We start from the raw sequence: 43,942 nt of genomic DNA, 5'->3' as shown, positions 1-43,942 counted from the left end.
AAAACATACTCTATTATACCACTAAAATCAAAGAAAACCAAACATAAATAGAAAGATCAACATAACTTATAACCTGCATCATTATTGCACATACATGATATCTAAGTCTAAATGTCAATCGATTATTCTGAAAATATTATTCCTTATAGTTGCCACCACCATATTCTTTTCATAAAATAAAGAACTCCCTTCTACAGCGAGTTTCAAAGACCGTTGTTACTCTTTCGTCATTTTTGGTGACAAAGTCAGGAAGAGAGAATAACAGAAATAGGAACCCTATCCTTTTCATTTGTTCCACCTCCAGATCGATCGATCAGAGGAGAAGACAAAGAGAACTACTCTCTGTAAGAACATTCTAGCAGATCAACTCAAACAAACGATCATCTGGAGAGCCAGGTGATTGCCCCTGGTTCTCACAAAAAAGAAACAGACCCTGAAGGGCCTGCTCTGGTCAGGAAGCGGGGACTTGAACCCCGGACCTCTGGTTCCCGAAACCAGCGTTCTACCAACTGAACTACTTCCTGTCTCGAAAATTCTATCACGTGTCGTCTCCACTTTCAAGAACGCTATTTCCCTCGATAAAGGCGCTGCCGGCTACTAAATCATCGACATAGAATACCGCAAGCTGTCCCGGTGTAACCGCCCAAACTCCTTCGGGGAAGTCCACCCTGACTCTATCGTCACCGATTAAGAATACTCTTGCAGAAACGGACCTCATCGAGCTCCGAATCTTGCACTCGCAATCAAACGCTTCAGCCGGATCAATAAACCAATTAAGATCTCTTCCGATGAGAGAGTAGGACACTAATCTCTCCCTCTGTGAGAGGACAAGCCTGTTCTTATCAGTATCGAGCCTCTTCACGTAATAGCGTCCCTCGCCCGAAATGCCGATCCCCTTTCGCTGCCCAATCGTATAGCCGAAAAGCCCGGCATGTCTTCCCAGAAGATTACCCATTTCATCCTCAATAGGCCCCGGTTCATCCTTCACGCCACGAGACTTGAGAAAGCTTCTGTAATCCCCGTGAGGTATGAAACAAATCTCCTGAGAGTCCTTCTTTGAATGAACGGGAAGAGAAAGCCGACTGGCTTCTTGCCTCACTTCCTCTTTTGTCGTGTCGCCTAGAGGGAAGAGAATTCTCCCGAGCTTGCTCTTCCTGATTCGCGAGAGGAAATACGACTGATCCTTTGAATTATCAAGAGCTCTCGCAATGAATAACTCATTATCGTGCGCGGCCAATCTCGCGTAATGGCCGGTCGCTATCTTTTCAACTCCAAACGAGCTCATTTTCTCCAGCAGCAACCCGAATTTTATCGAATCGTTGCAAACCACGCACGGATTGGGCGTCTCTCCGCTCATATACGAACAAACAAAGTATTCGAGAATCGATTCGAATTCTTCTCTTAGATCCACGATCGTCAGCTCTATTCCAAGGTGTTCGGCAACGCCTTTTGCCTCTTGTACAGCCGGGTTATCGAGTGAACTGCCCGGAATAACGATCATGTGATAACCAATTACATCGTTTCCCTGTCTAATTAATCGAGCGGCCGCGACGGCACTGTCGATACCACCGCTCAATGCTATACCTAATTTCATGATAATCACCATCTCTATGTTAACAGCTGTTTTTGGCTCAAGTGTTGCTAAAGAGTATAATATCAATGAGCGATCCGCTGTGCACTCTGATTTTCGGCACCGTTTCGGTACCCGTTGATGACAACAGTCGAACTCGAAAAGGGATTTTGAAAGCATGGGCGATCGATTTTCAACTGCGGTGGTTCTATTTCGCATTGAACCCATAGCGCAAGAAGAAAGTCAGGTTCTCAGTATTGAAAGCAAATGGATATACAATCAATTCATCTTCAGTTTAAGGAGGGGTATCATGAAGAAAACATTGCTAGTAATGCTTGCTCTGGTGATTTTGGGAGGCTTCGCCTTTGGAGCAAAATACGTTGTCGGAACGAGCGCTGACTTTGCGCCTTTCGAGTCTGTGGAAAACGGGGTGTTTGTAGGCTTCGACATCGACCTAATCAACGCTATTGCAGAAGAGATGGGCTTCGAAATCGAGATCAGAGATATGAGCTTTGATTCACTTATTGCCGCGCTCGTGTCGGGAAACCTCGATATCGTCATCTCCGGAATGACTATTACAGATGAAAGAGAAGAGGTTGTCTCTTTCTCGAAGCCATACTGGACAGCAGATCAGAGCGTAGTCGTTCGAGAAGACAGCGAAATGAGCGTCACTGTGTTGTTTGGCAAACACAACATAGGGGTACAGACAGGTACGACCGGAGACATCTGGGTAGAGGAAAATCTTGTTGAAACGAAGATCCTCACAGGCGATTTCAGGAGGTACGACACTTACGTTCTCGCCATGACTGACCTTGTAAACAAGAATGTGGATGCGATAGTCCTGGACGCACCGGTTGCTGAAAGCTTCGCTGAGGTCAGACCAGTGAAAATCGTTGCTATAATCAAGACTTACGAGGATTACGGAATAGCAGTAAACAAGGCTAACAAGGAGCTTCTTGAGCTTATCAACGAAGGGATTTCCAGGCTCGAAGAATCCGGAAAACTGAACGAACTTAATCTAAAGCACTTCTGATTGAAGGGCGGAGGTAGCCATAGATAAACTCGGATTAATAGTCGATTCTTTGCCCGCACTTCTGAGAGGATTGTGGGTAACACTTCAAATAACGTTTCTAACTCTGGGGTTGGGCCTGATTCTGGCCCTCCCCATTTCTTTTGGTCAAGTGTACGGCAATAAATGGCTTAAGGTATTCATCGCGGTCTACGAAAAAGTTCTGCGGAGCATCCCTGAACTTGTGATCCTCTTTCTCATATTCTACGGATTTCCTAGAATTGGAATAAGATTCTCTCCCTTTGCCGCGGTCGTAATCGGGCTTGGCTTCCGATCATCTGCCTATCAGTCCCAGATCTTCAGGGGAGCTATCAACTCCGTAAGTTCTACTCAAATGAGAGCTGCGAGATCATTGGGAATGACCAATTTGAATGGATTCATCAATGTCGTACTTCCCCAGGCTGTGAGGATCGCTCTTCCACCCTGGACAAACGAGTTCACTATCGTACTGAAGGACTCCTCGCTGGCATACGCTCTAGGAGTTACAGAGCTTCTCCGTCAGGGAGGATACATTATTGCTACGAAGTATGAGCCCATGTTGATCTACCTCACAGTGGCCGCAATGTACTTCATCGTTACGATCGTTATTAACAAGAGTTTGGGAAGCGTGGAAAAACGCCTTGCAGTACCCGGATTCGATATAAAGGAGACGGTAAGATGACCAACGATAAAGTCGTGCTAAGAGTCGAGAACCTGAAGAAATCCTTTGGCGATAATGAAGTCCTTAAGGGTGTATCTTTCGAAATGAAAGAGGGAGAGACCAAAGTAATAATCGGCCCGAGCGGAACCGGAAAGAGCACTCTCCTGGCCTGCATCAACATGCTAGTCTCTCCAAACGACGGCAGAATTTGGCTTGAAAATGAAGAGATCACTTCTGCAAAGAACATAAACAAGATTCGTCAGGAGATAGGGTTTGTGTTCCAGGATTTCGGCTTGTTCAATCATCTTACAGCTCTTAGAAACGTTATGGTCGGCCTGACAAAAGTCAAGAAGATGGAAAAGAGCGCAGCAAAGGACCTTGCAATGGAGGAGCTGAAAAGAGTCGGGCTCGAGAAGGAAGCGGAGTTGTATCCTGCTCAGCTCTCTGGCGGTCAGAAGCAGAGAGTCGGGATAGCACGTGCGCTTGCCATGCAACCGAAGATTATCCTCTTCGACGAACCGACTTCTGCACTTGATCCAGAACTGATCGGCGAGGTCCTCTCAGTCATGAAGAATCTGGCTGAAAGCGGCATGACGATGCTGGTAGTCACTCACGAAATGGGATTTGCGAGAACCGTTTCGGACGAGATCATCTTCATGGAGCACGGTCACATAGTCGAGCAGAGTTCTCCGGAAGAGATGTTCAAGAACCCCAAGAACCCTCGCACAAAGGAATTTCTCTTTAAGCTCAACGAGCTGTACGGGGAGTGAATGAATTGGAGAGAATCTGGAAGATCGTTGTCAACCACTGGCCAAAACTCCTTGAAGGGCTCGGCGTAACGCTGGAAATGACTCTTATAGCCGTGGTCATAGGCTTTGTAATTGGCGTGATTCTTGCAATTGCAAGAGTATATGGAAACAAGTTCTTCTATGCTATTTCTACGGCGATCATTGAAGTGATCAGGGGAACTCCGCTGCTTGTTCAGCTGTTTATTCTGTACTACGGCCTTCCGCCCCTTGGAATAAACTTAACGCCTTTCACCGCGGCGATAATCGGTTTCGCAATAAACAGCGGATGTTATCAAGCAGAGTATTTGCGAGGCTCTATTCAGTCCATTGCGGGGAACCAGATGAAAGCCGCAAGATCCCTTGGAATGACAAAGTGGCAGGCGATAATGCAGATTATTATGCCCCAAGCGTTTAGAAGAGTTATCCCGGCGTGGACAAATGAGTTCATATACCTCCTGAAATACACCTCTCTAGCCTATATAGTTGGAGCACCGGAACTTATGGCCCAGGCAAAGTTCATAGCTTCTAGAAACTTCCAGTTCTTCGAAGTCTATCTCGTGGTTGGCGTTATTTATCTCGTTGTGGTTCTCTTCTTCACAAAGCTTTTCAGCATACTCGAGAAGAAGGTCGAGATTCCGGGCCTTGAGTGGGTTAGATAGAGCGATTGTGGTAAGTCTTTTTCTGATGGAGACTGCCTGATGATGAAAGATCGAACAAACTCTTCAATTTTGATAACTCTCTCTGGAGGTGGGTAAGTGCAGATCGATGGAGAACATTTGACACTCTCTGGTCTCTACAATGTAGCATTCGGAAATGAGTTCTGCTCAATCAATGAACTCTCTGCCAAACTTCTCGATGAAAGAAGAGAGTCTCTGGAAACGAATAGCATGAAGAAGACGATTTACGGCGTGAATACGGGATTTGGAGTTATGGCCGATCATCGGATCTCCCCGAAAGACCTGGACGCACTGCAGAGAAATATCGTTCTCTCTCACGCGGCCGGAGTGGGCGAACCACTGAAAGAGGAACATGTCAGAGCGGTAATGTTGGTTAGAGCCAATTCACTCCTGAAGGGCTATTCAGGAGTTAGAAAGTGTGTGGTTCAGAGAATTCTCGATCTGCTGAATAATAGAATCGTACCGATTGTTCCGGCAAAGGGTTCCGTTGGAGCGAGCGGCGATCTTGCCCCTTTGGCACATATAGCGATGACGCTTATTGGTGAGGGGAACTGCCTCGTTGACGGAAGGCTCGTTTCTTCCTCACAGGCACTTGCCAGCAAATGCCTTGAACCGCTTGTTTTGAAGGCCAAAGAAGGTCTCAGCCTTCTGAATGGAACCGCCCTGATGGCCGGATTGGCCGGGTGCTCAACCTATACTGCCTCAAGGCTACTCGATCAAGCTATCCTTGTAGCTGCGATGTCCGTCGATGCGCTGATGGGCAGTACCTCTCCATTTGACGAGAGAGTTCACAAAGCAAGACCTCATCGCGGTCAGACATATGTTGCGAAAAAGCTTAGAGAGTCTCTCGAGGGAAGTGAGATAAGGACTTCTCATCTCGATTGCGATAGAGTTCAGGACGCATACACACTCAGGACTATCCCTCAGGTTTACGGAGCGGTCAAGGATACCATCGAGTATGCAGAAGCCGTTCTTGAGACCGAGATCAACTCGGCGACCGATAATCCTTTGATATTCGAAAACGGGGACGCGATTTCAGGAGGCAACTTTCACGGGGAGCCCGTTGCTCTAGTGGCAGACTTCCTCTCAATAGCTCTTACAGACCTCAGTAATATGATTGAGAGAAGAATAGACAGACTCGTGAATCCAAAGCTAAATGATCTGCCCGCCTTTCTGACAAACGGAGAAGAAGGTCTCAATTCCGGATACATGATCTGGCAGTACACGGCGGCGGCACTGGCTTCAGAGAACAAGACCCTTGCGCATCCGGCCTCTGCTGACTCGATTCCCACATCCGGCTTCCAGGAAGACCATGTGAGCATGGGAGCCTGGGGAGCAAGAAAACTCTGGTCGATACTGGACAACGTTGCGACCCTTATCTCTATTGAGGCGCTTCTCGCATTCAGAGCTCTGTCGTTCCGACATCCCAAGAAGTCCGGTTCTGTTATAGAAGAGTTGTTTGAAGAGATTGCAAGCATCGTTCCTGATCACAGAGAGGATCGTTATTTTGGAACGGAGTTTTCAAGTGTAAGAGAACTTCTATTTAAGAGGGCCGGTCTATAAGTAGAGGTTTTCATAGAAGGAACTATCGATGAAAAGTTTTAATTGCACGCTAATTCCAGAAAAAAGAGGACGATTATTCGTCCTCTCGTGGAATTCTTGGTGCCGGGGGCGGGACTTGAACCCGCACAGGCGGTATGCCCACATGAACCTGAATCATGCGTGTCTGCCAATTTCACCACCCCGGCATCGCACAAATAGTAGTTTATCATTCGCTGTGAGAGGTGTCAAGAGTCAATGAAGGAAGAGACTGTACAGTCAATTATACGTTTGTTTGCACTGGTTGTGTTTGCATGTTTCTTTCCAACTATGCTAACTGCTTCGTACGATAATAGAGGAGTCGTTGCCCTCTTTCTGAACGACCCGGCATATGAAGCCAAGCTATCACCGATTGAGCGTTCGCTTGCGGAACAGGGCATCAGGTACAGGATCTTCAAGATATTCAACGATGAGCTTCCCGAAGATGAAAACGAATACGCGGGCGTTATTATTGCAGGTGGCGACTCAATGAGGAACTACATCGACTGGAACAATAATGTCTATCAGGGCGGAGAAATAATACTGAGGGGCGAAGTCCCTATACTTGGTATTTGTCTGGGTCATCAGATAGTCTCGAGAGTGTACGGCTCCGTTCTATATTACAGTGAGGAGCGCCGCTGGCACGAAGTAAGTTTTGTGAAAGAGGACAGGATTCTCGAGGGACTTGACGGAAGCCTTCTCGTATGGGAGAATCATGCCTACGCCGTCGCCTCGATTCCAGATCAATTCGAACTCTTTGCCAGGGGGAACGTAACCCCTATTCAAATGATCAAACACAAAGAAAAGGAGATCTACAGCGTTCAATTTCATCCGGAAACCCAGGCAGGTTTCCTCGGTAACCCGCCAGGCTGGAAGCTCATAAAGAACTTTGCAGAAATGGCAAAGGCCACTATCGAAGACCCGCCGCTGCCGGCGGATAGAAGAAGAGTATTCCCCTACTGACCTTTCGACGATTGGCAACTCCTTAATGGTCAAATGAATTCCGTATTGTCCGACCAGTGATTTTGCAAATGGGGAGAAGTGCGGAGAGATGGAGATAAGAGAAGTCAATCCCTAATCACTCTCCGGGAGAGTTGTAAGGTATGAGTATTTAAAGTAATAGATACTTTGACCTTTCAATAGAACGAGACAGCGGCATATGGACGATTCAAAACTCCGTTGAGAGTTTTTCTGCCCAATACATTAAAGACTTTGCCCACAGTATAAAAGAACCATTCAAGGCGTCGCCCATTGTTTAGGCGCTCAAGAAAACGGTAAGGAGCTGGGGCTTCTGTCTTAGAGAGTGAATGGAACGACTCTCTCCGTATCTGGGACGTCCTTGTCTGGAAGGATTATAGACGGAAAGGCGTTGGCACGGAACTTATGAATACCGCAAAAAAGAAGAAAAGGGATTAAGACGTCTAGTACTGGAAACTCAAAGCAGCAACTTTCCCGCGATCTCTTTCTACCTCAAGTATGGATTCGAGCTGACCGGGTTCGACACTGCCTGCTACACAAATAGAGATATCGAGAACCACGAGTTCCGCATGGAATCCCACTATCTTCTTTAGATAGGGCTAGCGTCCTTGGAGATCTTCTCGCTTCTGGTCTTGTCTGCAGTTGTCGGGATTGGTAGCACCTCCGATCATGTATGCGAATCTCTCAGCAGTCCTTCATCAGCCGCTTATTATTGTCGATACGATGAATGCACAGTAGATAATCATCAGCAGAACACCTTTTGGCCTGTCAAGTCTTTTTGTTCTGAGCAGAAGCAACGGCAGAACTATAGCAAGTCCCAGCGCAAAAGAGATTTCGACAACGAGAGACCTGTGAACCGATATAGGCGATATCGTTGCCGAAACTCCCAGAACAAGAAGCAAGTTGAAGATATTCGATCCCACCACATTTCCTATGGCGAGATCACTGCGGTTCTTCTTTACCGCCGCAACAGTGGTTACAAGCTCCGGAAGAGACGTCCCAAAGGCAACAATAGTCGTTCCTATCACCATATCGCTGACTCCGAAAACGCGAGCTATCGACGATCCCCCGTTAACCACAAGATTACCTCCGATAATTACACCGGCTGTTCCCCCGATAGTTGCCAGCCAGGCAAGTACCGGATACTTCTCAAAGAGCTCTATGTCTCTCTTTCCTTCTACTTCAACAATGTCGGAGATCTTTCTGTCTCTCTTCGCCATTGCGAACACATACATCATAAAGATGACAAAGAAGGTAGTCAAAACAATTCCGTCACTTCGATGAAGACCGTTGCCATTTCCAAGTATCAATGCTCCGCTTGCAACAGTGATCAATATCACAAATGGTATTTCATAGCTCATAGTTGTCTTGCTTACGCCAAGAGGCGTCAAGAAAGCCGCGACTCCGAGGATCAGCGCGATGTTGGCGATATTAGATCCGAGAACGTTACCGAGAGCGATTCCGGAGCCCTTGACGGCTGCCTGAACGCTCACCGCAAGCTCCGGCGCGGAAGTTCCTAGAGCAACAATAGTCAGTCCGATAAGCAATTCAGAAATCCCGAGATTCTTGGCAATCGCCACAGATCCATCTATAAGAAAATCGGCTCCCTTGATCAGCAGAGCAAAACCTGCGGCTAGCATCAGTAAGGCTATAAACAACGGCCACACCTCCACGAAAAGCAGCGGCATCCGCCGCCGCAATAAGACCATTATATTCAGTTTCGGTGAAGGAAAGGTTTTTACTTTATGACAGCGAGTTCCTTCCCGATCATCTCGAACTTTGAAACCGCAAAATCGAGATCCTTTCTTGAGTGAGCGGCACTTATCATGACTCTTATTCTTGCCTTTCCTTTCGGGACAGTAGGAAAACCGATAGAACTTGCGAATATCCCTTCTTCAAAGAGCCTCCTGGAAAACGCTGCGGAAAGCTTTGCGTCGTAGAGCATCACAGGAGTTATGGGTGTCTCGGTATGACCCGTATCAAACCCCAACGCTTTCAGCTGGTCCTTGAAGTAATCCGCGTTATTCCAGAGAGTCCTGACCAACTCATCGGATGAAGAGAGTTTCCTGACGGCCGCTATTGCCGCAGCGGTTTCGGCCGGAGAGAGGGATGAACTGAAGAGAAATGGGCGCGCCTTCTGCTTCAGGTAATCAATCAGAGTCTTCTTGCCAGCAACGAATCCTCCGACTATACCAAAGGCCTTAGAAAGAGTTCCGACTTCAATATCCACAATTTCATGCAATCCGAAGTGGTCGACTATTCCTCTCCCGTGGCTCCCAAGGACGCCTTCGCCGTGAGCATCGTCAACCATCAGAATCGCACCGTATTTGTTCGTCTTTTCGACGATTTCAGGCAGCGGAGCAAGATCACCGTCCATCGAAAAGACGCCGTCAGTTATTACTAGCTTTCTCCTTGCCCCATCGGACTCGGCCTTTTTCAGTTGAGTCTCCAGATCATTTACATCTTTATGCTTCCATACATATCTTTTGGCCTTTGCAAGCCTTACTCCATCGATTATGCTGGCGTGGTTCAGTTCGTCAGAGAGAATCGCATCTTCTTCGGATACGATCGGGGCAATCACCGCCTGGTTTGCATTGAAACCGGATTGGACGACCAGTGTAGATTCAACTCTCTTGAAAGCCGCAAGCTCTTTTTCAAGGTCATTGTGCAATTGAAGGGTCCCGGCGATCGACCTTACCGCTCCAGGCCCGACACCCCATTTTCTGACACCGTCGATCGCGGCTTCCTTAAGCTCTTCATCAAAACATAGCCCGAGATAGTTGTTTGAGCACATGTTGAGGACCTTTTTCCCCTCGATATTCAGCCAGGCGCCCTGGGGAGATTCCAGTGTTCTGATCTTCAACAGCAAACCCTTTTCTTCTAGCTCTTCCATCTCCTGCTTGAGTACATTAAAGTCAAACATCTAAACACCTCCGTAAAACCAATCAGAATTCGAGGACAACTTTTCCAGAAATTCCCTTCTTCATCGCGTCGAATCCCTCTTCGAATCTCTCAGCTGGAAGAATATGTGTGACAACCGGAGAAAGGTCGATCCTCTTGTTCTTGAGCAATTGAGTCGCCACCTGCCAGGTCTCAAACATCTTTCTTCCTGTTATGCCGTACATAGTTAAGCCCTTGAAAGTGAACAGGCCGTTTATATCAAATGACACATCACCTGGAAAGACCCCTAGCAGTGAGACAACGCCTCCGTTCGTAAGACTTCGAAGTCCCTGCTCAAAGGCGGTTGAATTGCCGGACATCTCCAGAAAAACATCTGCTCCGTTTTCTTCGGTTATCGACCTGACTCTCGAAGGGACGTCTTCCTTTGTGGGATCGATTATTGTGTCCGCTCCCATCTTTCTTGCCAGGCCCTTTCTAAACTCTTTTATCTCCGTCACAATAACCTGTGCCGCTCCCGAAACCTTCGCCACTGCAACTGCCATAACGCCTATCGGTCCGGCACCGGTGATCAAGACATTCTTTCCAGTGAGATCCGTTACCAGCGCAGTGTGGATTGCGTTTCCAAATGGTTCCATAATCGATGCATACTCCAGAGGAATCGAAGGATCGACTTTCCATAAAACCACTTCCGGTACCCTAACATATTCTGCGAATACCCCATCTCTATGAACACCGAGGATCTCCATGTCTTTGCAGATATGCATCTTCCCGGTCTTGCATTGAAGACATTTCTGGCAAGGAATATGGGTTTCCGAGACTACAGAATCCCCGACAGAAACTGATGAGACCTCTCCGCCAATGTCTACGACCTCTCCGGTAAATTCATGCCCTCCTATCTGAGGCGGCCTGATTCTCTCCTGCGACCATTTGTCCCAGTCGTAAATATGAAGATCGGTCCCGCAAATGGAAGCTCGCTTTACCTTCACAAGCACGTCGTGCGGACCGAGTTCACGCGGGACCGGAACCCTTTTCAGCGTCAGGCCCGGCTCCCGCCTTTCCTTCACTATTGCAACCATAGTATCCGATTCCAACAAAATTCCCCCCTTTCATTTATTACTCTACATTCCAATTGTAAGTTAAGGTTTGGGTTTCAGAAAACTCACCGCCGGTCATCTATAACCAATTGATAATGATGACGGCGCTCGACTTGTTTAATCCTTCTTATAGCGTACCGAATAGAAAACATGAGAGAACATGGCTTCCAGATGAAGAGGCCGGACAAAAACACAAAGGACAATAGACCGATCATTATCATAGTGAACTCTGTTCAGGGACTGTTGAAACTATTTGCCGGCAGTCTTCAAAAAAAGAATACGGAACAATCTCTCCCAATTCTTTATCTTACTCGATTCATAACAAAAACGTTAGTGATCTGTGACTGCTTGTCTTTGGTTTCCAGATAGATAGAAACCGATTATCAGGTTTCTTCGCTCCAATTGACCAATAAAGGCGTTTTTTGAGAAGAGGCCATTATTACTTCACATGGTATTATCATTTCGAGTAGTGCAGTGTTATGTTTTATTTTAATCTTAATGAGTATTACATGCCCTACTCTGTCCTGAGTTAGTGATCGGGTACCGGTTTGTGATGAAGCCCACTGCTGCAGTCTTGATTCGCACCCATTTGTTGCTCTCATTCTGCATAGTTGACAAGTCTAATATGTTAATGCTTAAGCTGTGCTTTGAGTAACTATCGATTATTCTGGGGTAGCTTCGGCTATAGACGATCATAATTGTGGAGGTGAGGCAAGTGAAGAAAATTCTCGTTCTAGCCGTAGTTCTGCTTCTGGGATTTGTGTTGTTTGCAGTTGACCCGATCGTTATTGGCGTCTTCGAACCTATGACCGGGCCTTACGCAGCCGGAGGCCAGCTTACAATGGAAGGCGTTACTCTCGCCGCCGAGCAGGTAAAAGAAGTTCTTGGCCGACCGATCGAGCTGGTTCTTGTCGACAACAAGAGTGAAAAGGTGGAAGCATCAAACGCCGTCTCAAGGCTGATCCAGTTCAACAAGGCATCGGTAATCATCGGCAGTTACGGAAGTGCCGTTGCAATACCCGGCAGTGAAGTGGCAAATGCTGCTAAGGTACCGATGATAGGATGTTCACCGACCAACCCGCTGGTTACTTTAGGGAAGCCTTATGTTTTTAGGGTCTGTTTCATTGACCCATTCCAGGGAAGCGTAATGGCGAAATTCGCTGTTGATGAACTCAACGCGAAGACGGCTGTGATCATTCAGGACATCGCTTCAGACTATTCGGTTGGACTCTCGCACTACTTCCAGAATTCCTTCAAGGCGCTTACTGGAGACAACAAATCGATCAGCGGTGTCATCTCTTATCAGACGGGTGACCAGGACTTCACTGCTCAACTGGCATACGCCCAGGGTAAAAACCCAGATGTAATCTTCATACCTGCTGCTTCTTATGGAGAGGCGGCGCTCATCATTAAACAGGCTCGCGAACTGGGAATTGAGTCTCAGTTCTTGGGCGGCGATACTTGGGAAGTCCCCGAATTCCTGCAGGTCGGCGGTGCAGCCGTCGAAGGCAGCTACTTCAGCACACACTTCGACGTAGCAGTAGCACCGACGCCAAAAGCCGCCGAGTTCATAGAAGCTTTCAAGGCCAAGTACGGAGTCGAACCGAGCGCCTTTTCCGCTCTGGGATACGATGCGTTCATGCTGGCTGTAGACGCTATTATCAGGGCAAATTCGGCTGTTCCTGAGGATATTAAGAACGCTCTGAGCGCAACTGTGAATTTCGAAGGAGTGACGGGGTACATAACAATAGACGAGAACGGCGACGCGGTTAAGGATGCGATTGTTAGAAAAGTCGAGGATGGAGTCTTCAAGTTTGTAAGTGTTGTAAAACCTGTCCAATAGATGAGGCCAAGACAGTGATTTTCCAGGTATCGGAGGTATCGGACGCAGGCCAATGCCTGCGTCCTTACTAAGGGCGGCAGCCAAGCTAAAGGTGGTGGCAGGATGAGCTCTAGCGTTTTTTTGCAGCACCTTGTTAACGGAATCTCATTGGGTTTCATATTCGGACTTATAGCTATCGGCTACACTCTCGTCTATGGAGTAGTCAAGCTCGTTAACTTTGCTCACGGAGATGTATTCATGATGGCTACCTTCTTTGTGTTCTATGGCTTCACTTTGTTCATGATGCCCTGGTGGCTGGCGGTTCTGTTCGGTATAATCGCGACTATCTTGCTGGGAGTCGGGATAGAGCGTGTTGCATATAGACCATTGAGAGACGCGCCGAGAATCTCATCGCTCTGTGCTGCAATAGGTATGTCCTTTCTTCTCCAGAACATTGCCACGGTTGTCTTCGGCGGAAGGCAGAAGTCCTTCTATGTGCCTCCATCACTGACCAGGACATTCATTGTTGGTGGAGTCAGAATTCAGGCGATAACCATAACTACCATTGTGGTTTCAATAGTAGTACTCCTTCTGCTTACCTTTCTGGTTAAGCGTACGAAAATGGGATTGGCTATGAGAGCCCTATCTGTAGACTTCGAGACAGCCAAGCTAATGGGAATAAACGTAGACAGAACAATCGCATTCACATTTGCGATAGGTTCGGCACTCGCTGCACTTAGTGCAATTCTCTGGGCTCTCAGATACCCACAGATATGGCCTTTCATGGGAGTCTTTCCGGGCTGGAGGGCCTTCACTGCAGCGATAATCGGAGGAATTGGAAGTATTGTGGGTGCTCTTGTCGGTGGATTAATGCTTGGCATGGTTACGATTCTGCTGGTCGCCTTTTTCCCCGAGGCGGCAGGTTACAGAGACGCTATAATCTTCGTTCTTCTCGTCATGATTCTTCTTGTGAAGCCAACGGGTTTGTTCGGCGAGAAGACAAGTAGGTGAGTTATATGGATCGCAGAATGAAGTTGGTCTTAACCATAGTTAGTCTTCTGATCTTCATTATGTTGCTCTGGCTTGCCGAGAACTATATCGATGCTTTCATCAAGAGAATCTTGAATGTTGCGGCCATCTACGTGATACTGGGAGTCAGTCTCAACCTTATAAACGGCTTTACCGGTCAGTTCTCTTTGGGCCACGCGGGTTTCATGGCTCTTGGCGCGTACGCCTCGGCATTACTGTACATGTCGCCATCTCTAAAGGCAATGAACTTCTTCATACAACCGATAATATGGCCGTTAAGCGAAATAGAGATTCCCTTCTTCTTTGCACTACTTGTTGGCGGTGCTGTTGCGGCTATTGCGGGCTTCGCTGTTGGAGCTCCGTGCCTTCGAGTCGGAGGAGATTATCTTGCCATAGTAACCTTTGGCTTTGCAGAGATAATTCGCGTAATGCTCAACAACCTCCAGAGTGTTACTAACGGACCACTGGGCCTGAAAGGACTTCCCACGTATACAAATCTTTACTGGAGCTGGGGTTGGGCATTGTTCACGATCTTCTTCATAAAGAGGCTGGTGGACAGTAGCTACGGTCGGGCGCTGAAGTCAATAAGAGAGGATGAAGTTGCGGCGGAGGCAATGGGAGTGAATCTCTTCAAACACAAAACTATGGCCTTCGTCATCGGCGCTTTCTTCGCTGGAATTGGAGGCGGACTACTCGGCAGTCTGCTGATGACAATCGATCCGAATTCTTTCAACATCTCCTTGACCTTTCAAATTGTTATGATTGTCCTTCTAGGAGGGCTTGGAAGCATAACCGGGAGTGTTGTGATGGGCATTTCGGTTGCCTTCTTGATGGAACTGCTCAGGTTCGTGGAATCGCCCATGACGATATTTGGCTTCACGATACCCGGGATTTCTGGCATGAGGATGCTGATCTTTGCTCTGATCCTCGTAATTACTGTGATCTTCTTCAGAAGAGGCCTTTTTGGCCACAAAGAGTTCACATGGGAATGGATATTCAGATCAAGAGGGAGGAATGCAGATGAGTCTGCTTAAACTTGAACAAGTAACTAAGAGATTCGGCGGACTCACTGCGGTCTCGGATTTCAATCTCGATCTTCAGGAGGGAGAGCTGGTAGGACTTATAGGACCTAATGGAGCCGGAAAGACAACTGTGTTCAATCTAATAACAAATACGTATTACGTAAGCGAAGGCAGGATTCTCCTCGACGGAAAAGACATCACCGGAATGAAGACAGATAGAATCGCCGCAGCCGGTATCGCTAGAACATTCCAAAACATCCGTCTCTTCGGAGAGCTGACAGTTCTGGAGAATGTGCTTACGGCCTGCCACCTGCGCCTGAAGTCCTCTGTTATTTCTGCCGTCTTTGGGCTGCCGGGATACAGAAGTGAAGAAGTGGAGATGCACGGCAAGGCAAGAGCCCTGCTCAAGACACTTGGCCTGGACAAGTATGAGCGAGACCTGGCCGGATCTCTTCCCTACGGCCTTCAGAGAAAACTCGAAATTGCCAGAGCTCTAGCGACGCAACCGAGAGTGTTATTGCTGGACGAGCCGGCCGCGGGGATGAACCCGGAAGAGACGCTTGCCCTGGCGGCTCTGATCCTTAGAATTCGAAAGGACTTTCAGCAGACGATTCTGTTGATTGAACACGACATGAGCCTTGTCATGACCATATGCGAGCGGATTATCGTCCTTGATCACGGCGTCACTATCGCAAAGGGACTTCCGGAGGAAATTCAGAACAACCCTGATGTAATAACCGCCTATCTCGGAACGGGTGATTTGTATGCTTAGGGTAGAGAACTTAAACGTATATTACGGAGGCATCCATGCTCTGAAGGGAATCTCTTTCAACGTTGAGGAAGGGAAGATCGTCGCCCTTATCGGTGCGAACGGGGCCGGAAAATCGACAACTCTGAGAAGCATCTGCGGCCTCAAGAAAGTGAAAGATGGCGAGATAGTCTTCAAGTCAAGGAGTATTACAAACAAGTCCACAAATGAAATCGTGAGGGCAGGAATGACTCTGGTCCCTGAGGGAAGAAGAATCTTTCCGAACCTCACGGTAATCGAGAACCTTATGCTTGGGGCATTTCTAAGAAAAGACTCTGAAGAAATCGAAAGGGATCTTGAATGGGTGAACACTCTCTTTCCAATACTGAGAGAGAGAAAGGATCAAAAGGGCGGAACTCTCTCGGGTGGTGAGCAGCAGATGCTTGCCATAGGCAGGGCGCTGATGTCTAGACCGGATCTTCTTATGCTCGACGAGCCTTCGCTTGGACTCGCTCCAGTAATAGTCGGCGAAGTATTCAAGGTAATTCGAAAAGTTCACGAAGAGGGTAAGACGATTCTCCTGATCGAGCAGAATGCCCTCGGTGCACTGAAGCTGGCCGATTATGCCTACGTACTTGAAACGGGGCGGGTCGTCCTTGAAGGGAAAGGAGAGGAATTGCTTAACAACGACCTTGTGAAAAAATCATACCTTGGAGGTTAGTAAAGCTTGTATTCGAAAACCAACACTCTTTCGGAAGATGTCCGGCATACGATCAGTTGTGAGAGATCGATTAGACAACCCGAGGAAACGAAATGCTCGTAGCCGAGCTGAAGTTTAGAAGCAAGAATCTAACAACAACTGCTTAAGAACAAGGGAGTCCTTTATCAGGCAGATCGCATACAGAGCACAGATCACTATCGGCCGCACTCCAGCCAACCCGTATTCACCGCCGAGCTCTTCTCGCTTTCTCAAAACGGACAGTAAGTGAGTATCGCCATTTCTAGAACTCAACGCAACAGCAATGCCTTGAATTCATCTTCCCTGGCAAGTGGCCGCATCATAGGCGAAAACCTTCACTGCCTAGTGAAATTCTCCTTATCCCGACTTTGCAAGCGGGCAGCCTGCGGTGCTAAGAGGATCTTGAAACACAATAAGCATTTGAATTTCTTGAATGAGGAGTCAATATTTGGAAAGTTGCCGCTCTGGAATGTAATTTCTGAAAAGTTCCTTGACTTCTGAGAGAGAGTTGCACTTCATGTATTCACTTCTGAGATTCGATGCATGCCTTATGTTCCGTGTATAACCGGCAAATGATTTTCTAAGATCTCTAACTGCTTGTTCTTCACCAACCGCCTCGGCAAGCCTTCCGAAGTGTATAAGAAAGTAATTGAGTCTTTCGGGAAGCGTGAGATTATCGTATGAGCCAAACTCAATGAGGTCTCTCGCCTGTCTGAAGATCCAGGGATTGCCGATCGCTCCTCTCGCAACGACAACGCCATTTACCGAATACTGTCTCAAAGCCTTTGCGATCGCCTCTGGGCTATACATATCGCCAGAACCGTAAGAGAGAATGCCTTCCGAATGAAGAATCTGGGTGAGACGCTCGATCTCTTTCCAATTTGCTGCCCCCGAATAGCCTTGCGATACGGTTCTGCCGTGAATGAAGACCGCTTTGGGTTTTGCTTTCAATATCGGGTAGATGATCGCTTCCGTTTCGATGTTTTCGATGCCGAGTCTTATCTTGACTGAAACAGGAATATCGACCGTCTCTTTCAGGGCGACAATCATCTCAGCGATTTTTTCAGGTGTTCTAAGCAAGGCGCTCCCTGCCCCTCTTCTCGTTACTTTTCTTACAGGACAGCCGGCGTTAATATCGATCCAGGTCGCTATGCCGTTAAGCCGGGCGGCTGCCTTCGCCATTCTCGATACGCATGAACCAAAGAGCTGTATTCTCGTAGGGGCTGACGGGATTATCTCGTCTGTTTTTCCCGATCCCCTTAGGACACCTTCTACGCTAATCATCTCACTGAAAACAAAATCCGCTCCCCATTCGAGCGAAAGCTGCCTCATTACCTCATCTGTATATCCAGCCATGGGGGAGAGACCGATTTGCTTATCCATAGTAAGTCGTTACCTCGTCCAGTATTGAATCGGGAACCAACCCTTCAATCGACTTGCCTTCCACAATCTTCTTCCGAATCTCGGTCGACGATAAGTCGAAACGAGGTGCGTCCAGCCAGACAACTTTCTCGACGAAGGGCAAGTCAACACTGCCTTCACTTCTCGGATAAACCACTATTGTCGCTTCATTCAGTAGAGCTTTGTATTCATACCAACTCTCCAGAGTAACTAAGCTGTCCTCGCCGATAACGAGAAACGGTTTGCAGCCGTGAACCTCTGCGAAGTGCCTGACCGTGAAGAGTGAATAAGAGATTCCTCCCCTTTCTCTTTCATAATCAGACACACACGCTTGCTCGACTTCACAGAAAACCTTCTTGAGCCAAGATCTTCTCAGGTCGTATGGTGCAACCGTACTGGAAACTTTGTGAGGAGGAATGTACGCTGGAATAACATAAAGCTTCTCAAGCCGTAGTTTCTCGATTGCCCGGGTCGCTACAGCAACATGTCCCATATGAACCGGGTCGAAAGAACCTCCGAAGATGCCTATCTTAATCTTTGAACACATATTCTTTGTCATCAATAACTACAGTGTCTCCTTCCTCAATCCCCGCATTCCTGAGTTTTGAAGAGAGTCCCCCCTTTTCCAGCTTGTCCATTATGAAACGGTCCCTGTATTTGAAAGCTCTGATTTTTCTCGTGTAGAAATCAACGGCCGGTCCAAGAACAACATATCTGCCTTCAGAATCTTTCTCAACTCTGAAGTCTTCCGGATAGGGAGCGGTAAGCACAACCGGTTCGACCTGGGGCAAAGGAAGATCTTCTTCAACCTTCATCGACGACAAGTAGGAATGATCGCTTTCAACGTTTTTCCAGATCGTCTCTTTCAACGCATTGACTCCCTCGCGAGTAGCAGCCGAGATTGGAATAATATCTTTGCCGATCTTCTTCCTGAATATCTCCAACTTGTTTTCACGTTCTTCTTGAGGAAGAAGATCGCACTTGTTTGCAACTACTATCTCGGGCTTATCTGCCAGCTCCTTCTTGTAGAATTCAAGCTCGTAACGAATATCGTCATAATCCTGAAGGAAGTCTCTTCCCTCGCTCTCAGAGATGTCCAGGAGATGAACTATAGTCTTGCACCTCTCTATGTGCCTCAAAAAGCTGTGGCCGAGACCGACACCCTGATGTGCTCCTTTGATTAAACCCGGAACGTCTGCCACTATGTATCCCTGTTCGTCATTCGCCATAACAACTCCGAGATTGGGCGAGAGGGTTGTGAAGTGATAATTTGCTATCTTCGGTCTAGCATTCGACATAACGGAAATGAGCGTCGATTTTCCGACGTTTGGGAACCCGACCAGTGCAACATCGGCCAGAATCTTCAGCTCCAGCCGAACAAAGAGTTCTTCTCCAGGTTCACCGTTTTCTGCTGCCTTGGGCGCCTGATTCGTTGAAGAGACGAACCTCGCATTGCCCCTTCCACCCTTTCCGCCTCTGGCAATCGCAACGATTTGACCGGGATTGCAGAGGTCGGCAATGATCTCTCCACTCTCCGCGTCATATGCAATCGTCCCAACGGGCACTCTTATAACCAGATCCTTTCCCTTCTTTCCGGCCATATTTGAACCATGACCGCTCTCCCCGCTTTGAGCGATGAATTTCTTCTTGCGTTTGAATTCATAGAGCGTGTTTATTGAATTGGTCGATCTGAGAAAGACATGGCCACCCCTGCCGCCATCGCCGCCGTCAGGACCTCCAAAGGGTATGTACTTCTCTCTTCTGAAGGAAACTGAACCATTTCCTCCATCTCCTGCCTTAACATATATGCGCCCCGTGTCAACGAGACTCTCCTGATCGTTAGCTAGCACTGGAACACCTCCGCCGTATCTCCATTATGTTATAATAACATTGTTATTGAAAGGAGGAAAGTAGAAGTGGATTACGTTGTCAACGTCGGTTTCGAGTCCTTTGTGGTAAGGGATAGGATTCTCGCCGTTCTTCCTATCGAAAGCTCAGCTGTTCGGCGTCTTAAGCAGCTCGGCATGGAGACCGGAAAGATCGTGAACCTTACTTTCGGAAAGAAAACGAAGGCCGTATTGATAACAGACAGCGGTCACGTAATTTTCTCCTTTCTTCCGCCAAAGAGAATTATAGAAAAACTCTTCGATAATTAGGAGGCTTTATGGACATAAACATGGCACCTTTCGTCCCTTACGTAGTTGAAGACAGAGGGAGGGGTGAAAGAATCTTTGATATTTACACTAAACTGCTTTCCGAAAGAATAGTGTTTCTCGGGTGGCCCATCGATGATGAAGTTTCAAATATCGTCGTGGCTCAACTCCTCTTCCTTGAATCTCAAGACCCCGAAAAGGACATAAGTCTATACATAAACACCCCGGGTGGTTCGATAACTTCCGGATTGGCGATATACGACACAATGCAGTATGTAAAGCCCGACATCTCTACGATTTGCATTGGGATGGCAGCCTCGATGGGCGCGATATTACTTGCCGGAGGAACAAAGGGAAAGAGATTTGCGCTACCTAACTCAAGGGTAATGATTCACCAGCCTTTCGGTGGTGCAGAGGGAGTAGCCAAAGACATCGAAATCCGGGCGAAGGAGATTCTTTACCTAAGGGACGAACTGAACAAAATCCTTGCCAGACACACTGGACAATCAATAAAGAAGATAGAGAAAGATGCCGACAGAGACTTCTTCATGAGTTCTGCCGAAGCTGTCGAGTATGGGATGATAGACAAGGTAATCGAACAAAAGACGAAAGAAAAAGCAGAAGAATGATAGAGAGACATTAACCGGCCGGCGCTGAGCGCCGGCTTTTGATGTATCCGGAGTGGATAAAGTGGCCGAAATGACACCGATGATGAAACAATACCTTGAAGTCAAGAGGAATTACAAGGATTGTCTGGTTCTTTTTAGGCTTGGTGACTTCTACGAGACTTTTCTCGATGATGCTAAGCTAGTTTCAAATGAACTGCAGATAGTTCTAACTTCAAGAAACGGGGTGCCGATGGCGGGCGTCCCCTACCACTCAGTCAACGGCTATCTCAAGAAGCTTGTGGAAGCGGGTTACAAGGTTGCGATTTGCGAGCAGACAGAGGATCCCGCGCTTGCGAAGGGACTCGTGAAGAGAGAGGTTACCAGGGTAGTTACTCCTGGAACTCTTGTAGAAGACGAGCTACTACCCGAAAATGCAAACAACTACATTGTCTCTATTGGAAAAGCCGAAGAGAACTTCGTTCTGGCAACGGCAGACGTATCTACCGGCGAGGTACTCCTGTCAAGCGCCGACGACATCGTCTCGTTGAAGGACTCTATCGCAGCTATCGGGCCGTCTCAAATACTACTGAAGGAAAGTCTGAAGAACCTGAAGAAGGAGATTTCGTCGGCATCGTTTGCAATGGTAGAGATAGTCGAAGACTGGCATTTTGCACTTTCTTCGAGCATTAATTACATCAAAGAGTTCTATTCGATAGTCGCTATCGATCATCTCGAACTGGATGATACTCAGATCGAGGTTCTCGGAGCTCTGTTCAAGTACCTTGAGTCGATCAATCTCGGTCCCATGAGACATCTTTCGCTTCCAAGGGTTATCAGAAAGTCCGACTCTATGCAGCTCGATGCTTCCACTATCGAAAACCTGAATCTCTTCAAGCTCGAAAGAAAGGGTTCGCTCTTCGAGATACTTGATGAAACTGTTACTGCAATGGGAAGAAGAAGGCTGAGACGGTGGCTGTTTTCGCCCCTTGTCGACAAGAATAGAATCGAGGAAAGGCTGGACACTGTTCAAGCGCTAAATTCGGATCGCCGGCTTTTAAATGAACTCAGAGAATATCTGCAGCATGTATTCGATATCGAGAGAATAAGCACCAGACTTTCAATAGAGAAGGCCGCACCAAGAGACCTGCAGTCACTTAGAACCTCCCTCTCGGTGCTACCCTTTATCAAGGAGCTACTCTCGAGCGAACCGGCTCTTGAAAGACTGAGCGACCGGGTCGAACTCTTTCCTGAAGAGCTCGATCTTCTTCAGCGCAGCATCATGGATGAACCCTCCTCAACAGCTGGAGAAGGAAATGTAATCAGAATGGGGTTCAACGAAGAACTGGACGTCCTTCGAGATCTCCTTGACAACTCGGTTGAGAGGATGAAGGCGATCGAAGCTAGTGAAAGAAAAGCAACGGGAATCTCTTCTCTGAAGGTCAAGTTCAACAAAGTCTTCGGTTACTTCCTCGAAGTCCCGAAGAGTCAGACTAACAAGGTCCCCGAGAGCTATACCAGGAAGCAGACTCTTGTGAACTCCGAGAGATATATTACACAGGAACTCAAGTCGTTTGAAGACAAGATACTGAGCGCAAACGAAAAGATAGAGACACTCGAAAAAACTCTCTTTTCGAGTGTCTGTTTACAGCTTGCTAGTTCACTGGAGAGATTCAAGAGTGTAGCGCTGGTATTATCTGAAATCGACGCTTCTCAGTCGCTGGCATCTGTAGCAAGAAGAAACAACTATTCTCGCCCCCGCTTTTCAGAGCATGGAAAAGTGAAGGTTTCTAGTTCGAGACATCCTATTGTAGAGAAATTTGTGGCTGACTTCACGCCTAATGACATATCCATGAGCCGTACAGAGAATTTCTTCATTGTAACAGGACCGAACATGAGCGGAAAATCCACTTTCATACGGCAGATTGCCCTGCTCTCGATCATGGCTCAGATCGGCTCATTTGTGCCTGCAGATGATGCGATGCTTTCAATCTATGACAGGGTCTTCACAAGAATCGGTGCAAGGGACGAACTGGCAAGCGGGAAATCGACTTTTCTAGTAGAGATGATGGAGACGGCAACGATCCTCTCCAAGGCGACGGAAGACAGCCTGGTGATCCTGGACGAAGTGGGCAGGGGAACAAGCACCTTTGACGGTATTTCAATAGCATGGGCGGTTTCAGAGTTCATATACGAGGCGGTGGGATGTCACACGATATTCGCCACTCATTTCACGGAGCTAACCGAACTCTCTAATATGTACACGGGCATCAAGAACAAGACTGTCCGCATAGTTGAAACCGAAGAAGGAATAGTATTTCTCCACAAAGTTGTGGACGGAGTTGCAAACAGATCCCACGGAATAGAGGTTGCCAAGCTTGCAGGAATTCCCGAGACAGTTCTCTCCAGGGCAAAAGAGATTTTGAAGGTGATCTCCAAGCAGTCTGCCCTGGACAAAGCTGTCAGGGTATTGACAGCCGAAGATCTCAAGGAGATAAGGCAATCAAAGAAAGGAAAGATGAACAGAAATCAGATCACTCTATTCTGATGCTGATAAGACATTCTGCATTCCGGAGGTTGGGCATGTCGAGAATCGAAAGGTTTCGAGAAAAGCTTAGAGAAAGCAAGCTTGACGGGTTTGTTCTTTACAACATGGAGTCCAGCAATCGCTCCAGTTCCTGGTATCTATCCGGGTTTTCCGGCTCTTTCTCAGTTCTTATTGTGACCCCGAAGGGCGAGTACATAGTGACTGATTCGAGGTACTTCACTCAAGCCGAAATTGAAACGCACTTCAAGCTGATCCCTTTCAACAATGGCGACGAACTCAAAGACGTAATTCAGGCGACGCTGGCCAAAGATGGAGCCAGCCGTGTGGGATTTGAGGAAGAGACGATCAGCTATGGTCTTTACAAGCGGGTCTTCTCCCAGCTAGGCGTCGAACTTGAACCCGTAGACAGTATTCTCAAGGATCTTAGGATGGTAAAGTCTCCGGAGGAAGTCGAGAAGATGAGACTGGCAGTCAAGATCGCCGAAGATGCGCTTACAGAGACTTTCAACTTCATTCGTCCGGGAAGGACTGAGGAAGAAGTATGTGCGGCACTCGAATATGAGATCAGGAAGCGAGGAGGCTACCTTGCCTTCGAGACGATAGTGGGCAGCGGACCGAGAAGCGCAATAGTTCACGGCAGACCGTCCAATAGAACTCTCCAGGAAGGCGATTTTCTCTTGATCGACTACGGGGCAAGGGTAGACGGCTACAACTCGGATATTACAAGAACTTACAGTATAGGGGAACCGTCCGACGAAATGGTGAAGGTTTATGAAGTGGTTCTCAAAGCGCAAACAGAGGCTAAGAACGCCTCAAAGGCTGGGGTTATAGGAAGCCAGATACACGAAGTTGCAGCAAGTATAATTAGAGAGGCGGGTTATGGCGACTACTTCGGTCACGGCCTGGGCCACAGTCTGGGAATGGACACTCACGATGGCCAGGGGCTTTCTCCTAAGAACTGTAATCCTATCCCGGCCGGAGCGGTCATTACAATAGAGCCGGGCATCTATCTTCCCGGCAAATTTGGGGTTAGAATAGAAGACGATTGTTATTTTTGTGAAAGCGGAGTAGAAGTTCTGACAAATCTAGATAGAGAGTTGAAGATTCTTTAGAGATCCGGAGGTGGCTTCTAGATGATAGAAGTTGGAAAGATTAGAAAAGGAACGCCTCTTATCATTGATGGAGATATTTACATCGTGACTGAAGCAAATAAGCACTCAATGGGAAGAGGAGATGGGATAATTCGGACGAGGATGAAGAACATCAAGACCGGCCTCGTTAGGCAATTCACGTTCCAGGCAAGCGAGAAAGTGGAGGAAGCGGCGCTTTCATTCAGACATGTGCAGTACCTTTACTCGGAGGATGAGATGTTCCACTTCATGGACCTCGAAACATTTGAGCAGTATACAATCGGTTTAGACGAGATGGGAGATGCCCTGGACTACATAAAGGAGAATGAAGTGGTGGATCTTCAGTTCCATGAAGATAGGCCGATAGGTATTGTTCTTCCGAACACTGTGGTTCTGGAGGTGAAAGACACCGCTCCCGCTTACAAAGGCGACACGGTTTCGGGAAGCGGCAAACCGGCCGTTCTGGAGACGGGGCTCAAGGTGACGGTTCCATTCTTTGTCGAAAACGGTGAGTTGATTCGAGTAGACACAAGAACCGGCGAATACATCGAGAGAGCATAAGGAGAAAGGAGGGAGAATTATGGATTTTGAAGAGACTGATCTCGGCAGAATCGAGATCTCGGAGGCAGTGATCCGGGATATCGCTATTCACTCCTACATTGAATTTCTGAAATTCGATCCTAAGGAAGCCAAAGCACGAAAAGAAGCCAAGTCTACGGTAGATATCGACCTCGACGAAAAGGTCGACGGTACGAAGACTGTCAAGATATCGGTAAACACAAAGATCAAGTACGGTGTCTCTATACCCTCATATGCCAGAAAGATGCAGGAGAAGCTGAAAAACGATGTTGAAAGCTTCAGCGGCATAAAGGTTGAAGACGTTTCCATCACTATCGAAGATGTCTTTGAAGAGGCCCAAAAACCAGTGATTATTGAGGAAGAAGAGCTCGAAAAGAGCGAAGCAAAACCTGAACCGGAAGAGATGAAACCAGAAGCGACTGAAGCGGAAGAGCCTGAAGACGAAGAGAAAGAGAAAGAGGTTTGAAGACGTGAAGGCAGGTCTAAACAGAAGCAGACGAAGAATGAGGGAAATTGTTTTCAGTGCGATCTATCAGTATGACTTCAACGAAGACGTGGAGACTTCATCTGATTACCTCGAAAGGGAGTTGAGCTTCTTCTCGATGGAAGACGAAATGAAGTTGAGAACACGCAAGTACTTCGAGAGCATCTTGAAGTATCGAAGCGATATTGACGAAGTGATACGAAAACACCTTATGAACTGGACATTCGAGAGACTTGCCTCGATCGATAAGAACGTCCTTAGGCTTGGAGCGTATGAGATCATTTATGAACCCCAGATACCAATTGAGGTGACACTTAACGAATCGATCGACATCGCCAAGAAGTACGGTTCGGAGCAGGGCGGGAAATTCGTAAACGGCGTTCTCGACAGAATTGCTCGGGAGTGCGCATCAACAGAGAAAAAGCATTTATGAGGAGGAGACCATGCTGACCGATCTGGAGATAGCACAAAAAGCAGAACTGAGGGAGATTGACGAAGTTGCCTCATCGATTTCGATTCCCGACAAACACTTGAGGAGATTTGGAAAGTACGTAGCGAAAATCTCTCACCTATACCTCAATGAGCTGCAGGATAGACCTGATGGAAAGCTGGTTCTTGTTACGGCCATAAGTCCAACAAGCGCAGGTGAAGGAAAGACGACAACTTCTGTGGGTCTGGCAATGGCACTAAACAAGATCGGTAAGAAGACCTTCGTAACTCTCAGAGAACCATCCGTTGGACCGATAATGGGAATCAAGGGAGGGGCTGCCGGAGGCGGCTACTCTCAGGTGCTTCCGATGGAAGAAATCAATCTGCACTTCACAGGAGATTTTCACGCTGTATCGATGGCACATAATCTTCTTTCGGCTGTTATCGATGCACATATTAACTTCAAGAATGAATTGAAAATAGATCCGACGCAGATATACTGGCCGAGAACAATGGACATGAACGATCGGGCTCTCAGGCAGATCATCGTGGGGCTAGGCGGTTCGGCAAACGGCTATCCCAGGGAGGATTCATTTGTAATAACCGCCGCATCTGAGATCATGGCAATCATTTGCCTTTCGAAGAACCTCGTTGACCTGAAAGAGCGCCTCTCGAAAATCATTGTGGCTAGAAGTTACGACGGAGAGTTCATAACAGTTGAGGATTTGGACGTCCAGGGCGCGATGGCAACTCTACTCAAAGACGTTCTTGATCCGAACCTAGTTCAGACTCTTGAAGGAACTCCGGCTTTCGTTCACGGAGGCCCGTTCGCGAACATCGCCCACGGAACAAACACCCTGACTGCCACAAAGATGGCTCTCAAGCTTTCTGATTACGTAATTACCGAGGCTGGCTTTGGAGCGGATCTAGGCGCACAGAAATTTCTTGACTTCGTCTGTCAGGTCGGCGACCTGAATCCAAGCGCAGTGGTTCTCGTTGCTTCGATCAGAGCGCTGAAGCTAAACGGAGGTGCTTCCAAGAACGAAATCCAGGAAGAAGATATCGAGAGCCTGAACTATGGGTTCAAGAATCTCAAGGTTCATTTTGAGAACCTCAGAAAGTATGGGATCCCTGTAGTTGTGGCTCTAAACGAATTCCCAACAGATACGGCGAAGGAAAGGGAAACGTTTGACGCTCTATGCAAGGCTGACTCTATACCTTACGAATTGTCGAAAGTGTGGGCCGAGGGCGGTGCAGGTGGAATCGATCTCGCAAAGAAGCTACTTGAGGTCATTGATCAGCCCAATAGCTACAAGCCCCTGATACCAATGGAAGCTCCGTTTGAGGAAAGGCTGGAAAAACTTGCAAAGGAAATCTACAGAGCCGGAAGAGTAGATCTTGAACCAGCGGCTAAGAGCAAACTCAGGCTCTTTAAGAAGAAGGGTCTCGACCGTCTTCCGATAATCGTCGCCAAGACCCAGTACTCAATTTCTGACGATGATAAAAAGCTTGGAGCGCCGGAAGGCTACACTTTCAAAGTACGAGATCTCAATCTATCGGCAGGTGCCGGATTCATAGTTGTGGTTGCCGGCAAGATAATGCTGATGCCCGGACTCGGGAAGGATCCCAACGCGAAGCACATAGATATCGACGCAGACGGAAAGATCAGCGGGCTCTTTTGAGGTAATGAAGATGATACTTGATGGAAAGATCGTTTCAGAGAGTATTTATTCTGATGTCAAAGAGAAGATCAAAGAGAGAGCGGGAAATCTTCCTTCGCTCGTTCTCTTCTGCGATGAGCCCGATGCTTCTAACAAGTCGTATATGAGATCAATAAAGAAGCAGGGGGAGAAACTCGGCATAGAGGTCATTGTTCACGACAGCGGGATCAATCCCATCGAAGAGATCTCGAAGATGAACAACGACAAAAGCGTTGCGGGAATAATGGTTATGCATCCTCTTAAAAACGCCGATGAAAAGGCGGTTCTGGCCGCTCTCGATCCGGGAAAGGATCTGGAGGGTCGGACGGTATCGAACCTCGGCGGAATAATCAACGACGAGGAGTTTTTCGCTCCTCCAACTGCCGAGGCCGTGATGGAGATTCTGAGTTACTACGGAATCGAAGTCAAAGGCAGGGACATAACTATTGTTGGAAGATCAAACACGGTCGGAAAGCCTCTGGCACTGCTGCTTCTCAAAAAAGGTGTAGACGGTACGGTTACCGTTTGCCACTCGAGGAGCAGGGACATCTCCGAAAAGACTTTCAACGCCGATATAGTGGTTAGTGCCGTTGGAATAGCGAAATTCGTGCATCGAGAGATGATCAAGCCAGGGAGCATTGTAATAGATGTGGGAATCAATTTTGTTGACGGCAAGCTGGTTGGAGACGTTGACTTCGATGAAGTCAGCCAGATAGCGGCAGCGATAACCCCTGTTCCCGGAGGAGTGGGCAGCGTAACGACGGCGCTCTTGTTCAGGCACTACACAAAATCCCTTGAAAGATTGGAGTCTTAGCAGATGAATGAACAGCCACTATTCAGGCGACTAAAAGACTACTCCTATGCCCAGCTGGAGGTTCTTGCCAGCGAAATTCGTGACACGATAACGAGAGTAGTTTCCTCTAACACAGGTCATCTGGCTTCCAACCTGGGTACCGTCGAGCTGACAATTGCGTTATATAGAATATTTGATCCCGATGAAGACGTCTTAATATGGGATACGGGACACCAGGCATATACTCACAAGCTGCTTACGGGGAGATACGGTTCCTTTGGCTCCTTGAGGAAGAAGGGTGGAGTTAGCGGTTTCCTTAACAGGATTGAGAGTCCGTATGACTTCTTCGGTGCCGGCCATGTAGGCACGGCTCTTCCTGCCGCAATGGGTATAGAGCAGGCAGATAACATATTCCGAAGCTCAAGGAATGTCGTTGTTGTTGCCGGAGACGGGGCCTTGACTTCGGGAATGGCACTGGAAGCTTTGAATCAGATGAAGGACATAGGCTCGAAGATAAAGGTGATCGTTAACGATAACGGAATGAGTATCGGAAAGAATGTGGGGAGTCTTTCGTCTTCTCTTGCCGAACTGAGACTCAATCCTGTGTACAGAGAAATGAAGGGCGATCTCAAGAACACCCTTGAAGCGATGAAACTGGTAAGCCTGGAGCAGTTCCTGTCGAAAATCAAGAGCGGCCTGAAGGCCTCAATTCTAGGCGGAAACTTGTTCGAAGACATGGGGCTAAACTACATTGGTCCGGTTAAAGGCCACGACTTCCAGGAGATGGAGGCCGTGTTTTCGGCAGTCAAGCAGCTCAGGGAACCCTTCCTGGTACATGTTGTCACAAAAAAAGGCAAAGGTCTTGAGTATGCAGAATGCAACCCTACCAGGTTCCACAGTGTCAGCAAGATCGACCCGGATAGTGGAGAAAAGATCTCGAACAGCGGCGAACTTTCTTACAGCGAGGTCTTTGGAAAGGTCCTGACAGAGCTTGCGGAGGAAGATCCTTCCATATCGGCAATAACCGCCGCAATGCCAGACGGAACGGGACTGGCAGAGTTTGCGAAAAAATATCCTGCCAGATTGTTCGACCTTGGCATAACGGAGCAGCTTTGCACCACTTTCGCCGCAGGGATGGCAGCAGCGAAGACGAAGCCGGTCTTTGCAGTATATTCGACTTTCTTGCAAAGAGCCTTGGATCAGTTGATCCATGATGTGGCCCTTCAGGATCTGCCGGTGCTATTCGCAGTAGACAGGGCAGGAATAGTTGGGCAGGACGGACCGACCCATAACGGAATCTTCGATATTGCTTTCCTTTCGATGATTCCAAATATGCAAATTCTTGCACCTTCGAGCCTTAAGGAACTGGCGAACATGATCTTCACTCTCTTCGCTGAGAAATGGATGGACCATCCCACTGCGATTAGATATCCGAGAGAGACGGAACTCCAGAGCATCGACGAGATTCTCTCGAACCTGAGGAAGATAGAGCTGTTCAAGTGGGAAAAGGTGATCGACGGAAAGGAAGCCGCCATTCTTGCAACAGGAGCAATGGTTTCCAGGAGCAGGGAGGCCGCTCTCTTGAACGGATATGCACTCTATAACTGCCGATCAATAAAACCGTTCGACAAAGCGGCTCTAGGACAAATCTTTGCCGATTACGACCTGATTGTGACGGTTGAAGAGGGAATAAAGAGCGGGGGCTTCGGCTCCAACGTAGCACTTGAAGCTATTAGGCAGAATTACAATGGTAGAATCGATATTATTGCAATTGAGGACCGTTTCTCTTCTCACGGCACAAGGGAAGAGGTATTGAATGAGCTGGGGCTAGATGCCAGGGGAATAGAGAATAGAATCTCTAAACTGAGAGGTGAAAAGAATGCAAGTAACTACAGAATTCGGTAAGATCGATATTTCTCTTCAGGCGATATCTTCGATAGTCAAAAAGGTTGTATCTGAGTCTTACGGACCGGTGAACGTCGGATCGCCCCAAACGGGCTTTTTGACAAAGCTTTTCGGCACGGGAGAGGATTCCAGAAAGGGAATCAAAGTAACCGAGGAGATCGACGGCACGCTTGAGATAGACATCGATTTGATTCTCGAGTACGGAGTAAGAATTCCCACAGTCGTTGAAAACATCCAGGAAAATGTATTTCACAAGCTGAAGGAGCTTACTGAAGCAACCAATATAAAGGTGAATATTCACGTTGTCGGCTTGCAGGATTGATGGGAGGCAAAAGAGATGAAACGTATCAACGGCAAGTTTTTTGTCGCCGCCTTCCAGAAAGCCGCTGAACGACTTCTGGCAAATAAAGATGAGATCAACGCGCTTAATGTCTTTCCTGTTCCAGACGGAGATACTGGATCGAATATGGCGGCCGCTATGATAGAGGCATGCGAGTATCTCGATAGATTGAAGAAAGATGATTTGGTGAGCGTTCTGGAAGCGGTCAAGACCGGCATGTTGATGGGTGCCCGTGGGAACTCCGGTGTTATTCTATCTCAGATATTCAGAGGATTCGCCGAGGGAATCGGAAACAGAAAGTTTGTTGGCACAAAGGCCTTCACCGAGGGCCTGCAAAAAGCAAAAGAAGTCGCTTATAGATCCGTAATGAAACCGGTTGAAGGTACGATGCTTACAGTTGTGAAGGTTACCGCAGAGACTGCCAACGAGCATTACGGAGACATTGAAGATTTCGAAGAGTATTTCGAGAATCTTATCAAAGTGGCTTTTGACACGGTGGAGAAGACACCGACCCTCCTGCCTAAACTAAAGGAAGCTGGAGTAGTAGATTCTGGAGCAAAGGGATTGGCTCACATATTCGAAGGATTTCTGCTGGCAATAAAGGGCGAGTTGGAACTCGAAGGGCCTATTCAGCAAATGCCGCAGGCAATGGGTTCTTCAACTGAACGAATCGTCGAGATCGTAAGGGAAGAACTCAAGTTCACTTACTGTACAGAACTGATAGTCAACCTTAACGACTCCGAGAACCCCGAAGAAACTTCGGAAGTAATGAAGGCATACCTTGAAGAGATGGGCGATTCAATCGTCATGGTTCACCAGGATGAACTGATAAAGATTCACGTACACACAGATCATCCCGGAGATGTAATCGAGAAGTTTCTGGGAATCGGTTTTCTTCAGAAAGTGAAGATAGATAACATGAGGGTCCAGCATGAACATGTAGTTGACATCCAGTCTAGAGGGCCCGAGATGTACGGCAACGGAAAACATCACGGAGTCATTGTGGTCTCGCCTGGAGACGGCCTGGCAGATGTTCTGAAGAGTCTTGGAGTTGATTTTGCAGTAAAGGGCGGCCAGACCATGAATCCGAGTTTGAAGGATCTTTACGAAGCTATCAGCCGAGTTACGGCCAACAAGGTAATAGTGCTTCCGAACAATCCAAACATAATTCTTACCGCAAAAGAGGCGGCGAATGCAATTCACGACGACAACCCCGAAAAGCAGGTTTACATCATCCCTACACGCACCGTTCAGGAAGGGATAGCGGCTATGACCGTCTATAACGACGAGATGGAAACCGAGTCGTTGATTGCCGAGATGAAAGAATCGGCCGAAGCAGTTTTTCCGATCTCTATTACATATGCCGTGCGTGACTCAAGCATGAAAGGAAAGAAGATAAAGAAGGGTGAATACATCGCGATAGGAAGAGAAGGCTTGATAAGCTCGGGCAGGAAGCTCGAGAAGCTTGTCCATGACTCGATTAAGATCGCTCTTGGCAAAGACACCGACAAGGAAGTGGTCACGATTTTTTACGGATCGGAAGTCTCCGAGGAAACTGCCGGGAAGCTCCTTGAATCTCTTTCAGGAAACTTCTCGGATCTTGAATTCGAAATCCACAGCGGTGGACAACCATACTATTACTACCTGATTTCAATTGAATAGATTACCATTTCAGGAGGGAACGATGTACTTACAGGACGTAGTAATAAAACTTAACTCGTACTGGTCCGGTCAGGGGTGCATAATCGACCAGCCGTATGACCTGGAAATGGGTGCGGGAACATTTCATCCCTCGACATTCCTAAGATCGCTGGGCAAGAAGCCCTGGAAAGTCGCCTTCATCCAACCAAGCAGAAGACCCACAGACGGTAGATACGGTGAAAACCCGATGAGGGTTCAGAGGTATTTCCAGTATCAGGTGATTATCAAGCCCAACCCTGAGAATTCTCAGGAGCTTTACCTCGGTTCTCTTGAAGCCCTCGGAATAAACCCCGTGGAACATGATATTCGATTCGTGGAAGACAACTGGGAATCTCCGACTCTCGGAGCCTGGGGAGTGGGCTGGGAGGTCTGGTTAGATGGAATGGAGGTCAGTCAGTTCACGTATTTCCAGCAGGTTGGCGGAATCGACGTAGACCTCGTTTCTCTCGAGATCACCTATGGGCTTGAAAGAATCACAATGTATCTTCAAAAGAAAGCGAACATATTCGATATAGACTGGAATGAAGAGTTCAAATATGGAGATGTATTCCTGGAGAACGAGAAAGAGTTCTCGGCCTACAATTTCGATGTGGCAAATACTTCCAGGCTCTTCGATCTCTACAGATTCTATCGCGAAGAATTCGATCTATGCATGAAAAACGGACTTGTAAGACCTTCTTACGACTATATGATCAAGTGCTCTCACGCCTTCAATCTTCTTGACGCCAGGAATGCCATCAGCGTATCTCAGCGTCAGAGCTACATCAAATCTATAAGAGAGATGGCAAAAACAGTTGCCGAAGCATATGTAGCCAAGGAGACCAATTCAGATGAATGATCATAAGGCACTGCTTGAAGTCGGAATTGAAGAGCTTCCTTCAAGTGAGGTTCAAGGAATGAGAAAACAGCTCTTAGAGAGAATAGAGAAGTCTCTCGAGAGTAATCGTTTGGGTTATGGAGGAATCGAGATCTTCGTTGCCAGCAGGCGATTCGGAGTGTTAATTCGAGACATAGAATCCAGTCAGGCGGACTTTGTGGAAAAGAGAAAAGGCCCGTCAGAGAAGATCGCCTATAGGGACGGCGAACCGACCAAGGCGCTCCTTGGATTTCTTAGGGGAAGTAACTCTCAGCTTGACGAAGTGAGTATTGAAGACGGATATGTATACGTAGAGAGACATATAAGGGGAAAGACTGCCAGAGAACTCTTGCCTCAGATCTTCTCAGATATGTTGCGATCGCTGGATTTCAAGAAGCCGATGCGTTGGGGAGACGGAACTTATAGATTCGTGAGGCCGGTCAAGTGGATAGTTGCTATGCTTGACTCCGAAATCCTCGATATGGAGCTCTTCGGAAAGAGATCGTCAAACAAGTCCAGGGGACACCGTTTCTTCTTCGATGAAGTTGAAGTATCGCCTGAGAATTACTTTCAGAATTTGAGAGATGCTCTGGTGATCGCTCAAGAGAGCGACAGAGAAGAAAGAACTCTCTCTGAAATCAGAAGAATTGAGTCGGATATTAATAGCCAGATTCCTGTTGATGAAGAACTGCTTGCCGAAGTCGTTTCTTTGACAGAATACCCAACGGCAGTTCTGGGAAACTTCATGGAGAAGTATCTCTCACTCCCGCCTGAAGTAATCATCGTAACTATAAAGCACCATCAGAGAACTTTCCCGGTCTACAAAGAAGGCAAGCTGACTAACGGCTTTGTTGCCTTTCAAGACGGACCAGATGATCCGCTGGGAAACATTCGATTAGGGTACGAGGAAGTTATAAACGCAAGGCTCGAAGACGCCTTCTTCTACTTCGAGAAAGACAAAGAGAAACCGATCGAGAACTACGTAGACGGATTGGAAGGAATCCTCTTTCAGCGAGGGCTCGGCACTCTGAAGGACAAGACCGACAGAACGATAGCACTTTCAGAAGCGATCTCTAAGAAACTCGGAGCCAAGAGAGAAGAACTGCTGGAGGTTAAGAGAACCTCTCTTCTTGCGAAAGCAGATCAAACCACAAGAGTCGTGCAGGAGTTTCCGGAGCTTCAGGGGATAATGGGAAGAATCTACGCTGAATTGTCCGGCGAAGATCCCGACGTCTGTACTGGAATAGAGGAGCACTACCGTGACAATGTGGTTCCGGCAACTCTGGCCGGTGCCGTAACCGGTATATCCGATCGTATAGATACTTTGGTCGGTAATTTCATGATAGGGAACATACCCTCTGCATCGAAGGATCCCTACGCTCTGAGGAGAAAGACTTCTTTCATATTCAAGACAATGCATCATCTCGGATGGAAACTCGATCTTCTCGGTCTAATTGAAGAAGCTTCCAGTGCCCTTGCCGGGGTGAATAGTGAAACACTTGATGCCATCACCGACTTCTTCTCTAACAGATTCGAAGCGTTCCTTCTTGAGAAGGGCTTCTCGATGAACATAGCACGATCGGTGAAGGTGTGGTGGAGGTTCCCGTATCTCGGAGTTCGCGCGGCCGAAGCGATCTCAGAGTATGTAAAGAAGGAGGATTTTACAGATCTTCTAGTAGCTTATCAAAGGGTCCACAATATAAGCAGAGGTCATTCGAGCAACTTTTTTGACGGTTCTAAGTTCGTCGAGCAGGCCGAACGTGACTTACTGAACAACTATTTGAAATGCTTCGACGATGTAATGGAAGCGCTCGAGCGCGACGATTTCGAGAAATCGCTCCTGTTACTGACATCTCTTAAGCCTCACATAGACAGATACTTCGACGATGTCTTTGTTATGGCCGAACAGGAAGATATCCGCCTCAACAGACTAGGCTTCCTCAAATCCCTAGATCAGCTCTTCTTGAAGATAGGCGATCTCTCGCTGCTTCTCGAAGAAGAGAGAGCGTGAAGCGTCGGTGAAGTCCGGGACTGTTGCTTTAGTGGGAAAGCCCAATGTGGGAAAGTCCACATTGATAAACACCATTATCGGAGAGAAGATTGCTATCGTCTCCGATAAACCGCAGACAACGAGAAACCGGATAGGCGGAATACTAACGACTGGTGAGGGCCAGATCGTCTTCTACGACACGCCCGGAATTCACAAACCTCTTCACGGACTTGGACAATACATTCTAAAAGTCGCGACTTCATCGCTGGCCGGATCGGATCTTCTGCTGGTTATAGTCGACCCGACGGACGGGCTTCGCGAGTCGGACAGACTCGTTGCCAATCATGTTAATCAAAGCAGAATTCCTGTCTTTCTCGCCATCAACAAGATTGATGAATACAAAAACGAAAGGCTTATTCAGGACTTCAAAGCAAAGGCCGAAGAGCTTTTCGAAAACGTTCGAAAGACTTTTTTAATCTCTGCTAAGAGCGGAGATGGTGTTAAAGAGATAATTGAAGATGTCTTCGACTTTCTTCCAGAGGGAAAGATGCTTTTCCCCGAAGACCTGATAACTGATCGTTCTTCCAGATTCATGGCATCGGAAGTAATTCGAGAAAAGGTTCTGCAGAACACCAGACAGGAGATCCCCCACTCGGTGGGAGTTGTTGTTCGGGAGTTCAAAGACGAAGGTAGTATACTGAAAATAAGAGCCGATGTAATCGTAGAGAGGAGCAGTCAGAAACCGATAATTCTCGGCAAGGGCGGCTCGATGATCAAAACGATCGGCACTGAAGCGAGGACGGATCTCGAATACATATTCGACCAGAAAGTCTTCCTCGATCTCTTTGTCAAGGTAAGAGAAAAGTGGAGAGATAACGATTCCTTTATACAGGAGTTCACAAACCTAAGAGACGAACTTCAGTAGACCGGGGGGATGTAAATGAAAAAGGGAAAGGCGACTTTCGTTCTCTTTCTTATGCTCTTCATGATGGTCCTTCTAAACGCGGACCAGATGGTCATGTCTCCGAACATCGGGGAAATCGAGACCGAATTTGGAATAACAAAAGCAGACATTGGCCTCATCCAGGGTTCATTCACTATCGTCGGCGCCCTCATTTCACTTCTATGGGGCTTCCTGGCAGACAAGTACAGTAGAAAACACCTTCTGCTATTCAGCGTTTTGGTGGGCGAGATCCCATGCTTCCTGTCTGCCTTCGTGCAGACTTTCCCTCAGCTCTTCATTACACGGGCTTTGACGGGGATCGGGGTAGGAGCTCTCTTTCCAGTCGTCTTTTCGTACGCCGGAGATGCTTTCAAAGAGTCTCAGAGAGCAAAGGTCAATTCCTTCCTCTCTACGGCAATATCTTTGGGAGCCATTGTAGGGATGGTAATTGCCGGCTTCACCGGCACATCTCTTGGCTGGAGAACGCCCTTCATCATCGTATCTCTTCCGAACATTGTCCTCGCGTTCCTATTCTTCCTGTTCGCTGAAGAACCAAAGAGAGGAGCCGCCGAAGTGGCTGTCGGCGAACTCGTGGATCAGGGGATAAATTACATCGGAAAAGTTAGACTGTCTGACTACAAGGAACTCTTCAAAGTGAAGACGAATCTGATTCTCTTCATACAGGGTATTTTGGGAACGATTCCCTGGGGAGCGATACCGTACTATCTTGTGAACTACTTCGAAACCTCGAAAAACCTCTCAAAGGAATCGGCCACTCTGATTTTCATTTTCTTTGGAGTCGGAAACGTGCTTGGAATATTCTTCGGAGGTCTTGTCGGCGGTCTATTGTATAAGAAGAAGCCGTCATACATGCCTCTCTTCAGTGGAATAACGACAATAATCGGTACTTTCGTGGCTCTCCTGGCCTTGAACTTCCCTCCAGTTGAGGGAGCCGGCAGCTTCATAATGCTGGGAGCGCTTGGAATGGTGGCTGCCGCTTCAGCGTCTATGACCGGACCAAACATGAAGACCATGCTGATGAATGTCAATCCCCCGGAAAACAGGGGAAGGATATTCTCGGTTTTCAACTTGACAGATTCTCTCGGAACGGGATTTGGGCAGTTCTTTGCAGGAACCCTGGCTACGGCAGTAGGCTCGCTGGGAGTCGCAATGAACGTTTCCGCGCTCTTCTGGCTTCCTTGCGGACTGGTGCTTCTTACTGCAGTACTGGCTTTCCCTAGAGACATCGACTCCCTTCACAGAAAGATGAAAGAGACTGCTATCACTATGGGGAGGGGAAAATAGAGGCTTGTCAAGGGGTCGAAATTGATTACAGGACTGCCTTTGACTTGGAATATCGAAAAGAAAGTTGTATAATCTAATTGCTGAAGTAACCCTCAGACCGCTTCGCTGCCCTCGAAAAGGGCAGCAATTTTTATTTATAATGGTTATTTGCATAGATTTCTTCTTTGGGCTTGCTCGAAGTGCCTCGATTTTAGGAACGATACTTACTTGGTGAGGAAATAATCTGCGATTCCCGTAACCAGGGCCTCAACAAGCTTTTCTCTGTAATCACTGGTAGAGAGAAGGACATCTTCTTCGGGATTTGACATGAACCCAGCTTCGAAAATCAGCACGGGAACTTCAGACCAGTTGAACCCCGTCATGTCGTCACGAACTCTGATTCCGAGAGACTTGATCCCGCTTATTTGAAGCAAGCTCGCATGGATCTTCTCGGCAGCCTTCCTACTCTCTTCGTAGATCGGTGCAGTGTATTTGGACGATGAAGAAGGAATAATCAGCATGAACCCCTTCAGATAATTATCAGAGCTATAATCTGCATGAACACGAATACATAAGTCCGCATTACCCTCATTTGCGATCTTCGCTCTTTCGATATTGCTCAAATTGACATCATGGCTCTCTCTGGTCATCACGACGTCGTACCCTTCCTCAAGAAGCCTATCCCTCAGCATGAACGACAATTCCAGATTGAAAACATACTCGGGGATTCCCGTTGATACGCCGCGAGTCCCCGTGGAAGCCTTCGCCTTTGTTGTCTCGGAACCGGGAGCGATCGGCTCATGAGTTAGGTCGGCCTCCTTCTGATGACCGGGGTCGATGCAGATAGTTAGCGAGAAACCAAGAGCGGCAAACAACATTACAACTATTAGAAGTACTATTCTGTTCTTTGAATGCATGGAACCACTCCTAATTATTAGTCAATAAAGATTATAACTTCATTACGAATCGACAAGGTTAAACCTCAAGACTTGTAGTTACATTCACGGTCCACTCGGAAACGGAGACCCATTGACGGTGAACTGTCATACGCTTCCAGACGTGTCGGCCTCTCCTCCTGCCGAAGTCGGCCTTACTTCGTCGTGCAGCGAGCATCACTTCCCCGGACGATCCTCCGGGCCTCCGTCCCTGGGGAACTTAGCAATGCTTTCATTTCAATCCGGCATCTTCCCGAACTCGCTTTCTAGGTTATAATTATCAAGGAGGTGAGAGCTATGGCAAGCACTTACAGAAAAGAGATGCTGGAGTCAGAGATAATGAAGGTTCTCACAGTAGCTCTATCATCTTACACAGGCCACAACGACTCGCTTGGAATGACTTCCATTGTTAGGGTAGAACTCAGCAAGGACAAGAGATTCGCAACGATATTCGTCAGCTTGATGGGTCCTGACGATAGAAAGAAGAAACTCGTTGAGAAGCTGAATGAAGACAAGGGGATCTTCAGAACGGCTATTGCAAAGAATATCAGGTTATTCAAAGCTCCCGAAATACGCTTCAAGGAAGATATTGGAATTGAGGCAAGCCTCAGGGTAGCACAGTTGCTTGAACAGATCGAAAAGGAGAAAAAAGAGCCGAATAATGAGTGACGGAATAATACTCGTTGACAAGCCCGTTGGTGTAACCTCTCACGATGTTGTCAACCTTCTTCGCAAGAAACTGAATACAAAGAAGATCGGTCATGCGGGAACACTTGACCCTTTTGCAAGCGGACTTCTGATTGCCGGAATCAAAAAGGGAACCAGATTGCTCGAGTATTTCCTTGAAATGGATAAGACATACAGAGCGGAGCTTGAACTGGGGAGGATAACCGACACCTTCGATATCACAGGAAAGACAGTTGAAGAGAGAGAAGTTCCCGAGATCTCGATTGACGACATAACTTCGGTTTTGAAGTCGTTCGAAGGAGAGTATTTGCAGGTGCCGCCTGCATACTCTGCAAAAAAGCACAACGGAGAAAGATTGTACAAACTAGCTAGAGAGGGGAAGATCATAAACCTTCCGCCGAAATCTGTGAAGGTTCACTCAATAGAACACATAACTCTCTCACAGAACAAGGTCACCTTCACCGCAAGGGTCTCGAAGGGAACTTATATAAGATCGCTAGTCATGGACATTGGCTACAAGCTTGGCTGTGGAGCGACAACCACTAACCTCCGTCGAATTTCGCAGGGCAGATTCTCGGTAGACAACTCATACAGTATAGATGATGTTTCGCAGATCTCCGTAATCCCAATGGAGGAAGCAGTGGATTTTTTGCCCGGTCTTCTCCTCAGCGAGTCCGAAAGCAGCAAGGTGTTACTAGGTAATCAGATCCATGCTAACGGAGTTGCCGGCATCTTAGGGCACTTCGAGAAAGACGAGATTATCAGGATAATTGGAAGCGACGAGCGGCTTATCGCAGTGGCCAAATCCGAGCGCACCTCCTCATTCTTGAAGACGCTTATCGCGAAAGACTCCAAAGAAAGAGTGGCCAAACTTGTGAAGGTTCTCGGTGCATGAAATGTATGTAGCCTGTATAGGTAACTTCGATGGCGTACATCTTGGGCATAGAGCGATCATGAAAACAACGGTAGATGTTTCAGAAAGCCTTAAGATGCAGAGCACAGCTATATCAATCGTCTATCCCTGGGGATACTACTTCCCCAATTTTCCCGGCATCATCTATCCTGTTGCCCAGCGTTTGGAGCTTATCCTGGCAACAGGTATAGAGAGAGTAATTACTGCCAACATGGCCGAGATAAGATACCTTGAGCCGGAGAAATACATCTCGGGCCTTGTGAAGCAGGGCGTAAAAGCCTTTGTAGTAGGTAAAGACTTCACATTCGGAAGCGGTGCGAAGGGAAACGTCGATCTTTTGGAGAGACTTTCCAAAGAGATGGATTTCGGCGTTGTAGTAGTTCACGATACACTTCATAACGAAAGAAGAGTCAGCAGTAGCTGGATAAGGGAGAGCCTTGTCAAAGGTGATATCGGATTGGCTAACACTCTCCTGGGGAAGAAGTACTCTATACGGGGAAAAGTGTACAAGGACAAACAGCTCGGTTCGAAAATCGGTTTTCCCACAGCAAACATAAGCAGGGGAGACGAAAAGCTGGTAACACCGAAGTCGGGAGTTTACATTGTCAAGTCGCAGATCAACTCAAGAGACTACTTCGGCCTGCTAAACATTGGATTCAGACCGACAATAAACACTTCCGAAGAGGTGAAGTACGAGATCTACTTCTTTGATTACTCGGGCAGCCTCTATGACAGAAATCTAGAGCTGGAGCTCCTCGAATTCATAAGGCCCGAGCTTAAATTCGAATCCCTCGACGACTTGATAGAACAGATCAGACATGATGTAAAAGTCTCAAAGCGCTGGCTCGAAATTCACTCAGATATGCTCTGAGAAGAACGATGAGATTGCCTCGAAGAACTGAGGCTTCCTCTCTTCATCTGCAAACATCTCGTGCTTTCCACCGGCTATCTCAATTATTCTCTTCTCTGACTCTATCTTCTTGTAGAGCTCCTGTGCCCCAGCGGGATCGACAACCCTGTCTGCAGAACCATATACGATCAGAGTAGGAATTCTGATTTTGTTCGCATTGGCCATTGCAAGATCGATACTATCTTCAAGCCCAAAGAAGAGATTCGGCGATACCCTGTCATGAACATACGGATCATCTACATATCTCTCCACGGCCCTTTGATTATGCGAAAGATCCGATGGAGTAAAACGCGACGAACTACTGAACGTCGTTTTCGGCGCGACTCTTCTGACAACCGAAATCAACGGCAGCAACTTCTTCACGGAGTCCTTCGCTGAAAAGAGATGGGGTGCGCTTATAGCCAGAGCTCTGTAAGAATTTGGATACTCCTCGGCAACCCTGGTAGCAATAAGCCCTCCCATACTATGGCCAAAAAGAAAGACCGGGAGATCCGGCTGGATCCTTTTCACTCCTTCAGTAAGCTGCCTGACCGCCGAAATGAAATCTGTAAAAGACTTTATGAAGCCGCGCGTTCCGGCCTGCATTCCGTGGCCGGCAAAGTCCGTCGCAAAGACACCAAATCCCTTTTCGCTTAGATAAGAAGCAAAACCTTCATATCTTCCGCTATGCTCACCTATTCCATGACATATCACAACGTTCGCCTTAGCCCCTGGAGAAAACCACCGTCTGATAAACACCGAAACACCTCCTCAAAATGATTATATCTCTTAAGCAGGGGTGTTTACAAAAGCCGGAGACCATGATAATATTATTTCTGTTCGGCCCCATAGGATAACGGCTAGTCCACCGGATTCTCAGTCCGAAGGTCGGGGTTCGATTCCCCGTGGGGCTGCCACTCTAAGTTCCTCAAGTGATACCTAAAGTACGTTGAAGGGTCTCCCGATAGGGAGATCCTTCGTTTTTTAATGCTGGTACCTTAATCCTCACTTGAGCGCCAAGTGCTGTGAAACACGGTTCTCCATCGGCTGTCCAAGAGCGAGGACCCTCCTTCGAAAAGATCATTCGAGAAAGAGCATGGTCGAGACGTTCGCTCACTCACAAGAAGAGCGAGATTCTGAGCGGGATCATCTCAGAATGACGCAATGCAAAAGAAGGCTATCACCCCATGTCACTCGTACAAACTCTTTACTTCATCACCCGTAAGCCTGCCCTGAAAGCCTGCCCCAATGAGCCTGCCCTGAAATGCTCCTGTTCAGGAGCCTGCCCTGAAAAGTCCCTGTTCAGGGTCATCCCGTGATGGGTCTGCACGGGATCTGGTCTTGAAGTACCGAGGTTGCAGGTTCGAAAAACCTTGAGAGCAGTATTTTGAAACAAGTTAAGCATCACGGGATGCGATGTTCTCTGAATAACCTAAGGCAATCATTTCAGACTCGAATACTGAATCTTGTTTTCGATCTTCTTCTCGGCTTAACCAAGAACGAAGAACAGGTCCTCGCTCTGGAACGAAGAACGAGTTTTCCTCGGAGGACGGAGAACCGATGACGGTCAACGTGGTTTTCATCAGCGTTCAGCCTTCAGCGGCTCTTTCCCCGCGAAGCGGGACATAAGTCCGCCAATGCTATAATTGGCCTAGAACAATGTTAATTGTGGAGGAACAGTATGAACACTCTGGAAGATATTCTTTCAAAGCTCTCCGGAAAGCTATCAGAGCTTAAATTGGAGTACAAGGTGAAAACCATAGGAGTCTTTGGTTCCTACGCGAGAAATTTACAGACTGAAAGCAGCGACGTCGACATTCTTGTCGATTTCGAGCAGACTCCTGATCTATTCGAGTTCATAAGGCTTAAAAACGATCTCGCATCATTGCTTGAAAAGCGTGTCGATCTGGTAACTCGCAAAGCACTAAGAAAAGACTATGAAGATCGGGTCTTATGCGAGGTCAAATACATATCATGAGACCAGATGACGCTGAGAAACATATCGAAGAGATCCTAAGGCTCATTGGAGAGATCGAGGTTTTTCTCCAGGGAGTGTCCTTTGACGAGTTTGAGCACAATAGATCAATCAACTACTCAGTTCTGTACGCCTTACTATTGATTGGTGAAACGGTTAAGAGAATACCTCCTTCATTTCGAACAGCACATTCAAACATTCCCTGGAAGGAAATCGCCGGAACGCGTGATGTGCTTATTCATGACTACCTTGAGACAGATCTAGAGATCGTCTGGAAAACAGTTCAGGATAGTCTTCCGGTACTGAAGAATGACTTGTTAAGGATCTTGAATGAAGGACTGGACTTTCCTCATGAAAGCTGATCGCTGGGAAGATCAGTTCAACATTGATCGATAAGATGGAGAGAAGAAGAGAAAGAGCTGGTAGAGACGGTCGCTTCGCTCACGAGAAGACGGGAATTTAGAAGCCAGTCTGTTGAAGCAAGGCGCCGAAAGAACATCGGCGGACGCAAGGCTGGCTTCGCCAGGTCGCAATGCCCGGAGAAGCATCCGGGGACGCAAGGCTGCCTTCGGCAGGAGGCGATTTTGAAGACTGTCTGTTCGCACAGACCAGTTTCGGCTTTGCGAGACCAATAAGAAGCATCGAGAGTTCGCTTCGCTCACGAGAAGACGGGAATTTAGAAGCCAGTCTGTTGAAGCAAGGCGCCGAAAGAACATCGGCGGACGCAAGGCTGGCTTCGCCAGGAGGGAGAGAAAATTACCGAGGTTGCGGATGGCGGGTTGGGGGTAGGACAGATCACAGGAACTGGTCCGCCGTTGGCCGAGGAAACCTGTTATTCGTTCCAGTGCAAGGATCTGTTCCTCGTTCTTGGTCACGTATTCACCCCCCAGGGGAATTGGACAAGTAAGTTAGGAATAGTAGACTAAGAAGGGGTGAATATGGATGAAGCATCCGAGAGGCAAGAGTTATGATCCTGAGTTCAAACTTAGATTAGCTAAGGAGTTTGCAGAGACAGACAAGACACTTGAAGAGATTGCACAAGAGAAT

41 protein-coding genes, 3 tRNA genes and 1 pseudogene are annotated in these 43,942 nt (G+C 47.6%); 34 read left to right on the top strand and 11 right to left on the bottom strand.

All coding sequences use genetic code 11. The features are described 5' to 3' along the window. Positions 1 to 448 precede the first annotated feature (448 nt). A tRNA-Pro gene (locus RJ60_RS04440) sits at positions 449 to 524 on the bottom strand. A gap of 14 nt (positions 525 to 538) precedes the next feature. Beyond that, complete coding sequence (gene mnmA, locus RJ60_RS04435; protein WP_258006173.1) at positions 539 to 1,660, bottom strand: tRNA 2-thiouridine(34) synthase MnmA; 1,122 nt, start codon at positions 1,658 to 1,660, stop codon at positions 539 to 541. A 220-nt stretch (positions 1,661 to 1,880) separates the two neighbouring features. Here mnmA and RJ60_RS04430 point away from each other — a divergent pair, with 220 nt between their 5' ends. The 5 genes from RJ60_RS04430 (at position 1,881) to hutH (ending at position 6,307) form a co-directional block, all read left to right on the top strand. After that, positions 1,881 to 2,603, top strand: a complete 723-nt coding sequence (locus RJ60_RS04430) for a basic amino acid ABC transporter substrate-binding protein (protein ID WP_103134127.1) — start codon at positions 1,881 to 1,883, stop codon at positions 2,601 to 2,603. A gap of 49 nt (positions 2,604 to 2,652) precedes the next feature. Then, positions 2,653 to 3,300 carry an amino acid ABC transporter permease gene (locus RJ60_RS04425; RefSeq protein ID WP_103134126.1) on the top strand — a complete coding sequence of 216 codons (648 nt, stop codon included), beginning with the start codon at positions 2,653 to 2,655 and terminating at the stop codon, positions 3,298 to 3,300. Continuing rightward, the gene (locus RJ60_RS04420; protein ID WP_103134125.1) at positions 3,297 to 4,049 is read left to right on the top strand and encodes an amino acid ABC transporter ATP-binding protein; all 753 of its coding nucleotides are present in this window, start codon (positions 3,297 to 3,299) and stop codon (positions 4,047 to 4,049) included. Before RJ60_RS04425 ends, RJ60_RS04420 begins: the two co-directional genes overlap by 4 nt. Positions 4,050 to 4,054: 5 nt before the next feature. Beyond that, positions 4,055 to 4,726, top strand: coding sequence for an amino acid ABC transporter permease (locus RJ60_RS04415; RefSeq protein WP_374704102.1), 672 nt, complete (start codon positions 4,055 to 4,057; stop codon positions 4,724 to 4,726). Positions 4,727 to 4,822: 96 nt separating this feature from the next. Next, entirely contained in the window at positions 4,823 to 6,307 is a 1,485-nt protein-coding gene (gene hutH / locus RJ60_RS04410; RefSeq protein WP_103134124.1) for a histidine ammonia-lyase, read from the top strand. Positions 6,308 to 6,404: 97 nt separating this feature from the next. On the opposite strand, the gene RJ60_RS04405 is transcribed toward hutH, so the two are convergent. Continuing rightward, positions 6,405 to 6,492, bottom strand: a tRNA-Leu gene (locus tag RJ60_RS04405). 49 nt (positions 6,493 to 6,541) lie between these two features. Here RJ60_RS04405 and RJ60_RS04400 point away from each other — a divergent pair. Further along, positions 6,542 to 7,285, top strand: a complete 744-nt coding sequence (locus RJ60_RS04400; RefSeq protein ID WP_103134123.1) for a type 1 glutamine amidotransferase — start codon at positions 6,542 to 6,544, stop codon at positions 7,283 to 7,285. A 345-nt stretch (positions 7,286 to 7,630) separates the two neighbouring features. After that, positions 7,631 to 7,893 (top strand): annotated as a pseudogene (locus tag RJ60_RS16480) (GNAT family N-acetyltransferase); the annotation flags it as partial. A 105-nt stretch (positions 7,894 to 7,998) separates the two neighbouring features. On the opposite strand, the gene RJ60_RS04395 reads toward RJ60_RS16480, so the two are convergent. The 3 genes from RJ60_RS04395 to tdh form a co-directional block, all read right to left on the bottom strand. Further along, positions 7,999 to 8,967, bottom strand: a complete 969-nt coding sequence (locus RJ60_RS04395; protein WP_258006175.1) for a calcium/sodium antiporter — start codon at positions 8,965 to 8,967, stop codon at positions 7,999 to 8,001. A gap of 71 nt (positions 8,968 to 9,038) precedes the next feature. Further along, on the bottom strand, positions 9,039 to 10,223 hold the full coding sequence (locus tag RJ60_RS04390) for a glycine C-acetyltransferase (RefSeq protein WP_103134121.1): 1,185 nt from the start codon (positions 10,221 to 10,223) through the stop codon (positions 9,039 to 9,041). A gap of 22 nt (positions 10,224 to 10,245) precedes the next feature. Further along, positions 10,246 to 11,277, bottom strand: coding sequence for an L-threonine 3-dehydrogenase (gene tdh, locus RJ60_RS04385; protein WP_180979907.1), 1,032 nt, complete (start codon positions 11,275 to 11,277; stop codon positions 10,246 to 10,248). Between the two features lie 733 nt (positions 11,278 to 12,010). On the opposite strand from tdh, the gene RJ60_RS04380 reads away from it, so the two are divergent. The 5 genes from RJ60_RS04380 (at position 12,011) to RJ60_RS04360 (ending at position 16,637) form a co-directional block, all read left to right on the top strand. Further along, positions 12,011 to 13,138: an ABC transporter substrate-binding protein gene (locus RJ60_RS04380; RefSeq protein WP_099831105.1), complete on the top strand. Its 1,128-nt coding sequence runs from the start codon at positions 12,011 to 12,013 to the stop codon at positions 13,136 to 13,138. A gap of 102 nt (positions 13,139 to 13,240) precedes the next feature. Further along, on the top strand, positions 13,241 to 14,128 hold the full coding sequence (locus tag RJ60_RS04375) for a branched-chain amino acid ABC transporter permease (RefSeq protein ID WP_103134119.1): 888 nt from the start codon (positions 13,241 to 13,243) through the stop codon (positions 14,126 to 14,128). A 5-nt stretch (positions 14,129 to 14,133) separates the two neighbouring features. Next, positions 14,134 to 15,180 (top strand): branched-chain amino acid ABC transporter permease, encoded by a 1,047-nt coding sequence (locus tag RJ60_RS04370; RefSeq protein ID WP_103134118.1) that lies wholly within the window; start codon positions 14,134 to 14,136, stop codon positions 15,178 to 15,180. Beyond that, positions 15,167 to 15,940: an ABC transporter ATP-binding protein gene (locus RJ60_RS04365; RefSeq protein ID WP_103134117.1), complete on the top strand. Its 774-nt coding sequence runs from the start codon at positions 15,167 to 15,169 to the stop codon at positions 15,938 to 15,940. The genes RJ60_RS04370 and RJ60_RS04365 overlap by 14 nt, the downstream gene beginning before the upstream one ends. After that, positions 15,933 to 16,637, top strand: coding sequence for an ABC transporter ATP-binding protein (locus tag RJ60_RS04360; protein WP_103134116.1), 705 nt, complete (start codon positions 15,933 to 15,935; stop codon positions 16,635 to 16,637). The genes RJ60_RS04365 and RJ60_RS04360 overlap by 8 nt, the downstream gene beginning before the upstream one ends. Positions 16,638 to 17,096: 459 nt before the next feature. Here RJ60_RS04360 and RJ60_RS04355 read toward each other — a convergent pair whose 3' ends face one another. From RJ60_RS04355 to obgE, 3 genes are read right to left on the bottom strand one after another with little or no spacing between them, the layout of a single operon-like run. After that, a complete protein-coding gene (locus RJ60_RS04355; protein WP_103134115.1) occupies positions 17,097 to 18,038 on the bottom strand; it encodes a tRNA-dihydrouridine synthase in 942 nt (313 codons plus the stop codon). Beyond that, a complete protein-coding gene (gene nadD, locus RJ60_RS04350) occupies positions 18,031 to 18,615 on the bottom strand; it encodes a nicotinate (nicotinamide) nucleotide adenylyltransferase (protein WP_103134114.1) in 585 nt (194 codons plus the stop codon). The genes RJ60_RS04355 and nadD overlap by 8 nt, the downstream gene beginning before the upstream one ends. After that, positions 18,587 to 19,906, bottom strand: coding sequence for a GTPase ObgE (gene obgE / locus RJ60_RS04345; RefSeq protein WP_103134113.1), 1,320 nt, complete (start codon positions 19,904 to 19,906; stop codon positions 18,587 to 18,589). The genes nadD and obgE overlap by 29 nt, the downstream gene beginning before the upstream one ends. A 66-nt stretch (positions 19,907 to 19,972) precedes the next feature. Here obgE and RJ60_RS04340 point away from each other — a divergent pair, with 66 nt between their 5' ends. From RJ60_RS04340 to RJ60_RS04265, 16 genes are all read left to right on the top strand, one after another. Beyond that, the gene (locus RJ60_RS04340; RefSeq protein WP_103134112.1) at positions 19,973 to 20,212 is read left to right on the top strand and encodes a DUF370 domain-containing protein; all 240 of its coding nucleotides are present in this window, start codon (positions 19,973 to 19,975) and stop codon (positions 20,210 to 20,212) included. Positions 20,213 to 20,220: 8 nt separating this feature from the next. Next, the gene (gene clpP / locus RJ60_RS04335; RefSeq protein ID WP_103134111.1) at positions 20,221 to 20,838 is read left to right on the top strand and encodes an ATP-dependent Clp endopeptidase proteolytic subunit ClpP; all 618 of its coding nucleotides are present in this window, start codon (positions 20,221 to 20,223) and stop codon (positions 20,836 to 20,838) included. Between the two features lie 70 nt (positions 20,839 to 20,908). After that, on the top strand, positions 20,909 to 23,362 hold the full coding sequence (mutS, locus tag RJ60_RS04330; protein WP_103134128.1) for a DNA mismatch repair protein MutS: 2,454 nt from the start codon (positions 20,909 to 20,911) through the stop codon (positions 23,360 to 23,362). Positions 23,363 to 23,397: 35 nt separating this feature from the next. Continuing rightward, entirely contained in the window at positions 23,398 to 24,474 is a 1,077-nt protein-coding gene (locus tag RJ60_RS04325; RefSeq protein ID WP_103134110.1) for a Xaa-Pro peptidase family protein, read from the top strand. Between the two features lie 21 nt (positions 24,475 to 24,495). Further along, on the top strand, positions 24,496 to 25,053 hold the full coding sequence (efp, locus tag RJ60_RS04320; RefSeq protein WP_099831094.1) for an elongation factor P: 558 nt from the start codon (positions 24,496 to 24,498) through the stop codon (positions 25,051 to 25,053). A 19-nt stretch (positions 25,054 to 25,072) separates the two neighbouring features. Further along, positions 25,073 to 25,537, top strand: a complete 465-nt coding sequence (locus RJ60_RS04315; protein WP_099831093.1) for an Asp23/Gls24 family envelope stress response protein — start codon at positions 25,073 to 25,075, stop codon at positions 25,535 to 25,537. Positions 25,538 to 25,541: 4 nt separating this feature from the next. Beyond that, a complete protein-coding gene (gene nusB, locus RJ60_RS04310; protein ID WP_099831092.1) occupies positions 25,542 to 25,988 on the top strand; it encodes a transcription antitermination factor NusB in 447 nt (148 codons plus the stop codon). A gap of 10 nt (positions 25,989 to 25,998) precedes the next feature. After that, complete coding sequence (locus tag RJ60_RS04305) at positions 25,999 to 27,666, top strand: formate--tetrahydrofolate ligase (protein WP_103134109.1); 1,668 nt, start codon at positions 25,999 to 26,001, stop codon at positions 27,664 to 27,666. Between the two features lie 10 nt (positions 27,667 to 27,676). Continuing rightward, on the top strand, positions 27,677 to 28,498 hold the full coding sequence (locus tag RJ60_RS04300; RefSeq protein WP_099831090.1) for a bifunctional 5,10-methylenetetrahydrofolate dehydrogenase/5,10-methenyltetrahydrofolate cyclohydrolase: 822 nt from the start codon (positions 27,677 to 27,679) through the stop codon (positions 28,496 to 28,498). A 3-nt stretch (positions 28,499 to 28,501) separates the two neighbouring features. After that, complete coding sequence (gene dxs / locus RJ60_RS04295; RefSeq protein ID WP_103134108.1) at positions 28,502 to 30,382, top strand: 1-deoxy-D-xylulose-5-phosphate synthase; 1,881 nt, start codon at positions 28,502 to 28,504, stop codon at positions 30,380 to 30,382. Then, the gene (locus RJ60_RS04290; protein ID WP_014730630.1) at positions 30,357 to 30,704 is read left to right on the top strand and encodes an Asp23/Gls24 family envelope stress response protein; all 348 of its coding nucleotides are present in this window, start codon (positions 30,357 to 30,359) and stop codon (positions 30,702 to 30,704) included. The genes dxs and RJ60_RS04290 overlap by 26 nt, the downstream gene beginning before the upstream one ends. 15 nt (positions 30,705 to 30,719) lie before the next feature. Beyond that, a complete protein-coding gene (locus RJ60_RS04285; RefSeq protein WP_103134107.1) occupies positions 30,720 to 32,384 on the top strand; it encodes a DAK2 domain-containing protein in 1,665 nt (554 codons plus the stop codon). Between the two features lie 22 nt (positions 32,385 to 32,406). Continuing rightward, on the top strand, positions 32,407 to 33,261 hold the full coding sequence (locus RJ60_RS04280; protein ID WP_103134106.1) for a glycine--tRNA ligase subunit alpha: 855 nt from the start codon (positions 32,407 to 32,409) through the stop codon (positions 33,259 to 33,261). Then, complete coding sequence (glyS, locus tag RJ60_RS04275; RefSeq protein ID WP_103134105.1) at positions 33,254 to 35,290, top strand: glycine--tRNA ligase subunit beta; 2,037 nt, start codon at positions 33,254 to 33,256, stop codon at positions 35,288 to 35,290. The genes RJ60_RS04280 and glyS overlap by 8 nt, the downstream gene beginning before the upstream one ends. 7 nt (positions 35,291 to 35,297) lie before the next feature. Beyond that, complete coding sequence (gene era / locus RJ60_RS04270; RefSeq protein ID WP_103134104.1) at positions 35,298 to 36,194, top strand: GTPase Era; 897 nt, start codon at positions 35,298 to 35,300, stop codon at positions 36,192 to 36,194. A gap of 15 nt (positions 36,195 to 36,209) precedes the next feature. After that, a complete protein-coding gene (locus RJ60_RS04265; protein ID WP_103134103.1) occupies positions 36,210 to 37,517 on the top strand; it encodes an MFS transporter in 1,308 nt (435 codons plus the stop codon). A 203-nt stretch (positions 37,518 to 37,720) separates the two neighbouring features. Here RJ60_RS04265 and RJ60_RS04260 read toward each other — a convergent pair whose 3' ends face one another. After that, positions 37,721 to 38,413, bottom strand: a complete 693-nt coding sequence (locus RJ60_RS04260) for an N-acetylmuramoyl-L-alanine amidase (RefSeq protein WP_103134102.1) — start codon at positions 38,411 to 38,413, stop codon at positions 37,721 to 37,723. A gap of 315 nt (positions 38,414 to 38,728) precedes the next feature. Between RJ60_RS04260 and rbfA the strand changes: the two genes are divergently transcribed. Genes rbfA through ribF form a run of 3 tightly spaced genes read left to right on the top strand, consistent with a single transcriptional unit; the run spans position 38,729 to position 40,902 of the window. After that, the gene (gene rbfA, locus RJ60_RS04255) at positions 38,729 to 39,100 is read left to right on the top strand and encodes a 30S ribosome-binding factor RbfA (RefSeq protein ID WP_103134101.1); all 372 of its coding nucleotides are present in this window, start codon (positions 38,729 to 38,731) and stop codon (positions 39,098 to 39,100) included. Continuing rightward, positions 39,093 to 40,013, top strand: coding sequence for a tRNA pseudouridine(55) synthase TruB (gene truB / locus RJ60_RS04250; RefSeq protein WP_103134100.1), 921 nt, complete (start codon positions 39,093 to 39,095; stop codon positions 40,011 to 40,013). Before rbfA ends, truB begins: the two co-directional genes overlap by 8 nt. 1 nt (position 40,014) lies before the next feature. Further along, the gene (ribF, locus tag RJ60_RS04245; RefSeq protein ID WP_258006174.1) at positions 40,015 to 40,902 is read left to right on the top strand and encodes a riboflavin biosynthesis protein RibF; all 888 of its coding nucleotides are present in this window, start codon (positions 40,015 to 40,017) and stop codon (positions 40,900 to 40,902) included. Here ribF and RJ60_RS04240 read toward each other — a convergent pair. Further along, positions 40,888 to 41,679 (bottom strand): alpha/beta hydrolase, encoded by a 792-nt coding sequence (locus RJ60_RS04240; protein WP_103134098.1) that lies wholly within the window; start codon positions 41,677 to 41,679, stop codon positions 40,888 to 40,890. The genes ribF and RJ60_RS04240 overlap by 15 nt on opposite strands. A gap of 83 nt (positions 41,680 to 41,762) precedes the next feature. Here RJ60_RS04240 and RJ60_RS04235 point away from each other — a divergent pair. The 3 genes from RJ60_RS04235 (at position 41,763) to RJ60_RS04225 (ending at position 43,257) form a co-directional block, all read left to right on the top strand. Beyond that, a tRNA-Glu gene (locus tag RJ60_RS04235) sits at positions 41,763 to 41,837 on the top strand. A 764-nt stretch (positions 41,838 to 42,601) separates the two neighbouring features. Then, positions 42,602 to 42,898, top strand: a complete 297-nt coding sequence (locus RJ60_RS04230; RefSeq protein WP_099831076.1) for a nucleotidyltransferase family protein — start codon at positions 42,602 to 42,604, stop codon at positions 42,896 to 42,898. Next, positions 42,895 to 43,257: a DUF86 domain-containing protein gene (locus tag RJ60_RS04225; protein WP_180979903.1), complete on the top strand. Its 363-nt coding sequence runs from the start codon at positions 42,895 to 42,897 to the stop codon at positions 43,255 to 43,257. The genes RJ60_RS04230 and RJ60_RS04225 overlap by 4 nt, the downstream gene beginning before the upstream one ends. The last annotated feature ends 685 nt before the right edge of the window (positions 43,258 to 43,942 follow it).

Source organism: Mesotoga sp. B105.6.4, from assembly GCF_002896535.1.
Taxonomy (GTDB): domain Bacteria; phylum Thermotogota; class Thermotogae; order Petrotogales; family Kosmotogaceae; genus Mesotoga.
Note: the sequence above shows the minus strand (reverse complement) of the source record. Positions and strands in the feature narration are given on the sequence as shown.

Bases quoted from the DNA above. Each gene is read 5' to 3' on its own strand.
- RJ60_RS04265 (WP_103134103.1), top strand. From the start codon at position 36,210: ATGAAAAAGGGAAAGGCGACTTTCGTTCTCTTTCTTATGCTCTTCATG.
- RJ60_RS04315 (WP_099831093.1), top strand. From the start codon at position 25,073: ATGGATTTTGAAGAGACTGATCTCGGCAGAATCGAGATCTCGGAGGCA.
- RJ60_RS04230 (WP_099831076.1), top strand. From the start codon at position 42,602: ATGAACACTCTGGAAGATATTCTTTCAAAGCTCTCCGGAAAGCTATCA.
- RJ60_RS04325 (WP_103134110.1), top strand. From the start codon at position 23,398: ATGTCGAGAATCGAAAGGTTTCGAGAAAAGCTTAGAGAAAGCAAGCTT.
- mutS (WP_103134128.1), top strand. From the start codon at position 20,909: ATGACACCGATGATGAAACAATACCTTGAAGTCAAGAGGAATTACAAG.
- RJ60_RS04360 (WP_103134116.1), top strand. From the start codon at position 15,933: ATGCTTAGGGTAGAGAACTTAAACGTATATTACGGAGGCATCCATGCT.
- RJ60_RS04430 (WP_103134127.1), top strand. From the start codon at position 1,881: ATGAAGAAAACATTGCTAGTAATGCTTGCTCTGGTGATTTTGGGAGGC.
- ribF (WP_258006174.1), top strand. From the start codon at position 40,015: ATGTATGTAGCCTGTATAGGTAACTTCGATGGCGTACATCTTGGGCAT.
- RJ60_RS04305 (WP_103134109.1), top strand. From the start codon at position 25,999: ATGCTGACCGATCTGGAGATAGCACAAAAAGCAGAACTGAGGGAGATT.
- RJ60_RS04285 (WP_103134107.1), top strand. From the start codon at position 30,720: ATGAAACGTATCAACGGCAAGTTTTTTGTCGCCGCCTTCCAGAAAGCC.
- truB (WP_103134100.1), top strand. From the start codon at position 39,093: ATGAGTGACGGAATAATACTCGTTGACAAGCCCGTTGGTGTAACCTCT.
- efp (WP_099831094.1), top strand. From the start codon at position 24,496: ATGATAGAAGTTGGAAAGATTAGAAAAGGAACGCCTCTTATCATTGAT.
- RJ60_RS04290 (WP_014730630.1), top strand. From the start codon at position 30,357: ATGCAAGTAACTACAGAATTCGGTAAGATCGATATTTCTCTTCAGGCG.
- rbfA (WP_103134101.1), top strand. From the start codon at position 38,729: ATGGCAAGCACTTACAGAAAAGAGATGCTGGAGTCAGAGATAATGAAG.
- RJ60_RS04400 (WP_103134123.1), top strand. From the start codon at position 6,542: ATGAAGGAAGAGACTGTACAGTCAATTATACGTTTGTTTGCACTGGTT.
- glyS (WP_103134105.1), top strand. From the start codon at position 33,254: ATGAATGATCATAAGGCACTGCTTGAAGTCGGAATTGAAGAGCTTCCT.
- tdh (WP_180979907.1), bottom strand. From the start codon at position 11,277: ATGGTTGCAATAGTGAAGGAAAGGCGGGAGCCGGGCCTGACGCTGAAA.
- nadD (WP_103134114.1), bottom strand. From the start codon at position 18,615: ATGACAAAGAATATGTGTTCAAAGATTAAGATAGGCATCTTCGGAGGT.
- clpP (WP_103134111.1), top strand. From the start codon at position 20,221: ATGGACATAAACATGGCACCTTTCGTCCCTTACGTAGTTGAAGACAGA.
- RJ60_RS04420 (WP_103134125.1), top strand. From the start codon at position 3,297: ATGACCAACGATAAAGTCGTGCTAAGAGTCGAGAACCTGAAGAAATCC.
- RJ60_RS04390 (WP_103134121.1), bottom strand. From the start codon at position 10,223: ATGTTTGACTTTAATGTACTCAAGCAGGAGATGGAAGAGCTAGAAGAA.
- RJ60_RS04280 (WP_103134106.1), top strand. From the start codon at position 32,407: ATGTACTTACAGGACGTAGTAATAAAACTTAACTCGTACTGGTCCGGT.
- RJ60_RS04370 (WP_103134118.1), top strand. From the start codon at position 14,134: ATGGATCGCAGAATGAAGTTGGTCTTAACCATAGTTAGTCTTCTGATC.
- RJ60_RS04375 (WP_103134119.1), top strand. From the start codon at position 13,241: ATGAGCTCTAGCGTTTTTTTGCAGCACCTTGTTAACGGAATCTCATTG.
- RJ60_RS04260 (WP_103134102.1), bottom strand. From the start codon at position 38,413: ATGCATTCAAAGAACAGAATAGTACTTCTAATAGTTGTAATGTTGTTT.
- RJ60_RS04365 (WP_103134117.1), top strand. From the start codon at position 15,167: ATGAGTCTGCTTAAACTTGAACAAGTAACTAAGAGATTCGGCGGACTC.
- RJ60_RS04300 (WP_099831090.1), top strand. From the start codon at position 27,677: ATGATACTTGATGGAAAGATCGTTTCAGAGAGTATTTATTCTGATGTC.
- RJ60_RS04225 (WP_180979903.1), top strand. From the start codon at position 42,895: ATGAGACCAGATGACGCTGAGAAACATATCGAAGAGATCCTAAGGCTC.
- dxs (WP_103134108.1), top strand. From the start codon at position 28,502: ATGAATGAACAGCCACTATTCAGGCGACTAAAAGACTACTCCTATGCC.
- RJ60_RS04355 (WP_103134115.1), bottom strand. From the start codon at position 18,038: ATGGATAAGCAAATCGGTCTCTCCCCCATGGCTGGATATACAGATGAG.